This window comes from Rhodococcus wratislaviensis (genome assembly GCF_900455735.1).
Lineage (GTDB): Bacteria > Actinomycetota > Actinomycetes > Mycobacteriales > Mycobacteriaceae > Rhodococcus_F > Rhodococcus_F wratislaviensis.
The window spans coordinates 230,686-286,186 of the sequence record NZ_UAUI01000027.1; the positions used below are offsets into that span (position 1 = coordinate 230,686).

63 protein-coding genes (2 of these 63 running past the window's edge) are annotated in these 55,501 nt (G+C 66.5%); 52 read left to right on the top strand and 11 right to left on the bottom strand.

Annotated features, from left to right (window positions below; translation table 11 throughout):
• Both DTA22_RS32850 and DTA22_RS32855 read right to left on the bottom strand, forming a co-directional pair.
• Positions 1-425, bottom strand: partial view of a GntR family transcriptional regulator gene (locus DTA22_RS32850; protein ID WP_112302202.1) — the 5' portion only. It extends 271 nt beyond the left edge of the window; only the first 425 of its 696 coding nucleotides appear in the window; it begins with the start codon at positions 423-425; its stop codon lies beyond the left edge, outside the window.
• 47 nt (positions 426-472) lie between these two features.
• The gene (locus DTA22_RS32855; protein ID WP_037244645.1) at positions 473-1,615 is read right to left on the bottom strand and encodes an acyl-CoA dehydrogenase family protein; all 1,143 of its coding nucleotides are present in this window, start codon (positions 1,613-1,615) and stop codon (positions 473-475) included.
• Positions 1,616-1,773: 158 nt separating this feature from the next.
• On the opposite strand from DTA22_RS32855, the gene DTA22_RS32860 reads away from it, so the two are divergent.
• Together DTA22_RS32860 and DTA22_RS32865 are read left to right on the top strand one after the other, a co-directional pair.
• Positions 1,774-3,306: an aldehyde dehydrogenase family protein gene (locus DTA22_RS32860; RefSeq protein WP_112302203.1), complete on the top strand. Its 1,533-nt coding sequence runs from the start codon at positions 1,774-1,776 to the stop codon at positions 3,304-3,306.
• Between the two features lie 23 nt (positions 3,307-3,329).
• On the top strand, positions 3,330-4,262 hold the full coding sequence (locus DTA22_RS32865; RefSeq protein ID WP_112302204.1) for an oxygenase MpaB family protein: 933 nt from the start codon (positions 3,330-3,332) through the stop codon (positions 4,260-4,262).
• A 38-nt stretch (positions 4,263-4,300) separates the two neighbouring features.
• On the opposite strand, the gene DTA22_RS32870 is transcribed toward DTA22_RS32865, so the two are convergent.
• The gene (locus tag DTA22_RS32870; protein WP_112302205.1) at positions 4,301-5,539 is read right to left on the bottom strand and encodes a TetR/AcrR family transcriptional regulator; all 1,239 of its coding nucleotides are present in this window, start codon (positions 5,537-5,539) and stop codon (positions 4,301-4,303) included.
• Positions 5,540-5,811: 272 nt separating this feature from the next.
• Between DTA22_RS32870 and DTA22_RS32875 the strand changes: the two genes are divergently transcribed.
• From DTA22_RS32875 to DTA22_RS32940, 14 genes are all read left to right on the top strand, one after another.
• Positions 5,812-7,047 carry an acetyl-CoA C-acetyltransferase gene (locus tag DTA22_RS32875; protein ID WP_112302206.1) on the top strand — a complete coding sequence of 412 codons (1,236 nt, stop codon included), beginning with the start codon at positions 5,812-5,814 and terminating at the stop codon, positions 7,045-7,047.
• 20 nt (positions 7,048-7,067) lie between these two features.
• A complete protein-coding gene (locus tag DTA22_RS32880; protein ID WP_112302207.1) occupies positions 7,068-9,242 on the top strand; it encodes a 3-hydroxyacyl-CoA dehydrogenase NAD-binding domain-containing protein in 2,175 nt (724 codons plus the stop codon).
• A 1-nt stretch (position 9,243) separates the two neighbouring features.
• Positions 9,244-10,233, top strand: a complete 990-nt coding sequence (locus tag DTA22_RS32885; protein WP_112302208.1) for an NAD(P)H-dependent flavin oxidoreductase — start codon at positions 9,244-9,246, stop codon at positions 10,231-10,233.
• Positions 10,230-11,021 carry an enoyl-CoA hydratase gene (locus tag DTA22_RS32890; protein WP_037244661.1) on the top strand — a complete coding sequence of 264 codons (792 nt, stop codon included), beginning with the start codon at positions 10,230-10,232 and terminating at the stop codon, positions 11,019-11,021. The genes DTA22_RS32885 and DTA22_RS32890 overlap by 4 nt, the downstream gene beginning before the upstream one ends.
• Before the next feature lie 126 nt (positions 11,022-11,147).
• Entirely contained in the window at positions 11,148-12,740 is a 1,593-nt protein-coding gene (gene fadD5, locus DTA22_RS32895; RefSeq protein WP_112302209.1) for a fatty-acid--CoA ligase FadD5, read from the top strand.
• 64 nt (positions 12,741-12,804) lie between these two features.
• Positions 12,805-13,614, top strand: coding sequence for an MlaE family ABC transporter permease (locus DTA22_RS32900; RefSeq protein WP_005239607.1), 810 nt, complete (start codon positions 12,805-12,807; stop codon positions 13,612-13,614).
• Positions 13,614-14,474 carry an MlaE family ABC transporter permease gene (locus DTA22_RS32905; RefSeq protein WP_037244668.1) on the top strand — a complete coding sequence of 287 codons (861 nt, stop codon included), beginning with the start codon at positions 13,614-13,616 and terminating at the stop codon, positions 14,472-14,474. Before DTA22_RS32900 ends, DTA22_RS32905 begins: the two co-directional genes overlap by 1 nt.
• Complete coding sequence (locus tag DTA22_RS32910; RefSeq protein WP_112302210.1) at positions 14,474-15,526, top strand: MCE family protein; 1,053 nt, start codon at positions 14,474-14,476, stop codon at positions 15,524-15,526. The genes DTA22_RS32905 and DTA22_RS32910 overlap by 1 nt, the downstream gene beginning before the upstream one ends.
• Positions 15,523-16,539 (top strand): MCE family protein, encoded by a 1,017-nt coding sequence (locus DTA22_RS32915; protein WP_112302211.1) that lies wholly within the window; start codon positions 15,523-15,525, stop codon positions 16,537-16,539. The genes DTA22_RS32910 and DTA22_RS32915 overlap by 4 nt, the downstream gene beginning before the upstream one ends.
• Positions 16,536-17,576 (top strand): MCE family protein, encoded by a 1,041-nt coding sequence (locus DTA22_RS32920; protein WP_112302212.1) that lies wholly within the window; start codon positions 16,536-16,538, stop codon positions 17,574-17,576. The genes DTA22_RS32915 and DTA22_RS32920 overlap by 4 nt, the downstream gene beginning before the upstream one ends.
• The gene (locus DTA22_RS32925) at positions 17,573-18,664 is read left to right on the top strand and encodes an MCE family protein (protein ID WP_245973312.1); all 1,092 of its coding nucleotides are present in this window, start codon (positions 17,573-17,575) and stop codon (positions 18,662-18,664) included. The genes DTA22_RS32920 and DTA22_RS32925 overlap by 4 nt, the downstream gene beginning before the upstream one ends.
• Positions 18,661-19,710, top strand: coding sequence for an MCE family protein (locus DTA22_RS32930; RefSeq protein WP_112302214.1), 1,050 nt, complete (start codon positions 18,661-18,663; stop codon positions 19,708-19,710). The genes DTA22_RS32925 and DTA22_RS32930 overlap by 4 nt, the downstream gene beginning before the upstream one ends.
• Positions 19,707-20,894 (top strand): MlaD family protein, encoded by a 1,188-nt coding sequence (locus tag DTA22_RS32935; RefSeq protein ID WP_112302215.1) that lies wholly within the window; start codon positions 19,707-19,709, stop codon positions 20,892-20,894. The genes DTA22_RS32930 and DTA22_RS32935 overlap by 4 nt, the downstream gene beginning before the upstream one ends.
• Positions 20,895-20,924: 30 nt before the next feature.
• Complete coding sequence (locus tag DTA22_RS32940; protein WP_112302216.1) at positions 20,925-21,302, top strand: hypothetical protein; 378 nt, start codon at positions 20,925-20,927, stop codon at positions 21,300-21,302.
• Positions 21,303-21,324: 22 nt separating this feature from the next.
• Here DTA22_RS32940 and DTA22_RS32945 read toward each other — a convergent pair whose 3' ends face one another.
• The 4 genes from DTA22_RS32945 to DTA22_RS32960 all read right to left on the bottom strand — a co-directional run bounded on the left by DTA22_RS32945 (position 21,325) and on the right by DTA22_RS32960 (position 24,715).
• The gene (locus tag DTA22_RS32945) at positions 21,325-22,173 is read right to left on the bottom strand and encodes an ABC transporter permease (RefSeq protein WP_112302217.1); all 849 of its coding nucleotides are present in this window, start codon (positions 22,171-22,173) and stop codon (positions 21,325-21,327) included.
• Positions 22,170-22,985, bottom strand: coding sequence for an ABC transporter permease (locus tag DTA22_RS32950; protein ID WP_112302218.1), 816 nt, complete (start codon positions 22,983-22,985; stop codon positions 22,170-22,172). The genes DTA22_RS32945 and DTA22_RS32950 overlap by 4 nt, the downstream gene beginning before the upstream one ends.
• Positions 22,982-23,950 (bottom strand): ATP-binding cassette domain-containing protein, encoded by a 969-nt coding sequence (locus DTA22_RS32955; protein WP_112302219.1) that lies wholly within the window; start codon positions 23,948-23,950, stop codon positions 22,982-22,984. The genes DTA22_RS32950 and DTA22_RS32955 overlap by 4 nt, the downstream gene beginning before the upstream one ends.
• A 288-nt stretch (positions 23,951-24,238) precedes the next feature.
• Positions 24,239-24,715 carry a hotdog fold domain-containing protein gene (locus DTA22_RS32960; RefSeq protein ID WP_037245003.1) on the bottom strand — a complete coding sequence of 159 codons (477 nt, stop codon included), beginning with the start codon at positions 24,713-24,715 and terminating at the stop codon, positions 24,239-24,241.
• Positions 24,716-25,182: 467 nt separating this feature from the next.
• Here DTA22_RS32960 and rpsJ point away from each other — a divergent pair, with 467 nt between their 5' ends.
• The 24 genes from rpsJ (at position 25,183) to map (ending at position 37,758) form a co-directional block, all read left to right on the top strand.
• The gene (gene rpsJ, locus DTA22_RS32965; protein WP_003938093.1) at positions 25,183-25,488 is read left to right on the top strand and encodes a 30S ribosomal protein S10; all 306 of its coding nucleotides are present in this window, start codon (positions 25,183-25,185) and stop codon (positions 25,486-25,488) included.
• A 20-nt stretch (positions 25,489-25,508) separates the two neighbouring features.
• Positions 25,509-26,165 (top strand): 50S ribosomal protein L3, encoded by a 657-nt coding sequence (rplC, locus tag DTA22_RS32970; protein WP_009479366.1) that lies wholly within the window; start codon positions 25,509-25,511, stop codon positions 26,163-26,165.
• Entirely contained in the window at positions 26,162-26,851 is a 690-nt protein-coding gene (rplD, locus tag DTA22_RS32975; protein WP_037244693.1) for a 50S ribosomal protein L4, read from the top strand. Before rplC ends, rplD begins: the two co-directional genes overlap by 4 nt.
• Positions 26,848-27,153 (top strand): 50S ribosomal protein L23, encoded by a 306-nt coding sequence (gene rplW / locus DTA22_RS32980; RefSeq protein ID WP_005239632.1) that lies wholly within the window; start codon positions 26,848-26,850, stop codon positions 27,151-27,153. Before rplD ends, rplW begins: the two co-directional genes overlap by 4 nt.
• Positions 27,154-27,194: 41 nt before the next feature.
• Positions 27,195-28,031: a 50S ribosomal protein L2 gene (gene rplB, locus DTA22_RS32985; protein WP_005239633.1), complete on the top strand. Its 837-nt coding sequence runs from the start codon at positions 27,195-27,197 to the stop codon at positions 28,029-28,031.
• A 13-nt stretch (positions 28,032-28,044) separates the two neighbouring features.
• The gene (rpsS, locus tag DTA22_RS32990; protein WP_003940820.1) at positions 28,045-28,326 is read left to right on the top strand and encodes a 30S ribosomal protein S19; all 282 of its coding nucleotides are present in this window, start codon (positions 28,045-28,047) and stop codon (positions 28,324-28,326) included.
• Positions 28,323-28,727 (top strand): 50S ribosomal protein L22, encoded by a 405-nt coding sequence (rplV, locus tag DTA22_RS32995; protein WP_005239634.1) that lies wholly within the window; start codon positions 28,323-28,325, stop codon positions 28,725-28,727. Before rpsS ends, rplV begins: the two co-directional genes overlap by 4 nt.
• Positions 28,727-29,533, top strand: a complete 807-nt coding sequence (rpsC, locus tag DTA22_RS33000; protein WP_005239635.1) for a 30S ribosomal protein S3 — start codon at positions 28,727-28,729, stop codon at positions 29,531-29,533. The genes rplV and rpsC overlap by 1 nt, the downstream gene beginning before the upstream one ends.
• A 3-nt stretch (positions 29,534-29,536) precedes the next feature.
• Positions 29,537-29,953, top strand: coding sequence for a 50S ribosomal protein L16 (gene rplP / locus DTA22_RS33005; RefSeq protein WP_005239636.1), 417 nt, complete (start codon positions 29,537-29,539; stop codon positions 29,951-29,953).
• The gene (gene rpmC / locus DTA22_RS33010; RefSeq protein ID WP_005239637.1) at positions 29,953-30,189 is read left to right on the top strand and encodes a 50S ribosomal protein L29; all 237 of its coding nucleotides are present in this window, start codon (positions 29,953-29,955) and stop codon (positions 30,187-30,189) included. Before rplP ends, rpmC begins: the two co-directional genes overlap by 1 nt.
• The gene (gene rpsQ, locus DTA22_RS33015; RefSeq protein WP_005239638.1) at positions 30,186-30,467 is read left to right on the top strand and encodes a 30S ribosomal protein S17; all 282 of its coding nucleotides are present in this window, start codon (positions 30,186-30,188) and stop codon (positions 30,465-30,467) included. The genes rpmC and rpsQ overlap by 4 nt, the downstream gene beginning before the upstream one ends.
• A gap of 170 nt (positions 30,468-30,637) precedes the next feature.
• Positions 30,638-31,006 carry a 50S ribosomal protein L14 gene (gene rplN / locus DTA22_RS33020; protein ID WP_005239639.1) on the top strand — a complete coding sequence of 123 codons (369 nt, stop codon included), beginning with the start codon at positions 30,638-30,640 and terminating at the stop codon, positions 31,004-31,006.
• On the top strand, positions 31,006-31,323 hold the full coding sequence (gene rplX, locus DTA22_RS33025; protein ID WP_005239640.1) for a 50S ribosomal protein L24: 318 nt from the start codon (positions 31,006-31,008) through the stop codon (positions 31,321-31,323). Before rplN ends, rplX begins: the two co-directional genes overlap by 1 nt.
• Position 31,324: 1 nt before the next feature.
• Positions 31,325-31,891 carry a 50S ribosomal protein L5 gene (rplE, locus tag DTA22_RS33030; RefSeq protein WP_005239642.1) on the top strand — a complete coding sequence of 189 codons (567 nt, stop codon included), beginning with the start codon at positions 31,325-31,327 and terminating at the stop codon, positions 31,889-31,891.
• A 4-nt stretch (positions 31,892-31,895) separates the two neighbouring features.
• Entirely contained in the window at positions 31,896-32,081 is a 186-nt protein-coding gene (locus DTA22_RS33035; RefSeq protein ID WP_005239644.1) for a type Z 30S ribosomal protein S14, read from the top strand.
• Positions 32,082-32,234: 153 nt separating this feature from the next.
• Entirely contained in the window at positions 32,235-32,633 is a 399-nt protein-coding gene (rpsH, locus tag DTA22_RS33040; RefSeq protein WP_005239657.1) for a 30S ribosomal protein S8, read from the top strand.
• 14 nt (positions 32,634-32,647) lie between these two features.
• Positions 32,648-33,187 (top strand): 50S ribosomal protein L6, encoded by a 540-nt coding sequence (gene rplF / locus DTA22_RS33045; protein WP_005239658.1) that lies wholly within the window; start codon positions 32,648-32,650, stop codon positions 33,185-33,187.
• A gap of 1 nt (position 33,188) precedes the next feature.
• Positions 33,189-33,596 (top strand): 50S ribosomal protein L18, encoded by a 408-nt coding sequence (gene rplR / locus DTA22_RS33050; RefSeq protein ID WP_005239660.1) that lies wholly within the window; start codon positions 33,189-33,191, stop codon positions 33,594-33,596.
• A gap of 37 nt (positions 33,597-33,633) precedes the next feature.
• Positions 33,634-34,290 carry a 30S ribosomal protein S5 gene (rpsE, locus tag DTA22_RS33055; RefSeq protein ID WP_005239662.1) on the top strand — a complete coding sequence of 219 codons (657 nt, stop codon included), beginning with the start codon at positions 33,634-33,636 and terminating at the stop codon, positions 34,288-34,290.
• Entirely contained in the window at positions 34,290-34,469 is a 180-nt protein-coding gene (rpmD, locus tag DTA22_RS33060) for a 50S ribosomal protein L30 (RefSeq protein WP_005253859.1), read from the top strand. The genes rpsE and rpmD overlap by 1 nt, the downstream gene beginning before the upstream one ends.
• Positions 34,470-34,471: 2 nt before the next feature.
• Positions 34,472-34,915, top strand: coding sequence for a 50S ribosomal protein L15 (rplO, locus tag DTA22_RS33065; RefSeq protein WP_005239667.1), 444 nt, complete (start codon positions 34,472-34,474; stop codon positions 34,913-34,915).
• A 190-nt stretch (positions 34,916-35,105) separates the two neighbouring features.
• Positions 35,106-36,419: a preprotein translocase subunit SecY gene (gene secY, locus DTA22_RS33070; protein WP_005239668.1), complete on the top strand. Its 1,314-nt coding sequence runs from the start codon at positions 35,106-35,108 to the stop codon at positions 36,417-36,419.
• Positions 36,416-36,961 carry an adenylate kinase gene (locus DTA22_RS33075; RefSeq protein ID WP_009479373.1) on the top strand — a complete coding sequence of 182 codons (546 nt, stop codon included), beginning with the start codon at positions 36,416-36,418 and terminating at the stop codon, positions 36,959-36,961. Before secY ends, DTA22_RS33075 begins: the two co-directional genes overlap by 4 nt.
• The gene (gene map, locus DTA22_RS33080; protein ID WP_061041834.1) at positions 36,961-37,758 is read left to right on the top strand and encodes a type I methionyl aminopeptidase; all 798 of its coding nucleotides are present in this window, start codon (positions 36,961-36,963) and stop codon (positions 37,756-37,758) included. Before DTA22_RS33075 ends, map begins: the two co-directional genes overlap by 1 nt.
• Positions 37,759-37,779: 21 nt before the next feature.
• Here the strand turns inward: map and dtd are convergent, their stop codons facing one another.
• The gene (dtd, locus tag DTA22_RS33085) at positions 37,780-38,217 is read right to left on the bottom strand and encodes a D-aminoacyl-tRNA deacylase (RefSeq protein ID WP_037245006.1); all 438 of its coding nucleotides are present in this window, start codon (positions 38,215-38,217) and stop codon (positions 37,780-37,782) included.
• Positions 38,218-38,482: 265 nt separating this feature from the next.
• Between dtd and infA the strand changes: the two genes are divergently transcribed.
• The 9 genes from infA (at position 38,483) to DTA22_RS33130 (ending at position 43,874) form a co-directional block, all read left to right on the top strand.
• The gene (gene infA / locus DTA22_RS33090) at positions 38,483-38,704 is read left to right on the top strand and encodes a translation initiation factor IF-1 (protein WP_003418601.1); all 222 of its coding nucleotides are present in this window, start codon (positions 38,483-38,485) and stop codon (positions 38,702-38,704) included.
• Positions 38,705-38,791: 87 nt separating this feature from the next.
• Positions 38,792-38,905: a 50S ribosomal protein L36 gene (gene rpmJ / locus DTA22_RS33095; protein ID WP_003938068.1), complete on the top strand. Its 114-nt coding sequence runs from the start codon at positions 38,792-38,794 to the stop codon at positions 38,903-38,905.
• A 221-nt stretch (positions 38,906-39,126) separates the two neighbouring features.
• Complete coding sequence (gene rpsM / locus DTA22_RS33100; protein ID WP_005239677.1) at positions 39,127-39,501, top strand: 30S ribosomal protein S13; 375 nt, start codon at positions 39,127-39,129, stop codon at positions 39,499-39,501.
• Positions 39,501-39,914 carry a 30S ribosomal protein S11 gene (gene rpsK, locus DTA22_RS33105; protein ID WP_005239680.1) on the top strand — a complete coding sequence of 138 codons (414 nt, stop codon included), beginning with the start codon at positions 39,501-39,503 and terminating at the stop codon, positions 39,912-39,914. Before rpsM ends, rpsK begins: the two co-directional genes overlap by 1 nt.
• A gap of 22 nt (positions 39,915-39,936) precedes the next feature.
• On the top strand, positions 39,937-40,542 hold the full coding sequence (gene rpsD / locus DTA22_RS33110; RefSeq protein WP_005239683.1) for a 30S ribosomal protein S4: 606 nt from the start codon (positions 39,937-39,939) through the stop codon (positions 40,540-40,542).
• A gap of 116 nt (positions 40,543-40,658) precedes the next feature.
• Complete coding sequence (locus tag DTA22_RS33115) at positions 40,659-41,720, top strand: DNA-directed RNA polymerase subunit alpha (RefSeq protein ID WP_037244707.1); 1,062 nt, start codon at positions 40,659-40,661, stop codon at positions 41,718-41,720.
• A gap of 27 nt (positions 41,721-41,747) precedes the next feature.
• Positions 41,748-42,326 carry a 50S ribosomal protein L17 gene (gene rplQ, locus DTA22_RS33120; RefSeq protein WP_112302220.1) on the top strand — a complete coding sequence of 193 codons (579 nt, stop codon included), beginning with the start codon at positions 41,748-41,750 and terminating at the stop codon, positions 42,324-42,326.
• Between the two features lie 5 nt (positions 42,327-42,331).
• Positions 42,332-43,225, top strand: a complete 894-nt coding sequence (gene truA / locus DTA22_RS33125; RefSeq protein ID WP_174233897.1) for a tRNA pseudouridine(38-40) synthase TruA — start codon at positions 42,332-42,334, stop codon at positions 43,223-43,225.
• Positions 43,226-43,307: 82 nt separating this feature from the next.
• On the top strand, positions 43,308-43,874 hold the full coding sequence (locus DTA22_RS33130) for an NADPH-dependent FMN reductase (RefSeq protein WP_037244710.1): 567 nt from the start codon (positions 43,308-43,310) through the stop codon (positions 43,872-43,874).
• Here the strand turns inward: DTA22_RS33130 and eccE are convergent.
• On the bottom strand, positions 43,871-45,520 hold the full coding sequence (gene eccE / locus DTA22_RS33135; protein ID WP_112302221.1) for a type VII secretion protein EccE: 1,650 nt from the start codon (positions 45,518-45,520) through the stop codon (positions 43,871-43,873). The genes DTA22_RS33130 and eccE overlap by 4 nt on opposite strands.
• 112 nt (positions 45,521-45,632) lie before the next feature.
• Between eccE and eccB the strand changes: the two genes are divergently transcribed.
• Positions 45,633-47,111 carry a type VII secretion protein EccB gene (gene eccB, locus DTA22_RS33140; protein ID WP_112302222.1) on the top strand — a complete coding sequence of 493 codons (1,479 nt, stop codon included), beginning with the start codon at positions 45,633-45,635 and terminating at the stop codon, positions 47,109-47,111.
• 6 nt (positions 47,112-47,117) lie between these two features.
• Here eccB and mycP read toward each other — a convergent pair whose 3' ends face one another.
• Positions 47,118-48,512, bottom strand: coding sequence for a type VII secretion-associated serine protease mycosin (gene mycP, locus DTA22_RS33145; RefSeq protein ID WP_112302223.1), 1,395 nt, complete (start codon positions 48,510-48,512; stop codon positions 47,118-47,120).
• Positions 48,509-49,981 (bottom strand): type VII secretion integral membrane protein EccD, encoded by a 1,473-nt coding sequence (gene eccD, locus DTA22_RS33150; RefSeq protein ID WP_112302224.1) that lies wholly within the window; start codon positions 49,979-49,981, stop codon positions 48,509-48,511. Before eccD ends, mycP begins: the two co-directional genes overlap by 4 nt.
• Before the next feature lie 285 nt (positions 49,982-50,266).
• Between eccD and eccCa the strand changes: the two genes are divergently transcribed.
• Positions 50,267-54,268, top strand: coding sequence for a type VII secretion protein EccCa (eccCa, locus tag DTA22_RS33155; RefSeq protein ID WP_112302225.1), 4,002 nt, complete (start codon positions 50,267-50,269; stop codon positions 54,266-54,268).
• A gap of 56 nt (positions 54,269-54,324) precedes the next feature.
• Positions 54,325-55,501, top strand: partial view of a type VII secretion-associated protein gene (locus DTA22_RS33160; RefSeq protein ID WP_245973311.1) — the 5' portion only. It continues 158 nt past the right edge of the window; 1,177 of the gene's 1,335 nt are visible here — the first part of the coding sequence; its start codon is at positions 54,325-54,327; the stop codon falls past the right edge of the window.

The following is a 55,501-nucleotide window of genomic DNA, read 5'->3' on the forward strand; positions in this document are numbered from 1 at the left end:
TCCTCGATGCGGTCGGCGTCGCCGTCCTCGACGGCGCGCCGCAGCTTCTCGTTGATCGCGGTCAGCTCCTCCACGGCCTCCGGGGTGGCCGACCGCGTCGCGCGGACCGCGAGTTCCTCGGCGATCTGCCCCTGCAGCCAGAAGAGGTCGTGGATGTCGTCCCGGCTGAGCGGTGCGACGACGTACCCGCGGTGGGGAACCAGCTCGACGAGGCCCTCGCCGCGAAGGGTCAGGAGCGCCTCACGGACAGGTGTGACGCTGACCCCCAGGTCCGCCGCGGTCTCGTCGAGGCGGATGAAGTCACCCGGGCGAACGCCCCCGGACATGATCAGGTTGCGGACGTGCACGGCGACGTCGTCCGACAGCTGGGGTCGGCGGCGCAGGGTGCGGCCCGCTGGGGATCGTGACACGGAGGGCGATGCCATGGAGAACTCCTTCGATGCGGCAAACCAGCATAAACCGCAGGGGGTGATTACAAGCCGTAGGTCTTGCCGATGATGTCGCGCTGAATCTCGTTGGTACCGCCGTAGATGGTCGACACGATGGTGGAGCGGACGTGCTTCTCCATGTCGAACTCGGTGGCGTAGCCGTACCCGCCCATCATCTGCATGCCCTCGAGTGCGACCTTCTTCGCCGTCTCCGTGACCTTCAGTTTGGCCATCGACGCCTCGCGGGCCAGCATCTTGTCCGGGTTCGCGTCGACGTCCTCGGCGACGCTGTAGACGAGCAGCTTGCAGCACTCGATCTCCGTCGCGAGATCGGCGATACGGTGGCGCAGCGCCTGGAACGATCCGACGGGCCGCCCGAACTGCTTGCGCTGGGTGACGAAGTCGAGGGTGTCGGCGAACGCGCGCTGAGCGGTGCCGAGCATCATGGCGGCGAGGATCAGGCGTTCGAAGTTCAGGCCGGTCATCAGCTGGCGCCAGCCGTTGCCGACCTCGCCCACCACCGCGTCCTCGGGCAGGACGCAGTCGGTGAAGTAGAGATCATTGACCTCCTTGCCGCCCATCGTGTCGATGCCGCTGATCTTCAGCCCGGCGGTATCTGCGGGGACGTGGAACATCGTGAGGCCTTCGTGCTTGCCGTCGCCGCGCCCGGTGCGGGCCACGAGCAGGATGTTGTCGGCGAAGTGCGCGTTGGAGCACCACGTCTTCTGTCCGTTGATCACCCAGCCGTCGGCGGTCTTCTCCGCGCGGGTGCTGAGATTGCCGACATCGGAACCGGCTTCCGGCTCGGACATCGAGATGGACTGTGATCGGCCCGCCACGATGCCGCGCAACACGACATCCTTCTGTGCGTCTGTTCCGAACTTCGCGTAAGCGCCGCCCGTGATCAGGGTGGGCCCGATTCCGCCGATGGGTGCCATCCCCTTGGCGGCCTCCTCGAGCAGGATGCACATGTCGACGTGGCTGGCGGCCGAGCCGTCGTACTCCTCGGGAATGGTGATGCCCAGCCAGCCCAGCTTGGCCATCTTCTCGTAGACGTCCTGGTTGTGGTTGTGCTCGCCGTGATTCGTCAGCCTGTCGCGCTGCTCGCGGGTGCCGCTCTCGCGCTTGCAGAAATCGGCGATCGCCGCTGCGAAGTCCTTCTGTTCACTGGTGAATTCGACGCTCATGTCCGGGGGACTCCTCATGGTTGATGGGGCCGGCGAATCGGTCGGCCGGAGGTGACTGTGTGGGGCTTGCCGCGATGGGGTCGGCCGCATACTGTGATGTCCACTACATTACATCACATCACATATATTTGATGTGATCTCGAGGGAGGACATCGACCATGCCACAGCAGGCGGAGACGACCGAGACGACGGCCGGCGAGCAGCCCGAGGCCCGGACGGAGCAGGCGCCGAAGACGTTCGCGTCCCTGGACCCCCGCAACGGCAACGTCCTGGCCGAGTACCCGATCCAGGGGGAGCAGGAGGTGCGCGCCGCCGTCGACGCGGCCCGTGCGGCCGCGCAGTGGTGGAACGCACTCGGGTTCGACGGGCGCAAGCAATGGCTCCTCGACTGGAAGAAGTCGATGGCCCGCGACGGCGAGCAGCTCGCCGCGCTCGTCGCCGCCGAAACCGGCAAGCCGTACGACGACGCGCTCCTCGAAGTGATGCTCGCCATCGAGCATCTCGACTGGGCCGCGAAGAACGCGGGCAAGGTTCTGAAGCGGCGTAAGGTGCCGTCGGGCCTGGTCAGCGCGAACCAGGCCAGCAGCGTCGGATACGAGCCGATGGGTGTGGTCGGTGTCATCGGGCCGTGGAACTACCCCGTGTACACGCCGATGGGGTCGATCTCCTATGCGCTGGCGGCGGGCAACACGGTCGTCTTCAAGCCCAGCGAGCTGACCCCCGGGGTCGCGGTGTGGCTCGCCGACAAGTGGAAGGCGCTCGTCCCCAACCAACCCGTGCTGCAGGTGGTCACCGGAGACGGGTCGACCGGCGCGGCTCTCGTCTCGGCCGGGGTCGACAAGATCGCCTTCACCGGATCCGCCGCCACCGGCAAGCGCGTCATGGCGGCGTGTGCCGAAACGCTGACCCCCCTCGTCGTCGAGGCGGGCGGCAAGGACGCCATGCTCGTCGACGCCGACGCGAATCTGGACGAGGCGGCCGGCTTCGCGGTGTTCGGGGCGATGGGCAACGCCGGACAGACGTGCGCCGGCGTCGAGCGCATCTACGTCGTCGACTCGGCCTACGACGAGTTCGTCCGACTGGTCGCCGAGAAGTCGAAGGTCCTGCGCCCCGGCCCCCGGGACGCCGCCTACGGTCCTATGACGATGACCAGTCAGTCCGACGTCGTCCGCGGCCACGTCCAGGACGCACTCGACAAGGGCGGATCGGCGGTGGTGGGCGGACTCGACTCCATCAAGGACGGCTACGTCGGGCCGATCGTGCTGACCGGCGTTCCCGAGGACAGCACCGCGATCCGCGAGGAGACGTTCGGCCCCACGGTCGTCATCAACAAGGTCGCCAGCCTCGACGAAGCGGTCACGAAGGCCAACGGCACCACGTTCGGACTCGGCGCATCCATCTTCACCAAGGATGCGACGAAGGCGATGCAGGTTGCCGACAAGCTCAGGGCCGGCGTCGTGACGATCGGCTCGGTGCTCGGGTTCGCCGGCGTGGCGGCGCTACCGTTCGGCGGGGTCGGGGATTCGGGCTTCGGCCGCATCCACGGCGCGGACGGTCTGCGCGAATTCAGCCGGGTCAAATCCATCGCCCGGCAGAGGTTCGCGGCTCCGCTGAACCTGCTCACCATGCAGCGCAAGTCGCGGGACATGAAGATCTCGGCCTGGATGTTGAAGAACCGGCACGGACGCTGAGCACACGGCAGGAGGGTATTCACATGCTGATGAAGACCAAGCGCGCCGACACCGGCGCGCCGGGCGGGGTTCCGCGGGGCAGGCACGGCTGGCAGCGGCGCATCGAGGAACTCGACCCGGTCGACGATCACCAGGAGATCCATCGCATCACGGCGGGCTACGAGTTTCCGTGGGACTACCAGCGGTCCCTCGAGTTCGCGCTGTTCCGGACGTACTGCGTCCCCACCATTTCGGAACTGTTGCAGCGCACCGGTGAGTTCGAGAAACGACCGCAGAAGCGGTATGACGACACCGCTCTGCTGATGGCCGAACTCGTCGAACACGGCTACGACTCCGAGCGCGGCATCGAATCGCTGCGCGTCGTGAATCGCATGCACGGCAAGTACGACATCGACAACGACGACATGCTGTACGTGCTGACCACCTTCATCTATGAGCCGATCGACTGGATCGACCGCTTCGGTTGGCGGCGGCTGACCCCGAACGAGCGTCTCGCGTGTTTCCACTTCTACCGTCAGGTGGGAATCCGAATGGGAATCAAGAACATTCCCGAGAGTTTCGAGGACTTCTACCGGTTCAAGGCCGAGTACGAGCGGAAGCATTTCCGGTACACCGACGACAACCATCGTGTCGGCACGTACACGCTGAAGCTGTTCTGTTCCTGGTTTCCGGCACCACTCCGGCCGCTCGTCGCGCAGGGGGTCTACGCCCTCCTCGACCCGATGATGCTGTCCGCGTTCGGGTTTCCCGCCGCCCCGATCTGGCTGCAGAACGCGTCCCGCCGTGCGCTGGGGGCCCGTGCGAGGTTCGTGCGGTTCCTGCCGCCACGCCGGGAGTCCAAGGCCGCACGGGATCGGCGCAACCGGAGCTACCCCGGATACCCGGTGGGCTACCGTCCCCGTGACCTGGGAGCGGACAACGACAATCATCGCGGAGCCCGTCGACGGGCGGCGTGACGGCTGTGTCCCTGGGCGATTCGTCCAGGGGCACGGCCTCAGTGGCCCAGTAGTACCGCCGTCATCAGGGTGTGGAGACGCGCACGCGACTCCTCGCGGGTGTCGAAGTGGACCAGTCGGCCGATGTCGAGAACCAGACCCAGCGCTGCGTGTACCAGGAACCGCGCCTCCGGAGCCGAGAGTTCGGTGCGCACGGCGGTCACCAGGTGGACCCACTCCTCGACGTGCAGGCGCTGCACGTTGCGGAGATTGGTCCGCTCGTTCTTCGGGAGGTTCCCGATCTCCGCGAAGTACACCGACAGCACTTCCGGGTTCCCGAACGAGAGTTCCAGGTAGGACTCGGCGAGTTTGCGGAGCGCATCCTCGGGGCCGGTGGCGGTGGACAGCGCCGCCGAGGTGGCCACGGCCAGCCGGTCGGACGCGCGGTAGAACACCGCTGCGAGAAGGTCGGCCTTGCTGGGGAAGTGGCGGTACACGCTCGACGCGTTGATGCCGGCCGCGGCGCCGATTTCTTCGATGCTCGAGTCGTGGTAGCCGTGCCGGTCGAAGATCTTCACGGCCTCGTTGATCAGCAACTCGCGCTTGGACGTCACCGCCAGGCCGCGTACCGCACCTGCGCCCGCGTTCTTTCCTTCGGTCGGGACGGCGGGAGGCAGTGTCGCGCGCAGGATCGATTCGCACGCAGACTTCAGAAGCGCGTCGAGTCGGCGCGTCGCGAGAGTGGTGCGATGTGCGCTGATGCTCCCCATCACGCTCAGCGTCGACGCCCCCAGCGTCGTCGCGTCGACGGACGTGAGTTCGGGGCGCAGTTCCCGCAGGGGGCCTGCCACGCACTGGGTGACGTGAACGAAGACGTCGCGGATGCGCGTGCGATCCTCGGCCTCGAGATACCGGCCCTCCCAGCGGTAGAGTCCGGCGACCTTGCGGTTCTCGATGGTGTTCGCGACGAGTGCGGAGATCAGATGATCGAGTCGGTCTCCGGGCTCGAGTCCGGCAACGCCGTCCAGCGCGCCGTCCGCTGCCGCCTGCAGTGCGTCTGCAGTCGTGGTGGCGGCGTGTACGAGCAGGGCGTACTTGTTGGGGTAGTGCCGGTAGAGAGCGGGGCCGGAGATCCCGATGGTGGCAGCGATCTCGTCGACGCCGACCGCGTGGTAGCCGCGCTCGCTGAAGGCCTCGGCGGCGACGTTCGCGATCTGGGCCTTGCGATTCTTCGGGCGACGGCGGATCGGCCGCTCGGTGGCGGCACCGGCCGCCGTGCTGGTCCGAGCCACGGTCACCTCCAGTAATCGGCAGTCATCTGCCAGTTTAACTGTCGATGATCTTAACCGAGACTTTCGCATCGTCGGGTCGGCTGAGGGTTGCGTGCGGTGAAAGTGTCACGCCACATTCGCGGAAATTGCCGGTGAATCTGGCTGCGGCGTCGTCGTAGAGGTATTGACACGTGAGGAACGCGCAGAATAAGTTAACCGCAATTCGCATGTGTCCGCGGTCTCCTGACGGTCGTGCGCTCCTGGATGTCACATTTCGAACTATCGGAGGTAGCTGGATCATGAGTGCAACCCGGCAGAGCGGGCAGGCATTGATCTTCGACGCGATCAGAACCCCTCGTGGACGGGGGAAGAGCAACGGTGCCCTCCACGGCACCAAGCCCATCGACCTGGCGGTCGGGTTGATCGAGGAGATCCAGGTCCGGAATCCGAATCTGGACCCGGCACTGATCGACGACATCGTGCTCGGCATCGTGTCGCCGCTGGGTGAACAGGGCGGCGTGCTTCCGCGGGTCGCGGCGCTGGCTGCCGGACTGCCCGAGACCGTCGCGGGTGTCCAGATCAACCGCTTCTGCGCCTCCGGGCTCGAGGCCGTCAACCTCGCCGCACAGAAAGTGGCCTCCGGCTGGGAAGACTTCGTTCTCGCGGGTGGCGTCGAATCCATGTCGAAGGTTCCCATGGGATCGGACGGCGGTGCATGGGGACTCGATCCGGCGACCAACTACGACACGTACATGGTGCCGCAGGGGATCGGCGCCGACCTCATCGCGACCCTCGAGGGGTTCGGTCGCACCCAGGTCGACGAGTTCGCGGTTCGCTCACAGGAACTGGCGGCCGACGCCTGGGCTGACGGACGGTTCGACCGTTCGGTCGTTCCGGTGCGGGATCGCAACGGTGTCGTCGTCCTCGACCGGGACGAGCACATGCGGCCCGGCGCCACCGTCGAGGGCCTGTCGGCGTTGACGCCGTCGTTCGCCGCGCTCGGGGAGCAGGGCGGATTCTCCGCCGTGGCACTGCAGAAATATCACTGGGTGGAGCGAATCGACCATGTCCACCACGCCGGCAACTCGTCCGGGATCGTCGACGGTGCCTCCCTGATGCTCATCGGTAGCGCCGAAGCCGGTGAGCGCGCGGGCCTCGCGCCGCGCGGCCGGATCGTGTCCACGGCAGTCATCGGCTCCGAGTCGACGATCATGCTTACCGGTCCCGCGCCGTCGGCGCGCAAAGCACTGGCGAAGGCCGGACTCGACGTCTCCGACATCGATCTGTTCGAGATCAACGAGGCCTTCGCCTCCGTGGCGCTGAAGTTCGCCAAGGACCTCGAGATCCCGCTCGGCAAGGTGAACGTGAACGGTGGCGCCATCGCGATGGGCCACCCTCTGGGCGCTACCGGCGCAATGATCCTCGGCACGCTGCTCGACGAACTCGAACGCCGGGGCAAGCGTTACGGCCTGGCCACCCTGTGCGTCGGCGCGGGCATGGGCATCGCGACCGTCGTCGAACGCATCCAGCACTGAGCACAGGAGAAGCGAACAGCATGACTGACAGCACAATTCGGTACGAGAAGGACGCCGACGGAATCGTCACCCTCGTTCTCGACGACCCCGCCCAGTCCGCGAACACGATGAACGAGGGGTTCATCGTGTCCCTGGGCGAGGTCGTCGACCGCTTGACCACCGAGCGCGACACCATCGCCGGGGTCGTGGTGACCTCCGCGAAGAAGACCTTCTTCGCCGGCGGCGACCTCAACGACATCCTGAAGTCCCACGCGGGACAAGCCGAGGCGGTGATGGCGAACGTCGACCGCATCAAGGAACCACTGCGCAGGCTGGAGACGCTGGGCAGGCCCGTCGTCGCGGCCATCGGCGGCGCCGCCCTCGGCGGCGGACTCGAGATCGCACTCGCCACCCACCATCGGATCGCGCTGAATGCCGCAGGCGTGCAGATCGGGCTCCCCGAGGTGACGCTCGGTCTCCTTCCCGGCGGGGGCGGCGTGGTCCGGACGGTGCGCCTGCTCGGAGTCGTCCCCGCTCTCACCCAGGTCCTCCTGCAGGGACAGCGCCACACAGCGGAGAAGGCGCACGGTCTCGGCCTGATCGACGAACTCGTGGACGACGTCGATCACCTGGTGCCGGCGGCGAAGAAATGGATCGCCGACAACCCCGACGCAGTGCAGCCGTGGGACGTGAAGGGGTACCGGATTCCGGGTGGAACTCCCGCATCCCCGGCACTGGCCGCAAATCTTCCCGCCTTCCCCGCCAATTTGCGGAAACAGCTCAAAGGCGCGCCCTATCCGGCTCCGATCGCGATCATGAGCGCTGCCGTCGAAGGCGCGCTCGTCGACTTCGACACGGCTCAGAAGATCGAGAACCGCTACTTCGCCGGGCTGGCGACGGGGCAGATCTCGAAGAACATGATCCGCGCGTTCTTCTTCGACCTGCAGAAGGCCAACAGTCTGGTGAAGCGGTACGGCGGAGCCGGCCGCGCACCTGTCGGCACGGTCGCGGTGCTCGGCGCGGGGATGATGGGTGCCGCCATCGCGTACGTGTGTGCCGAGTCGGGCATGAACGTGGTGCTGAAGGACGTGAGCCCGGCCGCGGCCGAGAACGGCAAGGCGTACTCGAAGACTCTTCTGGACAAGGCTGTCGCCAAGGGCCGGACGTCCCCCGAGAAGGCCGAATCGATCCTCGCGCGGATCCTCCCCACCGACAGGCCCGAGGACACCGCGGGCGCCCAGCTGGTCATCGAGGCCGTGTTCGAGGACCCGGCCGTGAAGAACACGGTGTTCGCCGAGATCGACGGCTTCATCGCACCCGACGCACTGCTCTGCTCCAACACGTCGACATTGCCGATCACCCTCCTCGGCGAAAACGTCTCGCGCACCGAGGACTTCATCGGCCTGCACTTCTTCTCGCCGGTCGACAAGATGCCCCTCGTCGAGATCATCAAGGGGGAGAAGACGAGTGACGAGGCTCTCGGACGCGCGCTTGCCGTGGTCCGGCAGATCGGCAAGACTCCGATCGTCGTCAACGACAGCCGCGGGTTCTTCACCAGCCGCGTCATCGGTACCTTCACCAACGAGGGCATCGCGATGCTCGGTGAGGGCGTCTCCCCGGTGTCGATCGAGCAGGCGGCGTCGCAGGCCGGATATCCCGCTCCCGTCCTCGCGTTGATGGACGAACTCACGCTCACTCTGCCCCGCAAGATCCGCGAGGAGACGAAGGCCGCGGTACTTGCCGAAGGGAAGACCTGGGAGCCACATCCGGCGGATGCCGTCGTCGATCGCATGATCGACGAATTCGGCCGCAAAGGCCGCTCCACAGGCGCCGGCTTCTACGAGTACGCGGACGGTAAACGGATCGGATTGTGGTCCGGGCTCGAGACGTTCCGGCGCGACGGTGCGCACACCGAGATTCCGTTCGAGGACATCAAGGAGCGAATGCTGTTCATCGAGGCCGTCGAGACGGTCCGCTGCCTGGAAGAGGGGGTCCTCGAATCGACCACCGACGCCAATGTCGGTTCCATCCTCGGCATCGGCTACCCCGGCTGGACCGGTGGCGTGTCCCGCTACATCGACCAATACCCGGGCGGGATCCAGGGATTCGTCTCGCGTGCGCAGCTGCTGGCTGCGCGGTACGGGGACCGATTCCTCCCACCCCAGCTACTGCTGGACAAGGCCGCCACGGGCGGCACGTTCGAAGAGGTGAACTGACATGAGGACGAAATTCACCGAGGCCTTCGGTGTCGAGCACCCGATCGTCCAGGGTGGCATGATGTGGGTCGGCCGTGCCGAACTCGTCGCGGCCGTCGCCGATTCGGGGGCGCTCGGATTTCTCACCGCGCTCACCCAGCCGACTCCCGAAGATCTCGTCGCGGAGATCGCCCGCACGCGGGAGCTCACCGACAAACCGTTCGGCGTGAATCTCACCATCCTCCCGTCGATCAATCCGCCGCCGTACGCCGAGTACCGCCAGGCGATCATCGATTCCGGAATCGGCATCGTCGAGACCGCCGGCTCCAATCCGGTGGACCACCTCCCGCACCTCAAGGACGCGGGGATCAAGGTGATCCACAAGTGCACCAGCGTGCGGCACGCGGTGAAGGCGGAACAGGTCGGTGTCGACGCCGTCAGCATCGACGGCTTCGAATGCGCAGGCCACCCCGGTGAGGACGACGTCGCGGGCCTGATCCTGATCCCGGCCGCCACCCGAAAGCTCACGATCCCCGTGATCGCCTCCGGCGGTATCGCGGATGCGCGCGGTCTCGTCGCCGCGCTCGCACTCGGCGCCGACGGCGTGAACATGGGCACCCGATTCATGTGCACCGTCGAATCCCCGGTGGCACACGCCGTCAAGGAACAGATCGTCGCCAACACCGAACGCGACACCGAACTCATCTTCCGTTCCCTTCGCAACACCGCCCGCGTCGCGACCAACGCGGTCAGTACCGAGGTGGTCGACATCGAGTCCCGTGGCTGCGAATTCGCCGACATCCAGCATCTCGTCGCCGGAGCCCGGGGGCGCACGGTGTTCGAAGCGGGCGATCTCGACGCCGGAATCTGGACCGCGGGACAGAGTCAGGGCCTGATCGACGACATCCCGACCGTGCGCGAACTCGTGACCCGGATGGTCACGGAGGCGGAATCGATCATCACCGGTCGGCTCGCGCGCACGGTCGACTCGCGCATCGGAGCAGTGTCGTGACCGCCCCGGCGGTCGACGGGCTGCGCGTCGTCAACGAGGCCGGGATCCTCCGGATCACGATCGACCGGCCCGACCGGATGAATGCCCTCGACCTGGCACACATGACGGCGCTGGGCGACGTGCTGACCGCAGCCGCCACGGACTCCACTGTTCGCGTCGTGGTCATCGCGGGCGCGGGCAAGGCGTTCAGCACGGGCGCGGACCTCGCGGCGGCCGCCGCGGCCGGAGGCCGGGAAGCACCCGCGGAGGTGGTGATGGACTCCGCGAACAGGGTGGTTCGTGCCATCGTCGAGTTGCCGGTTCCGGTCATCGCGCAGGTGAACGGGGCGGCCGCGGGGGTCGGGGCGTCCATCGCTCTGACCGCCGATCTGACGTATGCCTCCGAGACCGCGTATCTACTCCTTGCGTTCGTCAACATCGGACTGATGCCCGACGGCGGTTCCAGCGCGCTGATCGCGGCGTCCATCGGCCGGGCGCGGGCCACCCGGATGGCTCTCCTCGGCGAGCGCCTACCCGCCGCGGAGGCGGAGCGGGAGGGCCTGATCGCGGGTGTCCTCCCTCCCGACGAACTCGGCACGCACGTCGATGCCGTGGCGGCCAGGCTGGCTCGTGGTCCGAGGCGGGCCATCGAACTCACCAAGCGGGCACTCACCGCAGCGACGCTGACAGCTCTGGATGCAGCACTCGATCGCGAGAAGGCGGGCCAGGCGGAACTGCTGCACGCCCCCGACTTCGTCGAAGGGGTCACCGCGATGCTCGCGAAACGCGCTCCGAACTTCCGGAACTGATGCGAATTGCGGTTAACAAGACTGTTCCGATAGACGTCGAGATCTGTAATACTCGTCACAGCTCGGTGCAGGTCCGAACAGGCACACGGGCGCCGGGCACGAGTACAGCGAAGGGATCACCACCACATGTCGTCACGTAGCGAGCTGCTGGAGCAGCCACTGCAATCCCGCCGCAACCACTGGAACAACTGGGTTGCGTCACACGCGGAGATGAAGCCCGATCAGGCCGCGTTCCGCTTTCTCGGCCACAGTACGACCTGGCGCGAATTGCACGACCGATCGGAGGCGCTCGCCGGCGCACTGTCCCGGCGCGGTGTGAACTTCGGCGACCGTGTCCTGCTGCTCACCCTCAACCGCACCGAGTTCTTCGAAGCGGTTCTCGCGATCAATGCCCTCGGTGCCATCGCGGTCCCCGTCAACTTCCGGCTCACCCCGCCCGAGGTCGCGTTCATCGCCCGCGACTCGGGGGCCCGTGCGGTGTTCACCGAGCCCGCGCTCGCGCCGCTGGTCGCCGCGGTCCGTCAGGACGTTCCCGAACTGAGCCTGGTCGTGAACATCGGCGCCGACACGGAAGCCGACGTGCTCGGTTACGAAGAACTCGTGTCGGAGGCCGGCCCGGCGTATGCGCCCGTCGATCTGCCCGAGGACACACCGTCCCTGATTCTCTACACGTCCGGAACGACGGGTACACCCAAGGGTGCGGTGCTGTCGCACTCGAACATGGTCGGACAATCCATCACCTGCATCCGCGCGATGCGCTACGACCGCGGCGACGACATCGGATTCCTCGCGTCCCCCGTGTTCCACGTGGCCGCACTCGGTTCCGTCGCCCCGATGCTGATGCTGGGCGGCACCACGGTGATTCACCCGCTCAAGGCGTTCAACCCCACCGAGATGCTCGACGTGTGGGAGCAGGAGCGGATCACGACGGTGTTCCTCGTGCCGGTGCAGTGGCAGGCCGTCTGCGCCGACCCGACCGTCCGGGGTCGCGATCTCGCCCTCCGCGTCATCAGCTGGGGGGCGGCGCCCGCCTCGGATACGGTGCTGCGCGCCATGGCGGACACGTTCCCCCGGGCTCTCATCGTCGCGGTGTTCGGGCAGACCGAGATGTCGCCCATCACCTGCGTGCTCGACGGGGACGACGCGATCCGCAAGCTGGGCTCGGTGGGCAAGCCGATCCCGACGATCCAGACGCGCGTCGTCGACGACGACATGAACGACGTCGCGCCCGGGACCGTCGGCGAAATCGTCTACCGCGGACCGACGATGATGCTCGAGTACTGGCAGAACCCGGCCGCCACGGCGGACGCATTCGCCGGCGGGTGGTTCCACTCCGGAGATCTCGTGCGGCAGGACGACGAAGGATTCGTCTACGTCGTCGACAGGAAGAAGGACATGATCATCTCCGGCGGCGAGAACATCTACTGCGCCGAGGTGGAGAACGTCCTGTTCGGACACCCGCGGATCCGGGAGGCCGCCGTCGTCGGCCGGCCCGATCCCAAGTGGACCGAGGTGCCCGTCGCCGTCGTCGCACTCGACGACGAGGGATCCGACCTGACCGTGGACGAACTCGCGGCGTGGCTCGACGACAAGCTCGCCCGGTACAAGCACCCGAAAGACGTCGTGATCGTCGACGCACTTCCCCGCAACGCCAGCGGCAAGGTCGTCAAAGGCGAACTCCGAAAGGCCCACGGCGCAACCGGCGTCGCGGTCGTCTGACCCCGTATCGACCATCTCGAGGCCGGTCGCCGCTCTGCGGTGACCGGCACCGGGGGAGGACCGCGTGACATTCGAGTTGCCACCCGCCAAAGGGCCCGTGAGTCATTTCGCCAACGAAGTCGGCGCACTCATCGGATTCTCGATCGCGACTACGGTGGCCGCGGTGCGAGTTCTGGTGCGGCGCAAACTGGCCTGGCGGGAACTGCTGGACCAGGCCTGGCGGATCGCGTCGGTCACCTCGGCGCCCGCCCTGCTGTTGATGATCCCCATCGGAGTCCTCATCGCCGTCACGATCGGTAGCCTCGCCGGTCAGCTCGGCGCCGAGGGGTACACCGGGGCGGTCGTGGGGTTCGTGATCGTCGGGCAGGCGTCCGCCCTGGTCTGCGCGCTGATGCTGGCCGGGGTCGGAGGTTCCGCGATCTGCGCCGACCTCGGCTCGCGGACGATCCGCGAAGAGGTCGAGGCCATGGAGGTACTCGGGCTCAACGTGATCGAGCGGCTCGTGGTCCCGCGAGTGCTCGCGGCGGTGATCGTCGGCGTCGCACTGTGCGCGATGGTCACCGCCGTCGGAGTGTCGGCCTGCTTCCTCTTCCAGGTGGTCGTCCAGAACAGTTCGGCGGGAAGCTTTCTCACCGCATTGTCCCAGTACACGCGGTTGTCGGACTTCGTGGTCGCCCTCGTCAAATCGATGGCGTTCGCGGTGACGTCGGCGCTCGTCGCCAGCTTCAAGGGGCTGCACGCCAAGGGCGGGCCCAGCGGTGTCGCCGACGCCGTCAACGAGGCCGTGGTCCTGGCCTTCATCCTGGTCTTCATCGTCAACACGGTGCTCAGTCAGCTCTATTCCGTTCTCGTCGTCCCGGTAGGTGGTTACTGATGGTCGTGAGCACCAGATGGCCCGCCGTGCACTGGGTGCGGGCCCGGTCCCGCCAGCCCCTCGACCTGATGACGGGGCTGGGCCGGGAATTCACGTTCTACGGCAGCGTCATCGCCGGAGTTCCCCTCGCCATCGTGAAGTACTGGCGGCACATCATGCGTCAGATCGGCGACATCAGTTTCGGCGGTGCCACGCTGCTCGCCGGCGGCGGAGCGATCGGCGTCGTCTTCGCGATGTCCGCCGTCGCCGCAACGCAGGTGGGCATCGAGGGGCTGCGCGGACTGGACCTGCTCGGCATGGGATCCCTGTCCGGACTTCTGTCAGCGATCCTCAACACCCGCGAACTGGCGCCCGTGATCGCCAGCATCGCGCTCGCGGCGAAGGTCGGAACCGGGTTCACCGCCCAGCTCGGAGCCATGCGCATCTCGGAGGAGATCAGCGCGCTGGACGCGATGGCGATCCGGTCGCTGCCGTTCCTCGCGAGCACACGACTCGTCTCGTGCCTGATCTGTGTGATCCCGTTGTACATCGTCGGCCTGCTGTCGTCGTACCTGGCTTCGCGGCTGGTGATCGTCACGTTCGGCGGGCAGTCGGCCGGAACCTACGACTACTACTTCCATCTCATGCTCACACCCACCGACGTCGTGTACTCGTTCGTCAAGGCTGTCGTGTTCGCGACGATCATCGCGCTCGTCCACTGCTCGTACGGGTACCACGCGTACGGCGGCCCGGAGGGCGTCGGCCGTGCGGCCGGACGCGCCTTGCGGACCAGCATCCTCGCCATCGGCATCGTCGACCTGCTGCTGACACTCTCACTGTGGGGACTCGTCCCGTCCGCCCCCGCCCTGGGGTTGCCGTGATGCGCGGCCGCCCGGGGGGACCGGGCAACGGCGCACTCGCCGTGCGAGGGGTGATCGGAGTGGCCGTCCTGATCCTGGGATCGGCATTGCTGGTCGGTTTCGGCACCGGTGCGATCGTCACCGATCCGGTGGTGACAGCGACGCTTCCGGCCGACGCCGGTGCAGTGAAGTCGCACACCACGGTGTCCTACAAGGGGGCGACCGTGGGGACCGTGTCGAGTGTCGACCCCGGAATGAACGAGACGGGTATGGACATCAGTCTCCGCCCGGAACAGATGCGTCACATCCCGGCGTCCGTCCAGGTGCGGGTCGTGCCCCGCACGCTGTTCGGCGACCAGACCGTCGAGCTGGTGTCGACCGCCGGAACCGGCGGCGCCCGACTCGAGGCCGGCGCGCGGCTGCAACCCGACACCTCGGCAGAGACCGTGCAGATGTACGACCTGTACTCGAAGGTCTACGACATGCTGTCGCGGGTGAAGCCCGAGCAGATGCAGGCCGCACTCAGCGCCGTCGCGGACGCGTTACGCGGCCGCGGCGAGCAGTTGGGGCACACCATCGACAGCCTCCACACGGTGGCGACATCGACCGCGCCGCTCGTCGAGTCGGTCGCGGAGCGGGCGCCGCAGATCGCCCGGATCAGTGAGCAGCTGGCCGCGGCCGCACCGGACGTCCTCGCCACCATGGACGCGGCGGTGTCCCTGTCGAGCACTCTCGTCGAGAACACCGACAGCTTCACCGGTTTCCTCGCCGCCTCACTCGTCGTGTCGAGGAACTCCGGCGACGTACTGGAACAGAACGCGGACAACATGATCGCGGTGGCCCTGAACGTCTCGCCGACCCTGGGCACCATGGCCAGCAAGTCCGATCTGCTGCGGGCCACCCTCGACGAGGCAGGCCCGTTCGGCGAGGCCGGCGCCGCCGTCTTCTCCACCGGCAAGTTCGCGGTCCGCGTTGCCGCGGACCTGTCCAACCCGCGGCCCTACACGTCGGCCGACTGCCCGCGGTATCCCGGCGTGGACGGACCGAACTGCGGGGGAGGTGGCGGCGGATGAGCGTCCGGAACTCGGCAATCAAACTGGCGATCTTCGCCGTTCTCGGCATCCTCTCGGCAGTGCTCGTGGTGAACACTCTGCGGGTGCCGGTCGAGGGGCAGACCGTGACGTACAAGGCGTTGTTCACCGACGCCCAGGGTGTCACTCCCGGCAGCGACGTCACCATCGCCGGCGTGCGGGTGGGACGCGTCGATTCGATCGACATCGTCGACGGCGACGCCGGAAGTGCTACCGCCCTGGTGGACTTCGAGGTGCAGCGCGATCAGGAATTGCCCGCCGACACCACCGTCGCCATCCGATACGGCGACCTGCTGGGGGTCCGGTATCTCGATCTCGCGGCCGGGCCGTCGGGCGAGGGCACGCTCGGGGAGGGCGACACGATCCCGCTCGACCGAACGTCGCCCGCACTCGATCTCACCAGTCTCTTCAACGGATTCAAGCCACTGTTCGACGCCATCGACCCGAAACAGGTCAACGCACTCGCCACCGAAGTCGTCGCCGTGTTCGACGGCAGGAAGACGAGCATGGAAACTCTGCTGCGCAGGGTGGCCGACGTCACCGGCAATCTGGCGAATCACGACCAGCTGATCGGCGATCTCATCCGCAACCTCGAGGTGGTGGTGGGCACGGCGGCGGCGCGGGGTCCCGAGCTGTCCCACCTCGTCGACAGCCTCACCCAGTTCACCGGAATGCTCGCCGAGAACAACGAGGTTCTCATGGACACCCTCGATCAGAGTGCGGCGGTGAGCCGCTCGGCGCTGCAGATCGTGGACGGGCGCGTCCCGGAACTCAGCCGCACCGTGCAACAGTTCCATTCGCTGACGGGGGCGATGCTGGGCGCCAACCCGGAATTCGATCACCTGATGGTGGCCATGCCGCAATTCTTCTCGTCCGTCGACCGCTCGGGCTCGTACGGCTCGTGGCTCAACATCTACCTGTGCACCTTCATCGTCAACGTCGACGGTCGCGAAGGCGCCCTCGGTCCCGACCTGCATTCGAGGTACTGCCAATGAGTGTCACCGAGAAGGTGCGCGACGTCTGGGACTCGCTGGCCGGAAATCAGCGAGTGCGGCCCGTCAACCCGCTGATCGTCGGGATCGCAGGAATTCTCGCGGCAACACTGGCGCTGGCGCTGGTTCTGGTGATCCCGCGGGTGAGCTTCGCCGTGCGGACCGACGGCTACACGGCCGAACTCGCGAACGCGGCGGGCCTGACCGATTCGGACTACGTGTACGTGGCGGGTGTCCCCGCCGGCCGGGTCACCGGAGTGGACCTGGCGGGCGATCGCGTGGTCGTCCACTTCCGGCTCGACGGTGAACGTCACCTCGGATCGACGACGTCCGCGGGGGTGAAGCTGTCGACCATCCTCGGCAAGCGATATCTGGACGTGGCACCGTCGGGGCCGGGAGACCTGGAGGACGACGGGGTGATTCCACTCCGCCGCACCAGCGTTCCGTACTCACTCGACGACATCGGGGCGTCCGCGATCGAGACGGCGGACGAACTGGACCTCGGGGGACTGCAGAAGATGCTCGCTGTCGTGACGGACACGTTGCCGCAGGACGCGAACCTCAACCGGGAGGCACTGGCGGGTGTGAGTGCGGCATCGGCGATCCTGGCGAAGAACGCCGATCAGGTCACGCAACTACTCGACAGCTCGCGGACCCTCACTGACGTGCTGGTCGGTCAGCAAGATCAGCTCACCACCCTGCTCGGCAACGCGGACGTCGTGATGAACACGCTCGCCACCCGGCGTGCGGCCATCCGCCAGATGGTCGACGATCTCCAGGCGCTCGTCGCACAGGCATCCCAGTTCCTGGGCGAGAACACCGCCGAGCTGGATTCACTGCTCGCGAACGCGAGACAGGTGACGGACCGGCTGCAGGCGAACCTCGCGAACCTCGACGCGCTCCTGACCACGGGTGCGCCGGCCGCGAGGGCACTCGTGAACGCGACCGGGACCGGTGACTGGGCCGACGTCTCGGCGCCGTCGGCCGTGATCGCCGATAACCTGCTCTGCGTCGTCGGGCTGATCACGGGGTGCTCGTGAACGCGGGCATCGCGCGCAGGGCCGCCGGGATCGGCGGCGTGCTCGCCCTCGTGGTGGCGATCGTCGTGGCCGGCTGGCTGCTGATCTTCCGCACCTCGTCCACCGTCGTGCATTCCGAATTCGCCTACGTCAACGGCGTGTTCCCCGGCACCAAGGTCTCGGTGCTCGGTGTTCCGGTGGGCACCGTCGAGGCGGTCGTGCCGAGAGGTGCGACCGTGATGGTCACGATGTCCGTCGCGTCGGACGTCGTGCTGCCCGCGGACGCGAACGCGTACGTGCTGGTGACGTCCGCGATCGGTGAGCGCTTCGTGGAACTCGGTCCCGCGTACACCGGCGGCCCGGTGTTCGAGAGTGGGCAGACCATTCCACCCGAACGCAGTCATTCGCCCATCACCTGGGACCAGTTGATGGACAGCGTCGACACCGTCGTCGAGGCGCTCGGCCCGGACGGAGGCGACGCCGGCGCCGCGATCTCCGCTGCCGCCGCGTCCACGGACGGCCTCGGTCCCGCGATGAACGACGCCATCCGCACACTGTCGCAGGCGAGTTCGGTGATCGCAGGCAACAGCGCGGACGTCGGCGCGCTCGTCGACAACCTCGAGGTGCTCGTGAACACGATCTCGTCGCGTCAGGCGCAGGTCGAATCACTCGCCGGTTCGCTCACCGCGATCGGTGACGAGTTCGCCGGCCAGCAGTTCGCGATCGGCGACACGGTGAACCAGTTGTCCGCGCTGCTGAACCAGATCGACCAACTCGTGTCCGCCAGGGGCGGCGACGTCGCCGCCGGCATCGACAACCTCGCCGGAGTGAGCGAGGTGCTGCAGAGGCACGAGACCGACCTCGCCGAGATCATGGATCTGGTGCCCTTGCTGATCGACAACATTCAGCGCGCGGTCACCCCGGACCAGCGCGCCCGCATCCGGCTGAACATCTCCACCAACCTGGCGCAGGCCGAGCCGACGTCCCCGCTCTGCGCGGTAGTCGATCCGATCCTCTGCCGCGGAGCGGGAATCACCAACCCGATTCAATTTCCGCCCAGCATGTCCGACCCGTTCGGGTTGCGCGAACTCATGGTCGGAGGACGATGACGATCCGGACGAAAACGAAGTCGCTGACGGCGGCGCTGATCGTCGGTGTGACGCTGCCCGCCGCAGGGTGTTCGCTGAGCCTGCAGGATCTGTCGGTGGGCCGTTCGCCGGACGGTCCGTCGTATCAGATCTCCGCGCAGTTCGACGGAGTCGATCGCGTGGTCCCAGGCGCCGAGGTCCGGGTGGGTCAGGAGGTGGTGGGCCGCGTCTCGGACGTGTCGACCCGGGACTTCACCGCTCACATCGAGATGCGGATCCGCGACGACGTCCCGATACCGCGGGATGCGACGGCCCGGATCGAATTGCCCACGGCCCTCGGCAATCCCTTCGTCCGGCTCGACGTCGGGGACGCGGCGGGCGCGCCGATGAGCGAGGGCGACACCATCCCCTTGGATCGGACGTCGCGCGGTCCCGACATCGAGAGCGGCCTGGCCGCGCTGGCCACCGTGCTGAACGGCAGCGGCATCGACCAGATGCACGCCATCATGAACGAATTGACCGTCGCCTTCACGGGCCGCTCGGACAAGGTCCGGGAACTGGTGGACATGCTGAACGACACACTGGGCGTCGTCGACGACCATCGGGACGAACTCGACCGGGCGATGGTGGCGTCCAATGCCTTCGCGGCGGAACTCGCCGCGGGGCAACCGACCCTCGATCGGGCCCTGACCGGCCTCGCGCCTGCAGTGGATCTCCTGGTGTCGCAACGAGATCAGATCGTCGCGCTGATGGGGGAGGCGTCCCGTCTCAGTCGCGAGGCACAGCACGTCCTCGGCAGCGCCGGATCCGAACTGTCGGCCGAGATCAGCGACGCGGGAGCCGTGCTCACGGCACTCGACGGGTTCGAGTCACAACTCGCGCCGACGTTGAATTCGGTGGCGACGTTCCTCGGCGGATTCGCCGCGGCCACACCCGGCGACTACACGACGTTCGACGGAACGTTCGACGTCACCGCCGTCATCGCCAAGTTGCTCACCGGATCGGCTCCGCTCGAGGTGCCGGAAGCCCGCACGCTGCCCGAGGTACTCGGCGGAGGCGTCCGATGATGACACGTCACGTGGTGGCGCAGTTGGTCCTGTTCCTCGTGATCTCGATCGCCGCGATGCTGTTCGGGCTGCGGTACGTCGCCGGCCCGGACACGTTCGGAAGTCCCATTCACCTGAGTGCCCGGCTCGACCACGCCGCCGGCCTCGCCCAGGGAGCGTCCGTCAATTATCGCGGCGTCGGAGTGGGCACGATCAGCTCCGTCGACGTGAACCCCGAAGGGACGGGCGTCGTCCTCGGCATCGAACTGCATCCCGGAACCCGGGTGCCTGCCGGTTCGACCGCGAAGATCACCACCGAGAACGCGATCGGCATCCAGGCGCTCGACATCATGCCCGACGGCGCGGACCCGCCGTACCTCGCGGACGGCGACGTCGTCGAGGTTCCGGAGGAAGGAATCCCGCGCTCGCTCGACGCGACCCTCGTCGAAACCACCAACCTCGTGAACTCGATGGACGTCACCGCTCTGTCGTCGCTGGCCGACACGTTCGGCACCGCCTTCGGGGGCACGGGACCCGACCTGCAGAACCTGCTCGACGGTTCCGCCGAGATCGCCCGGACACTCGAAACCCGCACCGACGCATTGTCGACCATCGTGAACGAGGGCATGCCGCTCCTGGACACCGCGGACGGCCTCACCGCCGCTCTGCCGGAATCGGCGAGCACCGCCCGGAGCGTCCTCGAACAGTTGCGGGCCCACGACTCCGCGCTCGTCGACCTGCTCGGGCGCTCGCCGCAGACGATGGCCAGCCTGGACTCGTTGCTGTCGGGAAATCGGGACTCACTGGGCGCCCTGATGGCGAATCTGGTTCTCCCCACCCGGATCGTCGGTGACCGTACACCCTCCCTCGACTACGGCCTGACGATCATCCCCGGCGCGCTGCCGAAGATCGCGTCGATCGAGAAGGGCGGACTCGCCGACCTTCTTCTGGTCGGAACGCAGGGGCCGATGTGCGTGTACGACGCCCCGCGCCGTCTGGTGACCGATGCGGAACCGAGTCAGCCTGCCCTGGATTGGACGTGCCAGTCGCAGCAGTACCTGGAGCAGCGGGGCGCCGTGAACGTTCCACGACCGGACGACCTGGGTCAGGAGAACGCGACGAGGAACGGCGGCGTCTACGGACCGCCGGCCGCGGACGATCCGCTGGTGATCGAACCCCCACTCACGGGGCACACCCCGCGCTAGGTCCGCGCACGAGCCGAGGAGAGAACATCGATGAGTAGACCGACGGGTGACGCGGCGGCCGGCGTCGACACGGCTGGCCGTATCAGGAGACTCACCCAGGCCGCACTCAATGCCGACGTCACGATCGGCCGCGTCGACGGGGTGGCACACGAGATCGGGACGTCCCTCGACGAATTCGCCCGCGTGCTGGGCAGGTTCGACGCGTTGCTGGACAGGTTCGCCGACGGCCTCGACACCTTCGCCGGCACGGTCCGGTCGGTGGACGGCGTCGTCGGGTCGCTGGCGGCAACGGAGCAGGATCTCGACGAGCTACTGCTGCGCGTCGGCAGGATCGTCGAGACGGTCGACTGGCTGCTGACGCCTGCAACGGCGGTGCGTCACCGGTTGGCGGGCATCAGACTCTTCTGAACTCGGGGGGGATGAGAGGGGGCTACGCCGGGTTGCCCGCGGCCCGGCGATAGCCGCGCACCGCGGGGTAGGTGAAGATCAGCAGCCCGGCAAGCGACCATGCGACGGTCTTGAGCAGTGGTTCCGCGACGGGTCCGCCCATCGACAGTCCCTTCATCGCGTCGATTGCGCACGACATCGGCTGGTTCTCCACGAACGGCTGAAGCCAGGTGGGGTAGGCGCCGGTGGGTACGAATCCCGAGTTGAAGAACAGCAGTAGCGTGCACAGCAGGGAGAGGAGTTCGACGAGCGGCGCCTTCGCCGCGTTGACGGCGAGTGCGGTCACCATCGTCGCGAAACTCACCCCGAACAGCAGCGGCAGCAGCATCAATGCGATACCGGCGAGAATGCCCTGATCGAACCGGAACCCGATGGCGAAACCGACGGCGATGATCAGCACCGTGGTGAGCATGATCCGCACGGATTCGGCCATCAGACGGCTCAGCAGGCCCGACGCGCGGTGGACGGGCAGCACCCAGAACCGGCTCAGAAGCCCGTCCGCCCATTCCTTCTTCAGCGACAGACCGCCTGCGATGGATCCGAACATCGCGCCGACGAGCGTGATCATCGGAACGGTCCCGTACACGCTGTTGACCCCGGTGGCCTTGGTGATCGAGATCCCGAGCACCGCCCAGAACATCAGCAACATCAACGACGGGTACACGATCGCCTGAAGCATGGTGTACGGGTCGCGCGCCCAGCGGAGCAGAAGTCGTCTGGTCTGCAGCAGGCTGTGTGAGAAGAGCGCGGCGAAGGAGTTCTCCGGGTGGGGTTCGAGCACCTCGGGGAATGTCACCGTCGCCGGTGTGTCGGATCGGTACTCGGTGGTCATCCGCGCCTCACATTCGACCAGATCGACAACGGAATGAAGACCAGTGCCAGCCCTCCGCACCACAACAGGGTGGGTGTCAGCTGCTGGAACGTGATCGTGCCTTCCGTCATGGCACGCATGGACGAGGAGAACTGCGAGATGGGCTGATTCCGCACGAAGCCCTGTGCCCACTCCGGGAACTGCGTCACCGGAACGAAACCGGAGGAGAACATGCCGAGGATCAACTGGGGGAGTGTCAACGCCTGACTGGTGACCTCGGGGCTCCGGGTCAGGGTGCCGAGTGCGTCGGCGCCCGTCGTGAGCGTGAACCCGATCAGCATCGCCAGACCGCAGAACGCCGCGGTCAGCGCGAAGCCGCCTGCGAACCGGAAGCCGATCGCATATCCGTATCCGATCGCGGCGACCAGAGAGATCGTCGAGTGCACGAGGCAGGCGGTCATGCGCGATGCCAGTGGGACCGCCGCCCCGACCGGCATCGTCTGGAACCGGGCGTTCATTCCGTTCGACGCCTCGGTGGCCGCGCGGTGCGCCGCCGAGATCGCGGTGAACGCCATGGCCTGCAGGACGATGATCGGCATGACGAACTGCGCGTAGTCGATGCCCTGGAACTTCATCACCAGGCGCAGCGGTAGGTAGAAGCCGATGGTGAAGATCAACGGCGCCAATACCGCGATGAAGAACTGACCGAATACCCACATCGTGTGCAGGTTCCGCTGGGACAGCGCAATCCACTGCTGGACGGTCGAGGGATGTGGTCGCCGGTGCCTGCCCTCGAGGGCACTCTCGAATCCGAGCTGGGCGGGCGCCGTCACGACGGCAGGCTCTCGTCGACGCGGACGTGACCGGTGAGGGAGAGGAAGACGTCGTCGAGGGACGGGCGCCGCAGCGCGATGTCGGCGAGTGTGACCCCGGCGAGGTCGAGGCGGCGCAGAACCTCGGCGAGGGTCTGGGCGCCGTGTTCGGCGGGAATCGACAACCGGTCGGTGCCTTCTTCGATGACCCGGCCGGGTGGGCACAGGCTCGTGAGGATCTCCCGGACGCGCGGCAGGTCGTCGAGACTCACCGGGACGACCTCGCAATAGCTTCCGCCGGTCCGGGCCTTCAGTTCGTCGGCCGTGCCCTCGGCGATCACGGTGCCCTTGTCGATGACGACGATGTTGTCGCTCAGCAGGTCGGCCTCTTCGAGGTACTGCGTGGTCAGCAGGATCGTGATGCCCTGCTCCTTCAGCGCGGACACGAGGGACCACACGCCCTGACGGCTGCGGGGGTCGAGGCCGGTGGTGGGCTCGTCGAGGAACACCACCTCGGGGCGGATCACCAGGCCACAGGCGATGTCGACGCGCCGGCGCATACCTCCGGAATATCCGGACACCTTCCGGTCGCCGGCCTCGATCAGATCGAACTGTGTCAGTAGGTCCTGCGCGCGCGATTTCGCGGACGCCTTGGGCAGGCCCATCAGGCGGCCGAAGAGCACCAGATTCTCGCGGCCGGTCAGCGACTCGTCGAGTGCGGCGTACTGGCCCGTCATCATGATGCTGCGACGGACGTTCGCCGACTCCTCGACGACGTCGTGTCCGGCGACGAACGCGCGGCCCGCATCGGGTCGCAGCAGAGTGGACAGCACGTTGACGGTGGTGGTCTTCCCTGCGCCGTTGGGGCCCAGGATGCCCAGGACCGTGCCGCGGGGCACCTCGAAGCTCACACCCCGCAACGCTGCTACGTCACCGAAGGATTTCTCGATTCCCTCGACAAGAACGGCGGTGTCAGCTGCTGGCATGTCCCGAGTATGTCACGCGAAGAGGGTGATCAAGGCAGACCGGGGAACACCTTCGCGTCCGAGGAACGGGAGGGGAAATCTTCTGTAACGCGTGAAGACAGGTACGCGATGAATGCCGGACGTCTGTACCACTTCGGCCTCGGCGAGCACCGCGGAAACCGGTCCCGTCCGGCCGGAAGGTCGTGCTGTGCCGCGACGTTCCGGCTCCGGGGATGTGCCACACGGCAATTCGGGTCGCTTCCGCGAACTCCAGGACGAATGTGACCTTCGACATGCGCCTTTCGCGTTCTACCGCGGCGTGACCCACGTCGTGATGTCGGCGTGGACCACTTCTACCCCTTGTCCGTCGAAAATGCGCACCGGCACGACGACGTCGGCGCCCGCGGTGATCGCGGTGAAGTCCGGCAGCTCCGGCAGTTCCGCGACGGCGCGCAGCGTTCCGTTCGCCTTGGCGAGGTAGTCGACCGTCATCGATTTCGGGATCCACCGGTGGGTCGAGGGCACGGTCGCCTCGGACAGCATGCCCATGGCGGCCTCGGCGAGGTTGCACGCCGCGATCGCGTGGAACGTGCCCAGGTGGTTGCGGACGCCCCACCATTTCGGGGCGCGGACCTCGCAGCGGCCGGGCCGCATCTCGACGACGCGGGGGAGTACCGAGCCGAAGTAGGGGACGCGGAGACACATGCCGACGGAGAAGAGGGCATGTCCGAGCGCGTTGTCGGGGAGCTTCTGCCACGCGGCGTACGTGGGACTCGAGGTCGTCATCGCCACATCTTACTTCAGAGTAAGTTTAGGCGATGGTGGGAGGGATGGAGCCCGGTTTGAAGTCTCCCGCCCGGTACGGCATACTGGTCGGGTTGCCTTGTCTGGGACGCGATCGTTTGCGGCCCGAAACAGGTGGGGTGAAACGTCGCGGTGTAGATCACTATGACCTGCTCGCGGCCACATGCAAGACGGAAGCAGTACCTACTGGCACTCGAATTCGAGTGCATCCGGTACGCGTTCCCGGCCCGAAAAGCTGAAAAGTTCCGGGTCGGAGAATGAGTGGGAGGGCGACACGCCCGACCGCGTGTACCGGAGAACCATGACAGATGAACAGCGGCAGCGGATCGGGTGTGTCCCGGTCGCCTAGCGTTCGGACAGTTGCGGCCCAGGTAAGGGACTGTGCAGACGAGGTAGTTCGGCCCGACTCGGGTGGGACTACGAAACGCGGCAAGAAAAGGACACTAAGCGTGGCGGGACAGAAGATCCGCATCAGGCTCAAGGCCTACGACCATGAGGCGATCGACGCGTCAGCGCGCAAGATCGTCGAGACGGTGACCCGTACCGGGGCCCGCGTCGTTGGACCCGTGCCGTTGCCGACCGAAAAGAACGTGTACTGCGTCATCCGCTCGCCGCACAAGTACAAGGACTCGCGCGAGCACTTCGAGATGCGTACTCACAAGCGGCTTATCGACATCCTCGACCCGACGCCCAAGACGGTTGACGCGCTCATGCGCATCGACCTTCCGGCCAGCGTCGACGTCAACATTCAGTGAGCGCGGCGGAGACAAAAACAATGACTGATACCAAGATCAAGGGAATCCTGGGCACCAAGCTCGGCATGACCCAGGTCTTCGACGAGAACAACCGGGTCGTTCCGGTCACCGTCGTGAAGGCCGGACCGAACGTCGTGACCCAGATTCGTACCGAAGAGCGTGACGGCTACAGCGCCGTGCAGCTCGCGTTCGGCGCCATCGACCCGCGCAAGGTGAACAAGCCGACTTCCGGCCAGTTCGCCAAGGCCGGCGTCACCCCGCGCCGCCACGTTGTGGAGCTCCGCGTTGCCGACACCTCGGAGTACGAGGTCGGCCAGGAACTTACCGCCGAGGTCTTCGAGGACGGCGCCTACGTCGACGTCACCGGAACCAGCAAGGGTAAGGGCTTCGCCGGAACCATGAAGCGGCACGGCTTCGCCGGTCAGGGTGCATCGCACGGTGCGCAGGCCGTTCACCGTCGCCCCGGTTCCATCGGTGGTTGCGCCACTCCGGGCCGCGTGTTCAAGGGCATGCGCATGTCCGGCCGCATGGGTAGCGACCGCATCACGACGCAGAACCTCTCCGTTCACAAGGTGGACGCCGAGAACGGCCTGCTGCTGATCAAGGGTGCGATCCCCGGCCGCAAGGGTGGCCTCGTGATCGTCAAGAGTGCAGTGAAGGGTGGTGCACGAGCATGACCAGCACCGAGACATCGACGACCAAGCTGACGCTGGACGTCAAGGTCGCCGGCGGCAAGACCAACGGCACCGTCGATCTCCCCGCGGAGATCTTCGACGCGCCTGCCAACATCGCGCTTCTCCACCAGGTTGTCGTCGCGCAGCTCGCTGCTGCACGTCAGGGCACCCACGCCACCAAGACCCGCGGCGAGGTTCGCGGCGGTGGCAAGAAGCCGTACCGCCAGAAGGGCACCGGCCGCGCTCGTCAGGGCTCGACCCGTGCGCCGCAGTTCGCCGGCGGTGGCACCGTCCACGGCCCGCAGCCGCGCGACTACAGCCAGCGGACCCCCAAGAAGATGAAGGCCGCCGCCCTGCGCGGAGCCCTCTCCGACCGGGCCCGCAACGAGCGCATCCACGTGATCACCGAACTGGTTGCCGGTCAGACTCCGTCCACGAAGACTGCCCGCACCTTCCTCGGCGAGATCTCGGATCGCAAGAAGGTCCTGCTCGTCGTCGGACGCGAGGACATCGCGGCCTGGAAGAGCGTGCAGAACCTGGACGGCGTGCACCCCATCGCACCCGACCAGCTCAACACCTACGACGTGCTCAACAGCGATGACGTCGTGTTCAGCGTCGAGGCGCTCAACGCGTTCATCCACGGGCCCGCCGAGACCGCCCAGGAAGAGAACAAGGAGGAGGGCAAGTGAGCACCATCGCCGATCCCCGCGACATCCTGCTCGCCCCGGTCATCTCCGAGAAGTCCTACGGACTGATCGAGGAAGGCACCTACACCTTCCTGGTGCACCCGGACTCGAACAAGACGCAGATCAAGATTGCCGTCGAGAAGATCTTCGGCGTCACCGTGACCAGCGTCAACACCGCCAACCGTCAGGGCAAGCGCAAGCGGACCCGGTTCGGTTACGGCAAGCGCAAGGACACCAAGCGCGCGCTCGTGACCCTCTCGGCCGACAGCAAGCCCATCGAGATCTTCGGAGGACCGGTCGCGTAAAGCGCCCGGGACTTGACGAGACATAGAGGACGAGAAGACTCATGGCAATCCGTAAGTACAAGCCGACTACCCCGGGCCGTCGTGGCTCGAGCGTCTCGGACTTCGCCGAGATCACTCGGTCGACCCCCGAGAAGTCGCTGGTTCGCCCGCTCCACGGACGCGGTGGACGTAACGCACACGGTCGTATCACCACCCGGCACAAGGGTGGCGGACACAAGCGCGCCTACCGGCTGATCGATTTCCGTCGCAACGACAAGGACGGCGTGCCGGCCAAGGTCGCTCACATCGAGTACGACCCCAACCGCACCGCGCGTATCGCCCTGCTGCACTACGCGGACGGCGAGAAGCGCTACATCATCGCCCCCAAGGGCCTGGTTCAGGGTGCTCCGGTCGAGTCCGGCGCAGGCGCCGACATCAAGCCCGGCAACAACCTGCCCCTACGCAACATCCCGACGGGTACCACCATCCACGCGGTGGAACTCCGCCCGGGTGGCGGCGCCAAGATGGCCCGCTCGGCCGGATCCAGCATCCAGCTGCTCGGTAAAGAAGGCACCTACGCCACGCTGCGTATGCCGTCCGGCGAAATCCGTCGTGTCGACGTTCGCTGCCGCGCCTCGATCGGTGAGGTCGGCAACGCCGAACAGTCGAACATCAACTGGGGCAAGGCCGGCCGTATGCGCTGGAAGGGCAAGCGCCCGACCGTCCGTGGTGTCGTGATGAACCCGGTCGACCACCCGCACGGTGGTGGTGAGGGTAAGACCTCCGGTGGTCGCCACCCGGTCAGCCCGTGGGGCAAGCCCGAGGGCCGCACCCGCAAGAACAAGGCGAGCGACAAGCTCATTGTCCGTCGTCGCCGTACCGGCAAGAACAAGCGCTAGGAGGGAGTGAAGGATGCCACGCAGCCTCAAGAAGGGCCCGTTCGTCGATGACCACCTCCTCGCGAAGGTGGACGTGCAGAACGAAAAGGGAACCAAGCAGGTCATCAAGACCTGGTCCCGTCGTTCCACGATCATCCCGGACTTCATCGGCCACACGTTTGCGGTTCACGACGGCCGCAAGCACGTCCCCGTGTTCGTTTCCGACTCGATGGTCGGACACAAGCTCGGAGAGTTTGCACCGACCCGCACGTTCAAGGGTCACATCAAGGATGATCGGAAGGCGAAGAGGCGATGAGCAACACCGAAACCGCCAACCCGACCGCCAAGGCAGTAGCGCGCCACGTGCGCGTCACGCCGATGAAGGCGCGTCGTGTTGTGGACCTGGTCCGCGGGCGTTCGGTTGAAGACGCCCTGAACATCCTGAAGTTCGCGCCGCAGGCAGCGAGCGAGCCGGTCGCCAAGGTGATCGCCTCCGCAGCAGCCAACGCCGAGAACAACCTCGACCTCGACCCGAGCACGCTTGTCGTCGCCACGGCGTTCGTGGACGAGGGCGCGACCCTCAAGCGGTTCCAGCCGCGTGCACAGGGACGTGCGTTCCGTATCCGCAAGCGCACCAGTCACATCACCGTGATCGTGGAGAGCCTGCCGAAGACCGGAACATCGACCCGTAATCGCCGGAAGGGAAGTGCTCAGTAGTGGGCCAGAAAATCAACCCGCACGGCTTCCGCCTCGGCATCACCACCGACTGGAAGTCTCGCTGGTACGCAGACAAGCAGTACGCGGAGTACGTCAAGGAAGACGTCGCGATCCGTAAGCTCCTCGCCACCGGCATGGAGCGCGCGGGCATCGCGAAGGTCGAGATCGAGCGCACCCGTGACCGTGTGCGTGTGGACATCCACACCGCTCGCCCGGGCATCGTCATCGGCCGCCGCGGCGCCGAAGCCGATCGCATCCGTTCCGAGCTCGAGAAGCTGACCGGCAAGCAGGTCCAGCTGAACATCCTCGAGGTCAAGAACGCCGAGGCCGAGGCTCAGCTCGTCGCACAGGGTGTGGCCGAGCAGCTCTCGAACCGTGTCGCCTTCCGTCGCGCCATGCGCAAGGCCATCCAGTCGGCCATGCGTCAGCCGAACGTCAAGGGAATCCGCGTTCAGTGCTCCGGTCGTCTCGGCGGCGCCGAGATGTCCCGGTCGGAGTTCTACCGCGAAGGCCGTGTGCCGCTGCACACGCTTCGCGCGGACATCGACTACGGCCTCTACGAGGCCAAGACCACCTTCGGCCGCATCGGCGTGAAGGTCTGGATCTACAAGGGCGACATCGTCGGTGGCAAGCGTGAGCTGGCCGCCAACGTGGCTGCTCCCGCAGGCGACCGCCCGCGCCGTGAGCGTCCGAGCCGTCCCCGTCGTTCCGGTGCCACCGGCACCACCGCGACCAGCACCGAGGCCGGCCGCGCAGCGACCGCCACCGCCGATGCACCCGCTACGACTGAACAGAAGGAGGGCTGACGCATGTTGATCCCACGGCGGGTCAAGCACCGCAAGCAGCACCATCCGAGCCGTTCGGGTGCCGCCAAGGGTGGAACCCAGGTGACCTTCGGTGACTACGGCATCCAGGCTCTCGAGCCGGCCTACATCACCAACCGGCAGATCGAGTCCGCTCGTATCGCCATGACCCGGCACATCAAGCGTGGCGGCAAGATCTGGATCAACATCTTCCCGGATCGCCCCCTCACTAAGAAGCCGGCCGAAACCCGCATGGGTTCCGGTAAGGGTTCGCCCGAGTGGTGGATCGCGAACGTCAAGCCCGGTCGCGTGATGTTCGAGATGAGCTACCCCAATGAGGAGATCGCTCGTGAGGCCCTGCGCCGCGCGATGCACAAGCTCCCGTGCAAGTGCCGGATCGTGACAAGGGAGGAGCAGTTCTGATGGCTACTGGAACCCCAGCCGCAGAGCTCCGCGAGCTCACCGAAGAAGAGCTGGTCACCCGGCTTCGTGAGTCGAAGGAAGAGCTGTTCAACCTTCGTTTCCAGATGGCCACGGGTCAGATGGACAACAACCGTCGACTTCGTACCGTTCGTCACGAGATCGCGCGTATCTACACCGTTCTGCGTGAGCGTGAGCTCGGGCTGGCCGTTGGTCCGGACGCAGGTGACGCGGCATGAGTGAGGAAAAAGCAGTGAGCACTGAAGAGCGCGGCAGCCGCAAGGTCCGCACCGGATACGTCGTCTCCGACAAGATGGAGAAGACGATCGTGGTCGAGCTCGAGGACCGGGTCAAGCACCCGCTCTACGGCAAGATCATCCGGCGCACCAGCAAGGTGAAGGCGCACGACGAGAACGGCGTCGCAGGCATCGGTGACCGCGTGCAGCTGATGGAGACCCGTCCGCTGTCCGCGACCAAGCACTGGCGTCTCGTCGAGGTCCTCGAGAAGGCCAAGTAAGAAACCGAATTATGCATCCAGTACGATGGTGGGGTTGCCTTGCGGCAGACGCACGGCAACCCCACCGTTGTGCCGCCCACCCGGGCGGCCCCTCTCGCAGGGCACGGGTGCAGACCGCGCACGTCGGGTCGGAAATCTGCCGTGCAACAGTCCAGGTCAAGGAGAAGTAAGTGATTCAGCAGGAGTCGCGGCTGCGCGTCGCCGACAACACGGGTGCCAAGGAGATTCTCTGCATCCGCGTTCTCGGTGGTTCGTCTCGCCGCTACGCCGGGATCGGTGACATCATCGTCGCCACCGTCAAGGACGCCATCCCGGGTGGAAACATCAAGAAGGGCGAGGTCGTCAAGGCCGTCATCGTCCGTACCACCAAGGAACGTCGCCGTCCGGACGGGTCGTACATCAAGTTCGACGAGAACGCCGCCGTCCTCATCAAGCCGGACAACGATCCCCGTGGCACCCGCATCTTCGGCCCCGTCGGCCGTGAGCTGCGTGAGAAGAAGTTCATGAAGATCGTCTCGCTCGCCCCGGAGGTGCTGTGATGAAGGTGCACAAGGGTGACACCGTGCTGGTCATCGCCGGCAAGGACAAGGGCGCGAAGGGCAAGGTCATCCAGGCCTACCCCGCGACCAACAAGGTCCTCGTCGAAGGCGTGAACCGCATCAAGAAGCACACCGCGGTTTCCGCGAACGAGCGCGGAGCTTCCTCCGGCGGCATCGTCACGCAGGAAGCCCCGATCCACGTTTCCAACGTCGCGGTCGTCGACTCGGACGGCAACCCCACTCGCGTGGGCTACCGGACCGACGAAGAGTCCGGCAAGCGCGTTCGGATTTCCCGGAAGAACGGGAAGGACATCTGACATGACCTCCACTGAGAACAAGATCCAGCCGCGCCTGAAGACTCGCTACCGCGAGGAGATCAAGGCTGCGCTGAACACCGAGTTCGACTACGCCAACGTGATGCAGATCCCCGGCGTCGTCAAGGTCGTCGTCAACATGGGTGTCGGTGACGCCGCGCGCGACGCCAAGCTGATCAACGGTGCCGTCAACGATCTCGCTCTGATCACCGGTCAGAAGCCCGAGATCCGCAAGGCACGCAAGTCCATCGCGCAGTTCAAGCTCCGCGAGGGAATGCCGATCGGTGCCCGCGTCACGCTGCGTGGCGACCGCATGTGGGAGTTCCTGGACCGTCTCGTGTCCGTCGCGCTTCCCCGCATCAGGGACTTCCGCGGCCTGTCGGGCAACCAGTTCGACGGCAACGGCAACTACACGTTCGGCCTGAACGAGCAGTCGATGTTCCACGAGATCGACGTGGACAAGATCGACCGCCCGCGCGGCATGGACATCACCGTGGTGACCACCGCGACCAACAACGAAGAAGGCCGTGCCCTGCTGAAGCACCTCGGCTTCCCGTTCAAGGAGAACTGAGCTAATGGCTAAGAAGGCATTGGTCAACAAGGCCAACAAGAAGCCCAAGTTCGCGGTGCGCGCCTACACCCGCTGCCAGCGCTGCGGCCGTCCGCACTCGGTGTTCCGCAAGTTCGGCCTGTGCCGAATCTGCGTCCGTGAGATGGCGCACGCCGGCGAGCTGCCCGGCGTTCACAAGAGCTCCTGGTGAGCCGGTGACGCCGTTGCCCTCTCCGGCGGCGGCGTCACCCCCACAGACTTCCGGTTCGTAACCTCGGACCGGGAAACGTAAGACCTACTTCGCGATAGGCCTGCGCCGGAAACGGCAGAGGGAACCGTTGTGAGAAAGGTAGAGGTCAACCTCATGACCATGACCGACCCCATCGCAGACTTCTTGACGCGTCTGCGCAACGCCAACACGGCGTACCACGATGAGGTGAAGTTGCCCCACTCGAAGATCAAGGCGAACATCGCCGAGATCCTCAAGCGCGAGGGTTACATCGCCGACTACCGCACCGAAGACGCCGAGGTGGGCAAGACCCTCATCGTCGACCTGAAGTACGGCCCGAGCCGTGAGCGCAGCCTTGCCGGCGTGCGTCGCGTCTCCAAGCCCGGTCTGCGTGTGTACGCGAAGTCCACCAACCTGCCCAAGGTTCTGGGCGGCCTCGGCGTGGCGATCATTTCCACGTCCACCGGCCTGCTCACCGATCGCCAGGCGGCCAATCAAGGAGTGGGCGGGGAAGTCCTCGCCTACGTCTGGTAAGGGAGGCCACCACAATGTCGCGTATTGGAAAGATTCCCGTCACCGTCCCCGGCGGCGTCGACGTCTCGATCGACGGCCAGGACGTCACGGTCAAGGGTCCCAAGGGCACGCTGGCCCTGACGATCTCCGAGCCGATTGCCATTGCGAAGAACGACGACGGCACGCTCAGCGTGACCCGTCCGGACGACGAGCGTCGCAGCCGCGCGCTGCACGGCCTGTCTCGCACCCTGGTGCAGAACCTCATCACCGGTGTCACCGACGGTTACACCACCAAGATGGAGATTCACGGCGTCGGTTACCGCGTCGCTCTCAAGGGCAAGGACCTCGAGTTCGCACTCGGCTACAGCCACCCGGTCCCGATCGAGGCTCCGGAAGGCATCACCTTCGCGGTCGAGTCGCCCACCAAGTTCTCGGTGTCGGGCATCGACAAGCAGAAGGTCGGGCAGATCTCGGCCAACATCCGTCGTCTCCGTCGTCCGGACCCGTACAAGGGCAAGGGCGTGCGTTACGAGGGTGAGCAGATCCGCCGCAAGGTCGGAAAGACGGGTAAGTGATATGAGCCAGACTGCAAACCAGAAAGCCAAGCGGATTCCGCTCGGCAAGGATGCGTCCACGAAGCGTCGCCTGTCGAAGGTGCGTCGTCACTTCCGTCTCCGCAAGAAGGTCTCCGGCACGCCCGAGCGTCCCCGCCTGGTCGTCAACCGGTCCTCGCGCCACATCCACGTCCAGCTCGTGGACGACCTCGCAGGCCACACCCTGGCTGCGGCGTCGACCACCGAGGCCGACGTGCGTGCAGCGGACGGCGACAAGAAGGCCCTCAGTGCGAAGGTCGGTCAGCTGATCGCCGAGCGCGCGAAGGCAGCCGGTGTCGAGGCCGTCGTGTTCGACCACGGTGGACACGGCTACCACGGTCGCATCGCGGCCCTTGCGGACGCAGCTCGCGAAGGCGGGTTGAAGTTCTGATGACCAAGACCGAGTACATGAACGGAAGGACAGCCTGATGCCGGGACGTCAGAGGCGTGACGGCGGAAGCGGACCCGCCGGACAGAATGGCCCCAACACCGGGGACAACCGCGGCGGCGGCGACCGTCGTGGTGGCGGTCGCGACGATCGTCGCGGCGGACAGTCGGCCGAGAAGTCGAACCACATCGAGCGCGTCGTCACGATCAACCGCGTGTCGAAGGTCGTCAAGGGTGGTCGTCGCTTCAGCTTCACCGCTCTGGTGATCGTGGGCGACGGCAACGGACTCGTCGGCGTCGGCTACGGCAAGGCCAAGGAAGTTCCTGCGGCCATCCAGAAGGGCGTCGAGGAGGCTCGCAAGAGCTTCTTCCGCGTTCCGATGATCGGCAGCACCATCACGCACCCGGTTCAGGGTGAGGCCGCAGCGGGCGTCGTCATGCTGCGTCCGGCAAGCCCCGGTACCGGTGTCATCGCCGGTGGCGCGGTGCGTGCCGTGCTGGAGTGCGCCGGTATCCACGACATCCTGTCGAAGTCGCTCGGTAGCGACAACGCCATCAATGTCGTGCATGCGACCGTTGCTGCGCTCAAGGGTCTGCAGCGTCCCGAGGAAGTTGCGGCTCGCCGCGGTCTCCCCCTCGAAGACGTGGCACCCGCCGGCATGCTGCGTGCGCGCGCACAGGCTGGGAGCGTGAAGTAATGGCCGAACTCAAGGTCACTCAGATCAAGAGCACCATCGGTACCAAGCAGAACCAGCGGAACTCGCTGCGCACCCTCGGCTTGAAGGGCATCCGTCAGACGGTTGTCCGCGAGGACAATGCCCAGAACCGCGGTCTGATCAACGTGGTGCGCCACCTCGTCACAGTTGAGGAGGTCTAACCATGACCATCAAACTGCATCACCTGCGCCCCGCGCCGGGAGCCAAGTCCGACAAGATTCGTGTCGGTCGTGGTGAAGGCGGCAAGCGCGGCAAGACCGCCGGTCGCGGCACGAAGGGCACCAAGGCCCGCAAGAACGTGCCCGCCGCCTTCGAGGGTGGACAGATGCCGCTGCACATGCGTCTGCCCAAGCTCAAGGGCTTCACCAACCCGTTCCGCACCGAGTACCAGGTCGTCAACGTCGGCGACATCGCCCGTCTGTTCCCCGAGGGTGGACAGGTCACGGTCGAGGACCTCGTTGCGAAGGGTGCCGTTCGCAAGAACCAGCTCGTCAAGGTTCTCGGCGACGGCGACCTGACTGTCGCCGTCCAGGTGACGGTCGACAAGTTCACCGGCTCCGCCAAGGAGAAGATCGCTGCTGCCGGTGGTACCGCCACCGAGCTGTGAGCTATCACCGCTAGCCAGTAGATGGCCGCAGTACAGCCTCGCGCTGTACTGCGGCCATTTGCGGCTGTACGGGCAGCACTGCCGCAGGTCTCCCAACTGTGCGTTCAGTTGCCACTGTTAGAGTTCTAGAGTTCATTCACGGACAAGTCTGCTATCGACTCGTCTCCCCACCGTCGTGCCAGGAGGATCTTTGCTTTCCGCCTTCGTCTCGGCCCTCAGGACCCCGGACCTGAGGCGGAAGATCCTCATCGCGCTCGGTCTCGTTGCGCTCTATCGCATCGGCGCGGTGATTCCGTCGCCGGGCGTCGACTACGGCAACGTCCGAGCCTGCGTCGATCAGTTGTCGGGCGGCGATTCCGCGGGTATCTACTCGCTGATCAACCTGTTCTCCGGCGGCGCGCTGCTCCAGCTGTCCATTTTCGCGATCGGCATCATGCCGTACATCACGGCCAGCATCATCGTCCAGCTGTTGACGGTCGTCATCCCGAAGTTCGAGGAACTCCGGAAGGAAGGCCAGTCCGGCCAGGCGAAGATGACGCAGTACACGCGTTATCTGTCGATCGCCCTGGCGATCCTGCAGGCCACCGGCATCGTGGCGCTCGCGTCGCGCGGCCAGCTGCTGCAGGGATGCCAGGAAGAGATCATCGCCGACAAGAGCATCTTCGGCCTCGTGATCATCGTGCTGGTCATGACCGCAGGCGCTGCGCTCGTCATGTGGTTCGGTGAGGTCATCACCGAGCGCGGTGTCGGTAACGGCATGTCGCTGCTGATCTTCTCGGGTATCGCGTCCCGCCTGCCGTCCGAGGGCAAGGCCATCCTGGACAGCCGCGGGGGACTGATCTTCGCGATCATCTGCGTCGCGGCGCTCGCCATCATCGCCGGCGTCGTCTTCGTCGAGCAGGGCCAGCGGCGCATCCCGGTCCAGTACGCCAAGCGCATGGTCGGCCGCAAGATGTACGGCGGCTCGTCGACGTACCTGCCCCTCAAGGTCAACCAGGCCGGCATCATCCCCGTCATCTTCGCGTCGTCGCTGCTGTATCTGCCGAACCTCATCGCGCAGCTCACCGGCGCCACGTCGTCCGCCGATCCCAGCTGGTGGCAGCGGATCATCAACGAGTACCTGGTGAATCCGAACAACCCGGTGTACATCGTCATCTACTTCGCGCTGATCGTGTTCTTCGTGTTCTTCTACGTCGCGATCACGTTCAATCCGGAAGAGCGCGCTGACGAGATGAAGAAGTTCGGCGGCTTCATTCCCGGTATCCGCCCGGGTCGCCCCACCGCGGACTACCTGAATTACGTGCTCAACCGCATCACCGTTCCCGGCTCGATCTACCTCGGCCTGATCGCGGTGCTGCCCCACTTCTTCCTGTCCGGAAGCCAGACCTCCAGCAGCATCTTCGGTGGTGCGGCCGTGCTGATTCTCGTCAGCGTCGCCCTGGACACGGTCAAGCAGATCGAAAGTCAATTGATGCAACGTAACTACGAAGGGTTTCTCAAGTGAGACTTGTCCTCCTTGGTCCTCCCGGTGCAGGCAAGGGCACCCAGGCCGCGATTCTGTCCGAGAAGCTCGGCGTCCCCCACATCTCCACGGGCGACCTGTTCCGCGCAAACATCGGCCAGGCCACCCCCCTCGGCCTCGAGGCGAAGAAGTACCTGGACGCCGGGGACCTGGTTCCCAGCGAGATCACCAACAACATGGTGAAGGCCCGCGTCGGCGAGCCGGATGCGGCCAACGGATTCCTCCTGGACGGCTTCCCCCGGACCGTCGACCAGGCTCAGGCGCTCGAGGCGATCCTCGCCGAGCTGAACACCAAGCTCGACGCAGTGCTGTCCTTCATCGTCGACGAGGACGTCGTGGTCGAGCGGATGCTGGCCCGTGGCCGCGCCGACGACAAGGAAGACGTCATCCGCAACCGGCTCCGGGTGTACCGCGAGGAGACCGCGCCGCTGCTGGACTACTACAAGGACCAGCTGGTAACCGTCGACGCCCTGGGCGAGGTCGACGAGGTCAACGCGCGCGCACTGGCAGCGTTGGGTAAGTAATGGGCTTCGGGCGCAAGCGCAAGGTCGTTCCGTTCCGGACCGCAGGCGAGCTGGACGCGATGGCGGCCGCCGGTGCCATCGTCGGTGCGGCTCTGGTGGCGGTCCGTGATGCGGCGAAGCCGGGTGTGAGCACGCTCGAACTCGACGAGGTGGCCGAATCGGTCATCCGCGACGCCGGCGCCGTGCCGTCGTTCAAGGGCTACCACGGGTTCAGCGGATCGATCTGTTCGTCCGTCAACGATCGTGTGGTGCACGGGATTCCCTCGGCGGAAGACATTCTCGCCGAGGGAGACCTCGTCTCCATCGACTGCGGCGCCATTCTCGACGGCTGGCACGGCGACTCTGCGTGGACCTTCGGTGTCGGAGACATCATCGAAGCGGACCAGCAGCTCAGCGAGGCCACTCGGCTGTCCATGGAGGCGGGGATCGCGGCGATGCTTCCCGGCAACCGCCTCACCGACATCTCCCACGCCATCGAGCTCGGCACCCGCGCCGCCGAGGTCGCGCACGACCGCAAGTACGGCATCGTCGACGGCTACGGCGGTCACGGAATCGGCAGGGAAATGCACATGGAGCCGTTCCTCGCCAACGAGGGCGCTCCGGGCAAGGGGCCGCAACTGGTGGTCGGTTCCGTTCTGGCGATCGAACCGATGCTGACCCTCGGCACCACCGATACCGTTGTCCTCGAGGATGATTGGACCGTCGTGACCTCCGACGGCACCCGTGCCGCGCACTGGGAGCACACGGTCGCGGTCACCGAGGACGGGCCGCGCATCCTGACCCTGCGTCCGGAGTAGCGACCGCCTGCGGGTGCGGGCCTACACGTCGATCAGCAGCGTCACCGGGCCGTCGTTGACGAGGCTGATCTCCATGTGTTCGCCGAACACGCCGGTCTCGACGGTCGCCCCCAGCTCGCGAAGGGCGCCGGTGAACTCGTCCACGAGTGGCTCCGCCACCGGCCTCGGCGCCGCGGCGGACCAGGACGGGCGCCGCCCCCGGCGGGTGTCCGCCATGAGCGTGAACTGACTGGCGACGAGTACCGGGGCGTCGAGGTCGGCCGCGGACTGTTCGTTCTCCAGGATGCGCATGGTCCACACCTTCTTCGCGAGCAGAGCGGCCTTCGCCTCGTCGTCCGTATGGGTGACGCCGACCAGGACGAGCAGCCCGTGGCCGCCGGCCGGGGGAGTGATCCGTCCGACCTCGTCGCCGTCGACGCGGACCGACGCGGACGTCACTCGCTGTACCAGGGCGCGCACGCACACCATCCTTCGCATCGTTGCCGGTGGGTCTCGGAAGTCGAATTCTCGCCCGGCGGGCGGGTCCGTCAGGGACCGCATTTGGCCTGGTGAGCAATTTCCCGTAACATGGATCAACGGTGCGCTATGCGTGCCGGTTGTCTGCGTGCCCAGTGCCGGATTCGATCCGGATTGTTCATGTTTCGGCCGGTGAAGATCCCATTGGGCGCCACGGTAACGGAAACAGATGCAATAAGCACGCCAAACCACATGGATCGCGGAGGATATGGCTAAGAAAGACGGGGCCATCGAGGTCGAGGGACGAGTAGTCGAGCCGCTGCCCAATGCGATGTTCCGCATTGAGCTCGAGAACGGCCACAAGGTTCTCGCCCACATCAGCGGAAAGATGCGTCAGCACTACATTCGCATCCTCCCGGAAGATCGCGTTGTCGTAGAGCTCTCGCCCTACGACTTGTCGCGCGGACGCATCGTTTACCGGTACAAGTAAAAGCTTCCCCGCCCGACCAGGTCGGGGAGAAGTACGTCCGCTGCGGATCTGCGTAGTGGGCTGCCACAAAACAGGAGATCAGAAGACGTGAAGGTTCAGCCGAGCGTCAAGAAGATCTGCGAAAAGTGCAAGGTGATCCGTCGTAACGGCCGGGTCATGGTGATCTGCGAGAACCTGCGCCACAAGCAGCGTCAGGGTTAGATCTCCGCTTTTCGAGGATCTGCTTGGCAACAAGCAAAGATGACCTCCCAGCACCAGCCAGTACTCACGGCTCTCGAGCAGGCACTGGTTCACCCCCGGCACGGAGGCCGGGGCCCCACTGAGTTAGTTGAAGCATTGTCGGTCGCGAGACCGCCGACGTTTGAAGAGGCACAGGGGATGGACTGGGAGCAGACCTCCGCACACCGATAGGAAATGCCGACATGGCACGTCTCGCAGGTGTCGATCTTCCCCGTGAAAAGCGGATGGAGATCGCACTTACTTACATCTACGGCATCGGCCGTACCCGCTCCAAGGAGATCCTGGACGCCACCGGCGTCAGCCCGGATCTGCGGAGCAAGGATCTCTCGGACGAGGATCTGGCCAAGCTCCGCGAGTACATCGAGGAGTCGCTGAAGGTCGAGGGTGACCTTCGCCGCGAGGTCCAGGCCGACATCCGACGCAAGATCGAGATCGGCTGCTACCAGGGCCTGCGCCACCGTCGTGGTCTGCCCGTGCGTGGTCAGCGCACCAAGACCAACGCCCGCACCCGTAAGGGTCCGAAGCGCACCATTGCAGGCAAGAAGAAGGCGAAGTAATGCCCCCCAAGTCACGTAGCACCGGTCCGAAGAAGACCCAGAAGGCGCGTCGCAGGGACAAGAAGAACGTCCCGCACGGCGCCGCTCACATCAAGAGCACGTTCAACAACACCATCGTGTCCATCACGGACCCCGCCGGAAACGTGATTTCCTGGGCGTCCTCGGGACACGTCGGCTTCAAGGGTTCGCGTAAGTCGACCCCGTTCGCCGCCCAGCTGGCCGCCGAGAACGCAGCCCGCAAGGCGCAGGAGCACGGTGTCAAGAAGGTCGACGTCTTCGTCAAGGGCCCCGGCTCCGGCCGTGAGACCGCGATCCGCTCGCTTCAGGCCGCAGGCCTCGAGGTCGGCACCATCTCCGATGTCACCCCCCAGCCGCACAACGGCTGCCGTCCGCCCAAGCGGCGTCGGGTCTAGCGGGAAGGATAGGTAGAAGAAAATGGCACGTTATACCGGACCCATCACCCGCAAGTCGCGTCGTCTGCGCGTCGACCTCGTTGGAGGCGACCAGGCGTTCGAGCGTCGTCCCTACCCGCCGGGCCAGCACGGCCGCGCGCGGATCAAGGAGAGCGAGTACCTGCTCCAGCTGCAGGAGAAGCAGAAGGCTCGCTTCACCTACGGCGTCATGGAGAAGCAGTTCCGCCTGTACTACAAGGAGGCGAACAACCGCCCCGGTAAGACCGGTGAGAACCTGCTCCGCATCCTGGAGTCGCGTCTCGACAACGTCGTGTACCGCGCCGGACTGGCTCGCACCCGCCGCCAGGCCCGTCAGCTGGTCACCCACGGCCACCTCCTTGTGAACAACAAGAAGGTCGACATCCCCAGCTACCGCGTCTCCCAGTACGACATCATCGATGTCAAGGACAAGTCGCTGTCCACGCTTCCCTTCCAGGTTGCGCGCGAAACCCAGGGCGATCGCCCGATCCCGGGTTGGCTGCAGGTTGTCGGTGGACGTCTCCGGGTTCTGGTTCACCAGCTTCCCGAGCGTGCGCAGATCGACGTTCCTCTGCAGGAACAGCTCATCGTCGAGTACTACTCGAAGTAGGCCTGACGGCTCGTGCGCCTTTCCGGTAGTTCCGACTACCGGAAAGGCGCACGGGCACGAAGTGCCTTTCCCATCGTGGGCGTCAAATAGCGGACGCCCGTACAGGAGGAACTCCAATGCTCATTTCTCAGCGACCCACGCTGACCGAAGAGGTCATCGCTGACAACCGCTCGAAGTTCGTCATCGAGCCCCTCGAGCCAGGCTTCGGGTACACCCTCGGCAACTCGCTCCGCCGCACGCTGCTCTCGTCGATTCCCGGCGCTGCTGTCACCAGCATCCGCATCGACGGCGTTCTGCACGAGTTCACCACAGTTCCCGGTGTGAAGGAAGACGTCACCGACGTCATCCTGAACCTCAAGGGCCTCGTCGTGAGCTCCGAAGAGGACGAGCCGGTCACCATGTACGTCCGCAAGCAGGGCCCCGGCGCTGTGACTGCAGGCGACATCGTGCCCCCGGCCGGCGTCACCGTGAACAACCCGGATCTGCACATCGCCACCCTGAACGACAAGGGAAAGCTGGAGATCGAGCTCGTCGTCGAGCGCGGTCGCGGCTACGTCCCCGCCGTCCAGAACAAGGCGTCCGGCGCCGAGATCGGCCGTATCCCGGTCGACTCGATCTACTCGCCGGTGCTCAAGGTCACCTACAAGGTGGAGGCCACCCGCGTCGAGCAGCGCACCGACTTCGATCGGCTCGTGCTCGATGTGGAAACCAAGAACTCCATCACCGCTCGGGACGCGCTCGCTTCGGCGGGCAAGACCCTGGTTGAGCTCTTCGGCCTGGCCCGTGAGCTGAACGTCGAAGCAGAAGGCATCGAGATCGGACCCTCGCCCGCCGAGGCCGATCACATTGCTTCGTTCGGACTGCCCATCGAGGACCTGGACCTGACGGTCCGTTCCTACAACTGCCTCAAGCGCGAAGGTGTTCACACCGTCGGTGAGCTTGTCGGCCGTACCGAGTCCGATCTGCTCGACATCCGCAACTTCGGACAGAAGTCCATCGACGAGGTGAAGGTCAAGCTGCATTCGCTCGGCCTGGCCCTCAAGGACAGCCCCGCGTCCTTCGATCCCACCACCGTTGCCGGCTACGACGCCGCCACCGGGACGTGGAGCGACACGGACGCCGGTTCCTTCGGTGATGCCGAGGGCACCGAGGACTACGCCGAGACCGAACAGCTGTAGCTCACGGTCCTTTACTAGGAGATCATCATGCCCAAGCCCAAGAAGGGTGCCCGCTTCGGCGGGTCGGCTTCGCACCAGAAGGCGATCTTCGCCAATCTGGCTACCGCGCTCTTCGAGCACGGCCGCATCACCACCACGGAGTCCAAGGCCAAGGCCCTGCGCCCGTACGCCGAGAAGCTCGTCACGCACGCCAAGGCCGGAACCCTGGCTCACCGTCGCGAGGTTCTGAAGGTCATCCGCAACAAGGATGTCGTGCACACCCTGTTCGCGGAGATCGGCCCGTTCTACGCCGATCGTGACGGCGGCTACACCCGCATCATCAAGACGGTCCCCCGCAAGGGCGACAACGCGCCGATGGCGATCATCGAGCTCGTCAAGGAGAAGACCGTCACCTCCGAGGCCGACCGCGCTCGTCGCGTGAAGGCATCGAAGGATGCGCCGGCTGCTGCTCCCGCCGAGGAGAACGTCGTCGAGGCCGTCGAGGCCGTCGAGGCCGAGGCGACCGACGCCGAGGTCGAGAACGCTGACGCCGTCGTCGAGGCCATCGAGGACGAGACCGCCACCGCGGCCGACGCCCCCGAGGCCGAAGAGGCCAAGAAGGACTAGTCCACTTGGTTTCGGCACACGCTGAATCGAACGAGCCCGTCGTCCCCCCGAGGGACGGCGGGCCCGTTTCGTATGGGACCCGTCGCCTGCGCCTGGACATCGCGTACGACGGAACGGATTTCTCCGGGTGGGCCCGCCAGAACGGGCTGCGCACGGTGTGCGGGGAGATCGAGGAGAAGCTCGGCGCCGTACTGCGCACACCGTTGCAACTCACGGTGGCGGGGCGCACCGACGCCGGAGTCCACGCCACAGGGCAAGTGGCGCACGTCGACGTTCCGGTCGACGCCCTTCCGGACGACCCGTCCCGGCTCGTCCGCAGGCTCGCGCGGTTCCTGCCGAAGGACGTGCGGATCAAGCAGATCTCCTTCGCGCCGGAACACTTCGATGCACGGTTCTCCGCGATGCGCAGGCACTACGAGTACCGCCTGACGTCGGCAGCCTACGGCGCCGATCCACTCCGAGCCCGGGACACCGTGTCGTATCCGAAGGTCCTGGACCTCGAACTCATGCGCTCGGCATCCGCGACGCTGCTGGGGTTGCACGACTTCGCGGCGTTCTGCAAACGCCGCGAAGGCGCCACGACCGTCCGCGATCTCCAACGTTTCGACTGGGAGCGCGACGGCGACGTGTTCACGGCCTTCGTCAGCGCCGACGCCTTCTGCTGGTCGATGGTGCGCAGTCTCGTGGGTGCGGTTCTCGCCGTGGGGGAGGGACGTCGCGACCTCGGCTGGGTCGAAGGACTCCTCCGCGAGAAGTCGCGGTCGAGTTCGATCCTGGTGGCCCCGGCGCACGGACTGTCCCTGGTGCGCGTCGATTACCCGGACGACGCGGATCTGGCGGCACGCAACGAGATCACCCGGGACGTTCGGACCGTGCCGGGCGGCTGCTGCGGCGACTGACCGGAACCCGCGGCGTCGATCACCGCCGCGGTTGCGGAGGCACCAGCACCTACGATGGCTCCGGAAGAGAAGGAGCCTGTTCATGACCGCAGTCGCACCCGTCCGGATCGAGATCATCATCGGATCCGTCAGAGTGGGCCGGATCGCTCCCGTCGTCGCCGGCTGGTTCGCCGAACGCGCTCGCGCCTACCCGGGGCTGGACGTGGGCATCATCGATCTCGCCGACACACCGTTGCCGCAGGATCTCGGCGCATCCCCGGTGACGGACGAATTCCGGGAGCGAGTGGGCCGAGCCGACGGGTTCGTGGCGGTCACCTCCGAGTACAACCACGGCTACCCTGCGGCGCTGAAGACCGCGTTCGACAGCGTCAAACACGAATGGCGCTCGAAGCCCATCGGTTTCGTGTCGTACGGCGGGTTGGCCGGCGGGCTCCGGGCAACCGAACAGCTCCGCCAGGTCGTGGCCGAACTGCACATGGTGTCGGTGCGGCAGAGCGTGAGCTTCCACCGGGTGCGCAAGCGATTCGACGACCAGGGACAGACGACCGACGGCGCCGCCATCGACTCGGCGGACCGCATGCTGGCGCAACTCGTGTGGTGGGCCGACGCGGTCCGAATTCAGCGGGGGAGCACCCCGTACCCCGGCTAGTACTGGTGGACCGGCGGGTATTCGTCCACGGCACGCGGCCGGCCGATGAACGCCGTCTCGGAGGAGATCGTGACCAGCATCAGTTCGATGCTCGTCCCGCCGGTCGACAGAAGAATGCGGTCGCCCAGCGCATTCGGCTGGACAATCGACAGGTCCGGTTCGGCACCGGGCCACTGGCTCGGTTCTCCGTAGAGGTAGATCGCGGTGACCCCGGCGCGCTGCGGCAGCGCGTCGACGCCGTCGAACACGACGGTGTTGAACCTGTTGTCGGACTGCGGATTGTGGCCCGCGATGCGCAACCGGTCGGGTGTGGCGATGGAGTCGATCAACGAAGACCACGCGTCGGGCCGATCGGTGTGGACGAGCACCCGGGCGCCGGTCGCGACGGCGCGGAACACCAGTTGCTGGGCAAGGTACAGCTCGCCCGCCACGTAGACCATGCCGACGCCGGGACCTGCGATGCGGGCGGTGATTCCGTGGCCGTAGTCGTCGGAGCCGATGAGCTGGCCGCACCCCGCCGGAGGCAAATGCAGCGCACGCAGGTCCTCGACGGACATATCGGTCAGCGGCATCACCTCGTCGAGGTCCGCCATCGCGACGGGGAGATTGGAGAGCAGCCCGTCCCGGTGCCTGCCCTGCATCGAGACGAGCCCGGGAATCGTGAGGGGCTCGGGCATCGTCCGGGTGGTCACCCGGCAGGCCGCACCGACCTTCACCTGCCCGTCGTGTCCGCTGGGACGCAGCCGGATCGTCACGGTCGTGCCGAGGCTCGACGGAACCCAGAGCTTCGCGAGCAGATCTCGTGTCAGGTATCGCGGGTCGACGCCGTAGCCGGTGTTGCACACTCCGGGCAGCGGTGCATGCTTCCACGTCTGCGTGAAGGTCTTCGGGTCGACGCCCCGACTGATCTGCAGCTCGGCGGATTCGATCTCCGGGGCGGTGAGAATGCGCGCGCGGCAGCCGGAATCGGCGAGTGCACGCACGACACGGCTTGCCGCGATCGTGATCGCGCGCGACGCGCCTTCCTCGCCGCCGCCACGCCGCGCCACGGCAGCGACATCGTCGGTGGCGTCGAATCGCAGGGCGAGCCACACCATCCGGGTGGCCGTCGCCGGGAGCGGGCCGACCAGCCTGTCGTACACATCGGTTGCGGGGGAGCCTGCCGCGGCGCGATAACCGTGGCTGACGATGTCGATTCCGGTCAGCGAGATGTCGTGCTGCACGAGACACGCGGCGAGCGCGTCTGTGGGGAGTTCGTGCGTCGTCTGGAAGCCGTCCCGGGTGATCTGTGTGAGGCTCCCCGCGGGAGGAAGGACCTCGACGACTGCCACCACGCTGCCACCGTCCCAGCGAAGCCCGACGGACTGACCTGTCGGTGACTGGAAGCTGACGGTGCGGGACTGCGTCCGACCGGGTTTGGTGCAGTATCTCCAGCACGTCCGGGCCCAGTCCAGGCTCGACCAGCCGCCCACGCGGACGAGCGCGGCGAGAACGAGGACGACGGCTACGGCGACGGCGCCCCACCACACCAGCCCGCACAGCGAGGCCACGACCCCGCCGGCCACCCCCACCAGTTGCGCAATGATCACCTCGGTCGCCGAAACCCGAAGAGACGACGGCCGACGTGTGACGCGCGAACGGTCCATGGTTCCTCCCCCGAATACCTGAACCCAGCAGACCCGTACCCGTCCGCCGTGAAGATTGTCGAAGGAACTGTACTGTGTCCCCCCGAGCGCTGTGCAGCACGGGGGAGGAAGAATGGCTGTAACACCCACCACGCGGTGGCAGGTCAACGGGTATCGCTTTCTGGTCAGACGGATGGAGCACGCCCTGGTGCGTCGAGACGTCCGAATGTTGCACGACCCCATGCGGTCGCAGTCGCGTGCACTCGCGGTGGGGGTCGTGATCGCGTCGCTCGGACTCGCCGCGTGCGGCGCGCTGGCACTGTTTCGTCCGCAGGACAAGATCGGCGACGCGTCGATCGTCGTCGGCAAGGATTCGGGCGCGATGTTCGTCGTCATGGGCGACACCCTCCGTCCCGTGCTGAATCTCGCGTCCGCCCGGCTCATCGTCGGAAAGCCCGAGAATCCCGTGATCGTCAAGGAATCCGAACTCGACACCCGCCCCCGCGGTGCCCTCGTCGGGATCCCCGGCGCGCCGTCTGCGCTCCCGGCGGGAGACCCCGCGGCGAAGACACCGTGGACGGTGTGCGACTCGATCGAGGCCGACGGACATCGTTCCGTCACAACATCGGTCATCGTCGGCGAGACGGAGAGCACCGAGGGCGGCGGGGCTCTCACGGGAGATCAGGCACTCCTCGCGTCGACCTCCGATGCGTCGTACCTGATCTACGAAGGCAAGCGGGCCAGGATCGATCTGGACGATCCGGCGGTCACCCGGGCGCTGGGTCTCGAAGGCGCTCGGCCACGCCCGGTGAGCAAGGGCTTCGTCAACGCCGTCCCCGAGGTGCCGCCACTCGCGGCGCCCGTCATCCCGGGGGCAGGGAGCAGCCCGCGGTATCCGTTGCAGGACAAGGTCGTGGGATCCGTCTTCCAGGTGCTGATCGGCTCCGAGACCACGCACTACGTGGTACTCCGCGACGGAATCCAGAAGATCAGCTCGGCCGTCGCGAACCTGATCTTCCTGTCGGACTCGCACGGCGACACCGAGATGTCGAGCATCACTCCCGACGCCACCAAGCGAATCCCCTCCGTGGAACAGATTGCGGTGGACAGCTTCCCGGAGTCGGCGCCGGTGATCGTGGATGCCACCGACAGTCCCGTGAGCTGCCTGTCCTGGCAGCCCCTCCGTGCACCGGACGAGTCGGGCTCGAGCGGTCCGGCGGCCGAGCTGTCCCTGGTAGCGGGACGCGCGCTCCCGATTCCCGGCGACGCCCGTGCGGTCGAGCTGGCCCAGGCGGACGACACGGGCGACAACGCGGATTCGGTCTACGTGCAGCCGGGAGCGAGCGGGTTCGTCCAGTCCACCGGCATCGAGGCCACCAGCACGCGACGCGACAGCACCTTCTTCGTCGCGGACACGGGAGTCCGGTTCGGTATCCCGGATGGCGACTCCGCCAAGGCATTGGGCGTCGACGGCACCCAGCCCCTCGCGCCGTGGCAGATTCTCGGCCTCCTGGCGCAGGGCCCGGCGCTCGGGAAGTCGTCGGCGCTCGTCGCGCACGACGGAATCGCCCCGGACGCGGAGCCGGCCGCTGTCGCGTCAGGGTCTAACTAGACAGGATCAGCGCCGAGCGGTCGCCGACTGGAAGCGGCGGCGGAGTGGGAACGACGCCAGGACGCCGAGTACGAGCAGCGCGCCCAGCGTCGCAGTTGCCGCGACAGCGACGTCGCGCGCCCGATGATCCGGGGGAGCAGCGGCCGGGAGCGCCTCGATCGCGACGGAATTCGACTGATCGACGGCGACGACACCGTCGAACGGAACATCGGCGGTAACGGCGGCCAGAGGATCGATGATCCCGTGCCCGACCGACGGATTCCGCCCCTCGGCCGGCGCATGCGCCGTGGCCTCGATCCGGGCCATGACCTGTTGTGCGGACAGTTGCGGGAATCTGGAACGGACCAGTGCGACGGTCGCCGAGACGTACGGGGCGGCGAAACTCGTGCCGCTTACCGGCCGGGCATTGCCCTGCGCGCTGTACACCGTGTTCGTCAGATCGCCTGTGGTCGGATGCAGCGAGATCAGACCGGATCCCGGAGCTGCGACGTCGACCCACGGACCGGCCAGGCTGAAGTCACTCGGTGACCCGTTTGCTTCGACGGAGCCGACGGTCAGCACGTAGTCGTCGTACCAGGCGGGACTGGCGATCGTGCTGACGGAGTCCCATGGATCGGCTCCGGGCCGGAGGGGATCGACTGCCGGGTTCTGAATCTTGCATTCCTCGGGACCGAAGTTGCCTGCCGCCGCGACGACCACGGCGTTCTGCACCGTGACCGCGTACTTCACGGCCGCCCCCAGATACCGGTCGCCATCGCCGATTCCCTCGGCGGCCGTCTTGCACGCGACCTCGGAGATGTTGATGACGGTGGCGCCCATGTCGGCCGCCCGCCGGATCGCCGTCGCCATCGTCGCAACGTCTCCGTATCCACCGACCGAGTTGCCCGCGTTGTCGAGCCGATCGGCCCGGCCGACGGGGCTGTAGGCACTACTCGACTGCCGGATGGACAGGATCCGGGAATCCGGTGCGCCACCGGAGAAACCGGAACCGGGAACCTGCGCGGCGCCGATCAGCCCGGCGACGAGCGTGCCGTGCGCGTCGCAGTCGACCGTGCCGGTCTCCGTCCCCACGAGGTCGCCGCCGTCCATGAGGCCGGGGAGACGCGGATGCGGGGAGACGCCGGTGTCGATCACCGCGACGATCTGACCGGCACCCCTCGTGATCGGCCAGACCGACTGAAAGCCGAGATCGCGCTGGGCAATCGGAACATCGGGGCCGTCCGGCACGCGCACAGCATCCTTGCACGGCTGGCGTTTCTCGGACTTCTGTCGGTCGTTCGGTGGAACCAGTCCGGCCTCCGCGGGCGCGGGCACCACAGCAGAGGCCCCGCCCTGACCCACGGCGGCGGTGACCGCGACAACCGCGGTGGCCAGGACGACGTGGGTGAGCCGGCGCCTCACAGTCCACGCATCAGCGAGTAGAGGCCGGTCACCCAGCACACCAGCGGAACGATCGACGCGATCACCGCCAGATCGATCAGCTCGGCCACCCGTCGCATCACGGGCGAGAACGTCCGGCGCGGGGCGAGGATCCCCAGCACGAGCCCACCGACGGCGAACAGGATCGCGACGGCGAACGAGGCGATCGCGAAGTCGGGCACGGCCACGGCTGCGGCGGTGAGCAGCAGAACCAGTATCGTCACCCCGCCCGCGATCAGCGGTACCGCCTGCTCGGCGCTGCTGTACGTGCGTCCCCGGAACATCAGCACGGCGGCGGTGGCGACGGCGAGAGAGAGCCCGGGCCAGAAGATTCCACCGTCCACGCCGGGGTGCGCTGCGATGAGGGCACCGGCCACGGCGAGTGATGTCATCGCGCCGACCAGACCGGTGAGGTACTTGCGGGCGCGTGCCGCACGCTGTGCCAGAGAGTCGAACGACGGCATCGTCACCTCGTCGTCCGGGTCGTCCTCGGACGGATCGACCGAGGTGCCCGGCGCCGGGACGGGGGGCAGTGGAAGTTTCGCCAGCAGTATCGCCACCCGGGCCGAGAAGGCGAGTCCGATCAGCGCCGCCGCCACGACGCCTGCGCCGACAGCGGAAACCGGATTGCCGAACAGAGTCGCCACGAGGGCGGCGAGCGAACCGAACAGGGACGTCACCGACAGGGCCGTGAACAGCCGTAATCCGACACCGCCCAGCCGCAGCGCAAGAACGGCGGTGGTGCCCGCCAGCACGAGTCCCAGGAGCAGGTGCGGAGCGCCGAGATCGCCGGGCACGAACAGTATCCCCGCGGCGAACGAGAGGGGAACGGCGCATCCGCTGAGGACGACGGAGCTTGCCGCGTCGCCGTAGATGCGACCCGTGACCGCGCCGGCGATCAGGAACAGTAAGGCGGTCGCGAGTGCGCACCCCGCCCCCAGGAATCCTTCGGTCCCCGCCCCGGACCACAGCAGCGCGAACGAACCGGCGACGGTGCCGAGCACCGCGGCGACGGAGCCCACGACCCGTGCGGAGCCCCGGGTCCACTCACGGTCGACCTCGGCGTCGGCGATCGCCACGTTGTACATGATGTCGTCGAACAGCGGCGGCGGTGCGCTGGCGTGCACGCTCTGCAGTACGAGGAGGTCGCCGTCGCGGATTCCGTGCTCGTGCAACGTCAACGTGGTCGACAGCGGCGAGTGCCCGATCTTCGCGAGAACCCACTCGCTGGGTTCGTACTGCTCGAGCGAGTCGTCGAAGTCGTTGGTACTGCGATGGGTGCGGATGGTGTCGACGATGCCCGGAATCAGGATGGCCAGCGGAACACCGAACGGCACGGCCATGTCGACCTGCGAATGCGTCGACAGGACGGTGATCCGGCAGAGATCTGCTGCGGCACCGGGACGGGTGGACGAGGCGGAGCCCCGCGAATCGCCATGGGTGATGGACATGTGCAATTTCCCCCCAACTCTGCGACGCACAACCCCATCTGCGCCGATACGACACGGATCGACGACCGGTTACAGATCGTCATCCGATTTGATCACCGGTGACTTTACGACACCGCGGGCGCCGCCTCCAGCGTCCGGCAGGCCGCGGACCTCCTATATGCCCGATCGCCCTTCATGGGTTAGTGTCTGACTTCGCGGATCGAGCCCAGGGGGGCGACCCGGAGTTCCGGGATCGGATCGGCTGCACGGTGTTTTCGGGGCGGTTGTAGTCATGGGGGGCGAGTAGTGAGCACTATTCGGTTCGTGCGCAAGGCGCGACGGGAAGTACCGCGCATTCCGGGCGGCGAAGTGAGCCTGCAGGCTCCGCCCGAGATTCCACGCCTGGTGCCGGGAAACCTTCTGACCAAACTCCTTCCCGTGGTCATGGTCGTCGCCATGGTCGGGATGATGGCCCTGATGTTCTCGTCGGGTATGGCCCGCAATCCGATGTCGATGCTCTTTCCCGTCATGATGATGGTGTCGATGCTCGGCATGCTCGCCGGTGGCGGCCGTGGCGGCCCGAAAGCGGCGGAGGCCAACGAAGACCGCAAGGACTACCTGCGCTACCTCGATCAGCTGCGCCGCGACGTCGACGAGACCGCAGAGCAGCAGCGGAAGGCGCTCGACTGGAGCCACCCCGAGCCCGGTCTGCTGTGGACCATCGCAGGAACCGCGCGCATGTGGGAGCGCCGCATCACCGACCCCGACTACTGCCACGTGCGTGTCGGCCGGGGAAGCCAGCGCCTCGCAACCCGCCTGATCGCACCGGAGACCGGACCGGTGGAGGATCTGGAACCGGTTGCCGCGGTGTCGCTTCGTCGCTTCGTCCGCGCGCACTCCGTAGTTCAGGATCTACCCACCGCGGTGTCGCTGCGTGGCTTCGCGGCCATCTCCGTGGAAGGGGAACGCGGTACGGCACGGTCCCTGGTGCGGTCGATGCTCGTGCAGTTGTGTGCATTCCACGGCCCGGACAATCTCCTGGTCGCCGTCGTGTGCGGCCCCGACACCGAGCACGAGTGGGACTGGGCCAAGTGGCTGCCGCACGCGCAGCATCCGGATTCGTCCGACGGCGTCGGTTCGTCCCGCATGATCTACGGCTCGATCCTCGAACTCGAATCTTCGCTCGGTCCCCAGCTGTCGATGCGAAACCGATTCTCGCGCAATGCTCCCGCCGCCCCCGGTGTTCCCCAGTTCGTCATCGTCGTCGACGGTGGAATCCTCGAGGGCGAATCGGGGATGATCACCGACGGCGGGGTCGACTCGGTGTCCGTTCTCGACATCAGCGGCTTCTGCCCGCGACTGACGGCCACACGAGGACTCCAGCTGGTGGCGCAGGACGGATCCCTCGGCGCCCGCAGCGGAGCCGGCGTGGAGATGTTCGCGACAGCAGACCTCGTCAGCGCTCATCAGGCGGAAACGCTGGCCCGGCGACTCGCACCGTACCGAACGGCGTCGCAGACGGCAGTGGACGCGGGCGAGGACGACCAGCCAGTGCAGACGTGGAGCCAGATGCTGGGGATCGGCGACGTCGGCCGTCTCAACCCGGATCATGCGTGGCTGCCCCGTCAGGGGCGCGACCGGTTGCGGGTCCCGATCGGTGTCGGAGTGGACGGCCACCCGGTCGAGATCGACCTCAAGGAGTCGGCCGAGAACGGCATGGGGCCACACGGCCTGTGCATCGGCGCAACCGGATCGGGTAAGTCGGAGTTCCTGCGGACGTTGGTGCTCGGCCTGATCGCGACGCATTCGCCCGACGCGCTGAACCTCGTCCTCGTCGATTTCAAGGGCGGCGCCACCTTCCTCGGCCTCGAGGAGGCTCCGCACGTCGCCGCGGTGATCACCAACCTGGCCGAGGAACTCGCGATGGTCGACCGGATGAGGGACGCACTCGCCGGTGAGATGAACCGACGTCAGGAACTCCTGCGCTCCTCCGGGAACTTCGCGAACGTCACCGAATACGAGAAGGCGCGCCAGGCGGGCGCCGACCTGGACCCGCTGCCCGCATTGTTCATCGTCGTCGACGAATTCTCCGAACTGCTCAGTCAGCAGCCCGAGTTCGCGGACCTCTTCGTCGCGATCGGCAGGCTCGGTCGCTCGCTGCACATTCACCTGCTCCTGGCGAGTCAGAGACTCGAGGAGGGCAAACTGCGGGGGCTCGACAGCCACCTGTCGTACCGCATCGGTCTCAAGACGTTCTCGGCCAACGAGTCGCGCACGGTGCTCGGCGTTCCGGACGCCTACCACCTGCCCGCGACCCCGGGCGCCGGATACCTCAAATGCGATTCCGCGGAGATCGTCCGCTTCCAGGCCTCGTACGTGTCCGGCACCTTCGAGGGCGGCCGGGACGACAGTGTCCGACGGCCCGGTGAGGCGGCTGTCGAGCTGCGGCCCAAGATCTTCACGGCTGCACCGGTCCCCGTCGACATCGTCGAGATTCTCGACGAACCGGAGTCGCTCCACCTGGCAGAGGAGCCGACGGAGATCCGCACCACCATCGACGTCGTGGTTGCGCGGATCAGAGGTCGCGGACCCCGAGCCCACGAGGTATGGCTCCGCCCGCTCGACGCCGCGCCGAGCCTCGACCAGATGCTGCCGAGGTCGGTTCTCACCGAACCGGTTCCCGCACTGAGCTCGCTGCGTACACCGATCGGGATCATCGACAGGCCCTACGACCAGAGACGCGACCCGCTTGTCGTGGATCTGTCCGGGTCGACCGGCAACATGGCGGTGGTGGGTGGACCGCAGTCGGGCAAGTCGACGGCGATCCGCACCCTCGTCACGTCGTTGGCTGCCACCCACTCCGCGGAACAGGTGCAGTTCTACTGCCTCGACTTCGGTGGCGGCACGCTCGCCGGACTGTCGGGTCTGCCGCACGTCGGCTCGGTCGCCAACCGCCTCGACGTCGACCGGGTGCGTCGCACCATCGCGGAGATGAACACCATCGTGCGTCAGCGCGAGGAGCGTTTCCGCGAACTCGGGGTCGAGTCGATGGCCGAGTTCCGGCGACTGCGCGCCACCGATCCCGGCAGCGGCGGCGCGGCCGCCGGGGTGGCGCAGGATCCGTTCGGGGACGTCTTCCTGGTGATCGACGGTTTCGGCAGCATTCGTCAGGACTTCGAGGCTCTCGAACAGCAGATCACCAACCTTGCGTCCCAGGGGTTGTCGTACGGTGTGCACGTCGTGCTCACCGCCTCACGGTGGGGCGAGGTCCGGCCCGCGCTCAAGGACCAGCTCGGCACACGGATCGAGCTGCGCCTCGGTGATCCCTCGGATTCCGACCTCGGTCGTAAGACCGCGGCACTCGTTCCCGAAGGCCGACCCGGACGCGGCATGACCCGCGAAAGCCTGCATCTGCTCGTCGGATTGCCGAGGATCGACGGGAGCTCGGATCCGACGGACCTGGCGTCCGGTGTGGCGCACGCGGTGTCGTCCATCGCCGCCGCGACACACGGTCGGCCCGCTCCGGCAGTGCGAATGCTGCCTGCGCAGATCGCCCGCGACGACGTGCTTCGTGCGGCCGGGGGGTGGCCGTCCTACCTCGATCCGGCGCAGGCATGTCTGCAGATTCCGATCGGTCTCGACGAGGCCGAGTTGGCTCCGACATTCCTGAACTTCGCCGAGCAGCCCCACTTCCTGGTGTTCGGCGACAGCGAATGTGGAAAGACGACGCTCCTGCGGAACATCTGCGAGGGCATCATGGCGTCGAACACGAGCAAACAGGCGAAGATCATTCTCGCCGACTACCGGCGCACGATGCTCGGTGTCGTCGAGACGGAGCACCTGGCTTCGTACGCACCGTCCGAGGACGTGCTGACGACGAATATGAGGGACCTCGCGATCCTGCTGAAGGGGCGCATGCCGGGCCCCGGTTTCAATCGCCAGCAGCAGCGCGACCGGTCCTGGTGGACGGGGCCCGAAGTCTTCGTCGTCATCGACGACTACGACCTCGTCGTGACCTCGAGCGGCAACCCCGTCGCTGCGATTGTCGAGTTCCTGCCGCACGCCCGTGACATCGGGTTCCACCTGATCATCGCGCGACGCTCCGGCGGCGCGGCGCGGGCGATGTACGAGCCGGTCATCGCACGCTTGCGTGATCTGCAGTCGACGGGCCTCGTGATGAGTGGCAACCGGGAGGAGGGCAATCTCATCGGCACCGTTCGTCCGAGTGCGATGCCGCCCGGGCGCGGAACGCTGGTCAACCGTGCGGGTACCGGCCTGATCCAGCTCGCGTGGATGCCCCCGCTGTGATGTCGTCGGTCGCGATTCATCTCACTGAATCCGGCATGTGGTCCTGCGCTCAGGGCGTGACGACGGCAGCTCACGAGATGACGCCGCTGTGCTTCGTCGACGACGAGTACGTGGACGTCGACGGTGGAGTTCGCTCGGTGTCCGACGCCCTGGCAGCGGTGTTCCGGTCCGTGACAGACCGTGCGGGGAACGCGGCGCCGATCGCGACGGCCGTACTGTCCTACCCGACCGAGTGGGGTTCCGCGAGGCGGAATGTGCTGTCCGACGCGGGTGCGCGCGTCGCCGCCGCCACGGTGCTGGTTCCCGTTGCCGTGGCGGCGGCCGAGGGTGCTGCGGTGTCCGGTGGCCGATGGCTGGTGCTCGAAAGCCGGACCGTGGGTGCAACGGCTGGTTACGTGGTCGGTGAGGTCGGCGGATATCGGGTCGTCGACTGCGAGCACGATCCGTCGCTCTGCGCCGAGGAGGGGATCGACGAGTGGGCGACAGCGATCGTGGAACTCGGTGCGCGAGTCCGCGGTGATCGGCCTGTCGACGGAATACTCCTCACCGGCGTCCGAGATTCGCGGGAGCGCACATCGATGCGTGACGCCGTGATCGCCGCCGCGTCCCCGATCGCTGACGTCCGGATCGTCACCGGCGAGGAAATCGCACACGCACTCGCGTCCAGCTTGGACGCCGTTGCGGATGATCCGACGGCGATGACTGTGCCGCAGGCGAACTGGCTCGAACCGGCGCTGCAGGGATCGGAGCGCGGTGACCGACGGGGCTCGCGGCCGACGTTCTTCGCGGTGGCCGCGGTGCTGGCCGTCGGCGTCGGAGCTGTTCTCGTCTTCACCCTTCGGGAGCCCGGTGCCGGCACCGAATCCGTCCGTGCTCTGGACTCGAGTGCGGCACCGGCGCAACCGACCCCGACGCTCACCCGATCCGCGGTGCCGACCACCACCACCACCACCGCGGCGGCGCTCGAGGCGGGCAGAATTCGCGTGACACTACCGAGCGGGTGGAAGGAGCGCCCGCCCGCCGCGTCGTCTTCTTCCGGATCTCGACTGGAGTTGGTGCCTGCGGGCGGAGCCGACAGGCGGATCATCATCACGCAGAACGCGGTTCGAGAGGGTGCCGGATACGACGAGGTGGCGGCGACCCTCGCGGCGAAGATTGCGCAGCGCGGCCGTCCCGAGCTGTTCGGCGAACTGGAGCGCGACGTCGTGTTCGGCGGTCGACCCGGCATCGCGT

Excerpts from the sequence above, each read along its gene's own strand:
- DTA22_RS32885 (WP_112302208.1), top strand. The coding sequence starts at position 9,244 with ATGAGGACGAAATTCACCGAGGCCTTCGGTGTCGAGCACCCGATCGTC.
- DTA22_RS32910 (WP_112302210.1), top strand. The coding sequence starts at position 14,474 with ATGCGCGGCCGCCCGGGGGGACCGGGCAACGGCGCACTCGCCGTGCGA.
- DTA22_RS32880 (WP_112302207.1), top strand. The coding sequence starts at position 7,068 with ATGACTGACAGCACAATTCGGTACGAGAAGGACGCCGACGGAATCGTC.
- rplO (WP_005239667.1), top strand. The coding sequence starts at position 34,472 with ATGACCATCAAACTGCATCACCTGCGCCCCGCGCCGGGAGCCAAGTCC.
- DTA22_RS32920 (WP_112302212.1), top strand. The coding sequence starts at position 16,536 with ATGAGTGTCACCGAGAAGGTGCGCGACGTCTGGGACTCGCTGGCCGGA.
- rpsD (WP_005239683.1), top strand. The coding sequence starts at position 39,937 with ATGGCACGTTATACCGGACCCATCACCCGCAAGTCGCGTCGTCTGCGC.
- DTA22_RS32860 (WP_112302203.1), top strand. The coding sequence starts at position 1,774 with ATGCCACAGCAGGCGGAGACGACCGAGACGACGGCCGGCGAGCAGCCC.
- rpsE (WP_005239662.1), top strand. The coding sequence starts at position 33,634 with ATGCCGGGACGTCAGAGGCGTGACGGCGGAAGCGGACCCGCCGGACAG.
- DTA22_RS32960 (WP_037245003.1), bottom strand. The coding sequence starts at position 24,715 with ATGACGACCTCGAGTCCCACGTACGCCGCGTGGCAGAAGCTCCCCGAC.
- infA (WP_003418601.1), top strand. The coding sequence starts at position 38,483 with ATGGCTAAGAAAGACGGGGCCATCGAGGTCGAGGGACGAGTAGTCGAG.
- DTA22_RS33130 (WP_037244710.1), top strand. The coding sequence starts at position 43,308 with ATGACCGCAGTCGCACCCGTCCGGATCGAGATCATCATCGGATCCGTC.
- DTA22_RS32875 (WP_112302206.1), top strand. The coding sequence starts at position 5,812 with ATGAGTGCAACCCGGCAGAGCGGGCAGGCATTGATCTTCGACGCGATC.
- DTA22_RS33035 (WP_005239644.1), top strand. The coding sequence starts at position 31,896 with ATGGCTAAGAAGGCATTGGTCAACAAGGCCAACAAGAAGCCCAAGTTC.
- rpsS (WP_003940820.1), top strand. The coding sequence starts at position 28,045 with ATGCCACGCAGCCTCAAGAAGGGCCCGTTCGTCGATGACCACCTCCTC.
- rpsQ (WP_005239638.1), top strand. The coding sequence starts at position 30,186 with ATGAGTGAGGAAAAAGCAGTGAGCACTGAAGAGCGCGGCAGCCGCAAG.
- DTA22_RS32865 (WP_112302204.1), top strand. The coding sequence starts at position 3,330 with ATGCTGATGAAGACCAAGCGCGCCGACACCGGCGCGCCGGGCGGGGTT.
- rplD (WP_037244693.1), top strand. The coding sequence starts at position 26,162 with ATGACCAGCACCGAGACATCGACGACCAAGCTGACGCTGGACGTCAAG.
- rpmD (WP_005253859.1), top strand. The coding sequence starts at position 34,290 with ATGGCCGAACTCAAGGTCACTCAGATCAAGAGCACCATCGGTACCAAG.
- eccE (WP_112302221.1), bottom strand. The coding sequence starts at position 45,520 with ATGGACCGTTCGCGCGTCACACGTCGGCCGTCGTCTCTTCGGGTTTCG.
- rplF (WP_005239658.1), top strand. The coding sequence starts at position 32,648 with ATGTCGCGTATTGGAAAGATTCCCGTCACCGTCCCCGGCGGCGTCGAC.
- rplQ (WP_112302220.1), top strand. The coding sequence starts at position 41,748 with ATGCCCAAGCCCAAGAAGGGTGCCCGCTTCGGCGGGTCGGCTTCGCAC.
- rpmC (WP_005239637.1), top strand. The coding sequence starts at position 29,953 with ATGGCTACTGGAACCCCAGCCGCAGAGCTCCGCGAGCTCACCGAAGAA.
- rplB (WP_005239633.1), top strand. The coding sequence starts at position 27,195 with ATGGCAATCCGTAAGTACAAGCCGACTACCCCGGGCCGTCGTGGCTCG.
- fadD5 (WP_112302209.1), top strand. The coding sequence starts at position 11,148 with ATGTCGTCACGTAGCGAGCTGCTGGAGCAGCCACTGCAATCCCGCCGC.
- eccB (WP_112302222.1), top strand. The coding sequence starts at position 45,633 with ATGGCTGTAACACCCACCACGCGGTGGCAGGTCAACGGGTATCGCTTT.
- rplE (WP_005239642.1), top strand. The coding sequence starts at position 31,325 with ATGACCTCCACTGAGAACAAGATCCAGCCGCGCCTGAAGACTCGCTAC.
- map (WP_061041834.1), top strand. The coding sequence starts at position 36,961 with ATGGGCTTCGGGCGCAAGCGCAAGGTCGTTCCGTTCCGGACCGCAGGC.
- DTA22_RS32940 (WP_112302216.1), top strand. The coding sequence starts at position 20,925 with ATGAGTAGACCGACGGGTGACGCGGCGGCCGGCGTCGACACGGCTGGC.
- DTA22_RS32905 (WP_037244668.1), top strand. The coding sequence starts at position 13,614 with ATGGTCGTGAGCACCAGATGGCCCGCCGTGCACTGGGTGCGGGCCCGG.
- DTA22_RS32955 (WP_112302219.1), bottom strand. The coding sequence starts at position 23,950 with ATGCCAGCAGCTGACACCGCCGTTCTTGTCGAGGGAATCGAGAAATCC.
- rpsK (WP_005239680.1), top strand. The coding sequence starts at position 39,501 with ATGCCCCCCAAGTCACGTAGCACCGGTCCGAAGAAGACCCAGAAGGCG.
- rpsM (WP_005239677.1), top strand. The coding sequence starts at position 39,127 with ATGGCACGTCTCGCAGGTGTCGATCTTCCCCGTGAAAAGCGGATGGAG.
- DTA22_RS33115 (WP_037244707.1), top strand. The coding sequence starts at position 40,659 with ATGCTCATTTCTCAGCGACCCACGCTGACCGAAGAGGTCATCGCTGAC.
- rplP (WP_005239636.1), top strand. The coding sequence starts at position 29,537 with ATGTTGATCCCACGGCGGGTCAAGCACCGCAAGCAGCACCATCCGAGC.
- rplV (WP_005239634.1), top strand. The coding sequence starts at position 28,323 with ATGAGCAACACCGAAACCGCCAACCCGACCGCCAAGGCAGTAGCGCGC.
- eccD (WP_112302224.1), bottom strand. The coding sequence starts at position 49,981 with ATGTCCATCACCCATGGCGATTCGCGGGGCTCCGCCTCGTCCACCCGT.
- rplC (WP_009479366.1), top strand. The coding sequence starts at position 25,509 with ATGACTGATACCAAGATCAAGGGAATCCTGGGCACCAAGCTCGGCATG.
- DTA22_RS32935 (WP_112302215.1), top strand. The coding sequence starts at position 19,707 with ATGATGACACGTCACGTGGTGGCGCAGTTGGTCCTGTTCCTCGTGATC.
- DTA22_RS32915 (WP_112302211.1), top strand. The coding sequence starts at position 15,523 with ATGAGCGTCCGGAACTCGGCAATCAAACTGGCGATCTTCGCCGTTCTC.
- DTA22_RS32855 (WP_037244645.1), bottom strand. The coding sequence starts at position 1,615 with ATGAGCGTCGAATTCACCAGTGAACAGAAGGACTTCGCAGCGGCGATC.
- DTA22_RS32945 (WP_112302217.1), bottom strand. The coding sequence starts at position 22,173 with ATGACCACCGAGTACCGATCCGACACACCGGCGACGGTGACATTCCCC.
- rplR (WP_005239660.1), top strand. The coding sequence starts at position 33,189 with ATGAGCCAGACTGCAAACCAGAAAGCCAAGCGGATTCCGCTCGGCAAG.
- rplX (WP_005239640.1), top strand. The coding sequence starts at position 31,006 with ATGAAGGTGCACAAGGGTGACACCGTGCTGGTCATCGCCGGCAAGGAC.
- rpsH (WP_005239657.1), top strand. The coding sequence starts at position 32,235 with ATGACCATGACCGACCCCATCGCAGACTTCTTGACGCGTCTGCGCAAC.
- DTA22_RS32930 (WP_112302214.1), top strand. The coding sequence starts at position 18,661 with ATGACGATCCGGACGAAAACGAAGTCGCTGACGGCGGCGCTGATCGTC.